Origin of the sequence: Pedobacter aquatilis (assembly GCF_032678405.1) — a bacterium.
Taxonomy (GTDB): Bacteria; Bacteroidota; Bacteroidia; order Sphingobacteriales; family Sphingobacteriaceae; genus Pedobacter; species Pedobacter aquatilis_A.
The window spans coordinates 1,211,103-1,268,773 of record NZ_JAVTSJ010000001.1; the positions used below are offsets into that span (position 1 = coordinate 1,211,103).

56 protein-coding genes (2 of these 56 cut by a window edge) are annotated in these 57,671 nt (G+C 36.6%); 34 read left to right on the top strand and 22 right to left on the bottom strand.

The genetic code is table 11. The features are described from left to right. A protein-coding gene (locus R2R71_RS05025) for a valine--tRNA ligase (RefSeq protein WP_316830156.1) crosses the window boundary here: on the bottom strand, window positions 1-2,315 show its 5' portion. Its footprint begins 406 nt before the window's first position; the window shows 2,315 of its 2,721 coding nt (coding positions 1-2,315); the start codon lies at window positions 2,313-2,315; its stop codon lies off the left edge, out of view. A 273-nt stretch (window positions 2,316-2,588) separates the two neighbouring features. Here R2R71_RS05025 and R2R71_RS05030 point away from each other — a divergent pair, with 273 nt between their 5' ends. Next, complete coding sequence (locus R2R71_RS05030; RefSeq protein ID WP_316830157.1) at window positions 2,589-2,798, top strand: DUF6434 domain-containing protein; 210 nt, start codon at window positions 2,589-2,591, stop codon at window positions 2,796-2,798. Window positions 2,799-2,808: 10 nt separating this feature from the next. Here R2R71_RS05030 and R2R71_RS05035 read toward each other — a convergent pair whose 3' ends face one another. Further along, on the bottom strand, window positions 2,809-3,441 hold the full coding sequence (locus tag R2R71_RS05035; protein WP_316830158.1) for a Uma2 family endonuclease: 633 nt from the start codon (window positions 3,439-3,441) through the stop codon (window positions 2,809-2,811). An 80-nt stretch (window positions 3,442-3,521) separates the two neighbouring features. After that, window positions 3,522-5,504 carry a heavy metal translocating P-type ATPase gene (locus R2R71_RS05040; protein WP_316830159.1) on the bottom strand — a complete coding sequence of 661 codons (1,983 nt, stop codon included), beginning with the start codon at window positions 5,502-5,504 and terminating at the stop codon, window positions 3,522-3,524. Between the two features lie 505 nt (window positions 5,505-6,009). Between R2R71_RS05040 and R2R71_RS05045 the strand changes: the two genes are divergently transcribed. Together R2R71_RS05045 and R2R71_RS05050 are read left to right on the top strand one after the other, a co-directional pair. After that, the gene (locus R2R71_RS05045; protein ID WP_316830160.1) at window positions 6,010-8,046 is read left to right on the top strand and encodes a M13 family metallopeptidase; all 2,037 of its coding nucleotides are present in this window, start codon (window positions 6,010-6,012) and stop codon (window positions 8,044-8,046) included. A gap of 161 nt (window positions 8,047-8,207) precedes the next feature. Next, on the top strand, window positions 8,208-8,984 hold the full coding sequence (locus tag R2R71_RS05050; protein WP_316830161.1) for a DUF2625 domain-containing protein: 777 nt from the start codon (window positions 8,208-8,210) through the stop codon (window positions 8,982-8,984). 5 nt (window positions 8,985-8,989) lie between these two features. Here R2R71_RS05050 and R2R71_RS05055 read toward each other — a convergent pair whose 3' ends face one another. Continuing rightward, complete coding sequence (locus tag R2R71_RS05055) at window positions 8,990-9,328, bottom strand: MmcQ/YjbR family DNA-binding protein (RefSeq protein WP_316830162.1); 339 nt, start codon at window positions 9,326-9,328, stop codon at window positions 8,990-8,992. A 145-nt stretch (window positions 9,329-9,473) separates the two neighbouring features. Here R2R71_RS05055 and mnmD point away from each other — a divergent pair, with 145 nt between their 5' ends. The 7 genes from mnmD to R2R71_RS05090 all read left to right on the top strand — a co-directional run bounded on the left by mnmD (window position 9,474) and on the right by R2R71_RS05090 (window position 14,358). After that, window positions 9,474-10,136 (top strand): tRNA (5-methylaminomethyl-2-thiouridine)(34)-methyltransferase MnmD, encoded by a 663-nt coding sequence (mnmD, locus tag R2R71_RS05060; protein WP_316830163.1) that lies wholly within the window; start codon window positions 9,474-9,476, stop codon window positions 10,134-10,136. Between the two features lie 98 nt (window positions 10,137-10,234). Continuing rightward, complete coding sequence (locus R2R71_RS05065) at window positions 10,235-11,182, top strand: aldo/keto reductase (protein WP_316830164.1); 948 nt, start codon at window positions 10,235-10,237, stop codon at window positions 11,180-11,182. 80 nt (window positions 11,183-11,262) lie between these two features. Further along, window positions 11,263-12,372, top strand: a complete 1,110-nt coding sequence (locus R2R71_RS05070; protein ID WP_316830165.1) for an AI-2E family transporter — start codon at window positions 11,263-11,265, stop codon at window positions 12,370-12,372. 1 nt (window position 12,373) lies between these two features. Continuing rightward, window positions 12,374-12,670 carry a hypothetical protein gene (locus R2R71_RS05075; RefSeq protein ID WP_316830166.1) on the top strand — a complete coding sequence of 99 codons (297 nt, stop codon included), beginning with the start codon at window positions 12,374-12,376 and terminating at the stop codon, window positions 12,668-12,670. A gap of 19 nt (window positions 12,671-12,689) precedes the next feature. Then, the gene (locus R2R71_RS05080; protein WP_316830167.1) at window positions 12,690-13,139 is read left to right on the top strand and encodes a hypothetical protein; all 450 of its coding nucleotides are present in this window, start codon (window positions 12,690-12,692) and stop codon (window positions 13,137-13,139) included. Between the two features lie 10 nt (window positions 13,140-13,149). Then, window positions 13,150-13,956, top strand: coding sequence for a nucleoside triphosphate pyrophosphohydrolase (gene mazG / locus R2R71_RS05085; RefSeq protein ID WP_316830168.1), 807 nt, complete (start codon window positions 13,150-13,152; stop codon window positions 13,954-13,956). Between the two features lie 3 nt (window positions 13,957-13,959). Then, on the top strand, window positions 13,960-14,358 hold the full coding sequence (locus R2R71_RS05090) for a hypothetical protein (protein ID WP_316830169.1): 399 nt from the start codon (window positions 13,960-13,962) through the stop codon (window positions 14,356-14,358). A gap of 25 nt (window positions 14,359-14,383) precedes the next feature. On the opposite strand, the gene R2R71_RS05095 is transcribed toward R2R71_RS05090, so the two are convergent. From R2R71_RS05095 to R2R71_RS05105, 3 genes are read right to left on the bottom strand one after another with little or no spacing between them, the layout of a single operon-like run. Beyond that, the gene (locus R2R71_RS05095) at window positions 14,384-14,620 is read right to left on the bottom strand and encodes a YchJ family metal-binding protein (RefSeq protein WP_316830230.1); all 237 of its coding nucleotides are present in this window, start codon (window positions 14,618-14,620) and stop codon (window positions 14,384-14,386) included. A 6-nt stretch (window positions 14,621-14,626) separates the two neighbouring features. Then, on the bottom strand, window positions 14,627-14,758 hold the full coding sequence (locus tag R2R71_RS05100) for a YchJ family metal-binding protein (protein WP_316830170.1): 132 nt from the start codon (window positions 14,756-14,758) through the stop codon (window positions 14,627-14,629). A gap of 1 nt (window position 14,759) precedes the next feature. Continuing rightward, the gene (locus R2R71_RS05105) at window positions 14,760-16,502 is read right to left on the bottom strand and encodes a DNA integrity scanning protein DisA nucleotide-binding domain protein (protein WP_316830171.1); all 1,743 of its coding nucleotides are present in this window, start codon (window positions 16,500-16,502) and stop codon (window positions 14,760-14,762) included. 168 nt (window positions 16,503-16,670) lie between these two features. Here R2R71_RS05105 and R2R71_RS05110 point away from each other — a divergent pair, with 168 nt between their 5' ends. Beyond that, entirely contained in the window at window positions 16,671-17,471 is an 801-nt protein-coding gene (locus R2R71_RS05110) for a tRNA pseudouridine synthase A (RefSeq protein ID WP_316830172.1), read from the top strand. A gap of 48 nt (window positions 17,472-17,519) precedes the next feature. After that, window positions 17,520-17,924 (top strand): hypothetical protein, encoded by a 405-nt coding sequence (locus R2R71_RS05115; protein ID WP_316830173.1) that lies wholly within the window; start codon window positions 17,520-17,522, stop codon window positions 17,922-17,924. Here R2R71_RS05115 and R2R71_RS05120 read toward each other — a convergent pair whose 3' ends face one another. Beyond that, entirely contained in the window at window positions 17,925-19,145 is a 1,221-nt protein-coding gene (locus tag R2R71_RS05120) for an ABC transporter permease (RefSeq protein ID WP_316830174.1), read from the bottom strand. It abuts the gene before it with no gap. A 159-nt stretch (window positions 19,146-19,304) separates the two neighbouring features. Between R2R71_RS05120 and R2R71_RS05125 the strand changes: the two genes are divergently transcribed. Together R2R71_RS05125 and R2R71_RS05130 are read left to right on the top strand one after the other, a co-directional pair. Continuing rightward, window positions 19,305-20,549, top strand: coding sequence for a DUF1343 domain-containing protein (locus R2R71_RS05125; RefSeq protein ID WP_316830175.1), 1,245 nt, complete (start codon window positions 19,305-19,307; stop codon window positions 20,547-20,549). A gap of 163 nt (window positions 20,550-20,712) precedes the next feature. After that, a complete protein-coding gene (locus R2R71_RS05130) occupies window positions 20,713-20,919 on the top strand; it encodes a hypothetical protein (protein ID WP_316830176.1) in 207 nt (68 codons plus the stop codon). Window positions 20,920-20,947: 28 nt separating this feature from the next. On the opposite strand, the gene R2R71_RS05135 is transcribed toward R2R71_RS05130, so the two are convergent. Together R2R71_RS05135 and R2R71_RS05140 are read right to left on the bottom strand one after the other, a co-directional pair. Further along, the gene (locus R2R71_RS05135; protein ID WP_316830177.1) at window positions 20,948-22,795 is read right to left on the bottom strand and encodes an ATP-binding protein; all 1,848 of its coding nucleotides are present in this window, start codon (window positions 22,793-22,795) and stop codon (window positions 20,948-20,950) included. Window positions 22,796-22,821: 26 nt separating this feature from the next. Next, window positions 22,822-23,862 carry a DNA topoisomerase IB gene (locus R2R71_RS05140; RefSeq protein ID WP_316830178.1) on the bottom strand — a complete coding sequence of 347 codons (1,041 nt, stop codon included), beginning with the start codon at window positions 23,860-23,862 and terminating at the stop codon, window positions 22,822-22,824. A gap of 88 nt (window positions 23,863-23,950) precedes the next feature. Between R2R71_RS05140 and fmt the strand changes: the two genes are divergently transcribed. After that, window positions 23,951-24,859: a methionyl-tRNA formyltransferase gene (gene fmt / locus R2R71_RS05145; protein WP_316830179.1), complete on the top strand. Its 909-nt coding sequence runs from the start codon at window positions 23,951-23,953 to the stop codon at window positions 24,857-24,859. Between the two features lie 30 nt (window positions 24,860-24,889). Here the strand turns inward: fmt and R2R71_RS05150 are convergent, their stop codons facing one another. Both R2R71_RS05150 and R2R71_RS05155 read right to left on the bottom strand, forming a co-directional pair. Continuing rightward, a complete protein-coding gene (locus tag R2R71_RS05150) occupies window positions 24,890-25,729 on the bottom strand; it encodes an aminotransferase class IV (RefSeq protein WP_316830180.1) in 840 nt (279 codons plus the stop codon). Between the two features lie 3 nt (window positions 25,730-25,732). Continuing rightward, entirely contained in the window at window positions 25,733-26,761 is a 1,029-nt protein-coding gene (locus R2R71_RS05155) for an RluA family pseudouridine synthase (protein ID WP_316830181.1), read from the bottom strand. A gap of 102 nt (window positions 26,762-26,863) precedes the next feature. Between R2R71_RS05155 and R2R71_RS05160 the strand changes: the two genes are divergently transcribed. From R2R71_RS05160 to R2R71_RS05180, 5 genes are all read left to right on the top strand, one after another. Further along, a complete protein-coding gene (locus R2R71_RS05160) occupies window positions 26,864-27,895 on the top strand; it encodes a DUF6588 family protein (RefSeq protein ID WP_316830182.1) in 1,032 nt (343 codons plus the stop codon). A 465-nt stretch (window positions 27,896-28,360) separates the two neighbouring features. Continuing rightward, a complete protein-coding gene (locus R2R71_RS05165) occupies window positions 28,361-29,230 on the top strand; it encodes a 1-aminocyclopropane-1-carboxylate deaminase/D-cysteine desulfhydrase (RefSeq protein WP_316830183.1) in 870 nt (289 codons plus the stop codon). Window positions 29,231-29,288: 58 nt separating this feature from the next. Next, window positions 29,289-29,540 carry a hypothetical protein gene (locus R2R71_RS05170; RefSeq protein ID WP_316830184.1) on the top strand — a complete coding sequence of 84 codons (252 nt, stop codon included), beginning with the start codon at window positions 29,289-29,291 and terminating at the stop codon, window positions 29,538-29,540. A gap of 201 nt (window positions 29,541-29,741) precedes the next feature. Beyond that, the gene (lat, locus tag R2R71_RS05175) at window positions 29,742-31,073 is read left to right on the top strand and encodes an L-lysine 6-transaminase (protein ID WP_316830185.1); all 1,332 of its coding nucleotides are present in this window, start codon (window positions 29,742-29,744) and stop codon (window positions 31,071-31,073) included. A 2-nt stretch (window positions 31,074-31,075) separates the two neighbouring features. After that, window positions 31,076-31,480: a hypothetical protein gene (locus R2R71_RS05180; protein ID WP_316830186.1), complete on the top strand. Its 405-nt coding sequence runs from the start codon at window positions 31,076-31,078 to the stop codon at window positions 31,478-31,480. Window positions 31,481-31,537: 57 nt separating this feature from the next. Here the strand turns inward: R2R71_RS05180 and R2R71_RS05185 are convergent, their stop codons facing one another. The 4 genes from R2R71_RS05185 to R2R71_RS05200 all read right to left on the bottom strand — a co-directional run bounded on the left by R2R71_RS05185 (window position 31,538) and on the right by R2R71_RS05200 (window position 34,907). Next, window positions 31,538-32,899, bottom strand: a complete 1,362-nt coding sequence (locus R2R71_RS05185; protein ID WP_316830187.1) for an acyl-CoA dehydrogenase family protein — start codon at window positions 32,897-32,899, stop codon at window positions 31,538-31,540. A gap of 149 nt (window positions 32,900-33,048) precedes the next feature. Continuing rightward, on the bottom strand, window positions 33,049-33,765 hold the full coding sequence (gene bshB1, locus R2R71_RS05190) for a bacillithiol biosynthesis deacetylase BshB1 (RefSeq protein ID WP_316830188.1): 717 nt from the start codon (window positions 33,763-33,765) through the stop codon (window positions 33,049-33,051). Window positions 33,766-33,770: 5 nt separating this feature from the next. After that, entirely contained in the window at window positions 33,771-34,283 is a 513-nt protein-coding gene (locus R2R71_RS05195) for a glutathione peroxidase (RefSeq protein ID WP_316830189.1), read from the bottom strand. A gap of 9 nt (window positions 34,284-34,292) precedes the next feature. Then, window positions 34,293-34,907 carry a DUF4294 domain-containing protein gene (locus R2R71_RS05200; protein WP_316830190.1) on the bottom strand — a complete coding sequence of 205 codons (615 nt, stop codon included), beginning with the start codon at window positions 34,905-34,907 and terminating at the stop codon, window positions 34,293-34,295. A 110-nt stretch (window positions 34,908-35,017) separates the two neighbouring features. Here R2R71_RS05200 and R2R71_RS05205 point away from each other — a divergent pair, with 110 nt between their 5' ends. The 4 genes from R2R71_RS05205 to R2R71_RS05220 all read left to right on the top strand — a co-directional run bounded on the left by R2R71_RS05205 (window position 35,018) and on the right by R2R71_RS05220 (window position 40,628). Beyond that, window positions 35,018-37,225, top strand: a complete 2,208-nt coding sequence (locus tag R2R71_RS05205; protein ID WP_316830191.1) for a bifunctional (p)ppGpp synthetase/guanosine-3',5'-bis(diphosphate) 3'-pyrophosphohydrolase — start codon at window positions 35,018-35,020, stop codon at window positions 37,223-37,225. A 209-nt stretch (window positions 37,226-37,434) separates the two neighbouring features. Next, window positions 37,435-37,932, top strand: coding sequence for a transcriptional repressor (locus tag R2R71_RS05210; protein ID WP_316830192.1), 498 nt, complete (start codon window positions 37,435-37,437; stop codon window positions 37,930-37,932). 39 nt (window positions 37,933-37,971) lie between these two features. Beyond that, the gene (locus R2R71_RS05215; protein WP_316830193.1) at window positions 37,972-39,249 is read left to right on the top strand and encodes an adenylosuccinate synthase; all 1,278 of its coding nucleotides are present in this window, start codon (window positions 37,972-37,974) and stop codon (window positions 39,247-39,249) included. Between the two features lie 122 nt (window positions 39,250-39,371). Beyond that, window positions 39,372-40,628, top strand: coding sequence for an anthranilate synthase component I family protein (locus tag R2R71_RS05220; RefSeq protein ID WP_316830194.1), 1,257 nt, complete (start codon window positions 39,372-39,374; stop codon window positions 40,626-40,628). 79 nt (window positions 40,629-40,707) lie between these two features. Here the strand turns inward: R2R71_RS05220 and R2R71_RS05225 are convergent, their stop codons facing one another. The 4 genes from R2R71_RS05225 to R2R71_RS05240 all read right to left on the bottom strand — a co-directional run bounded on the left by R2R71_RS05225 (window position 40,708) and on the right by R2R71_RS05240 (window position 43,644). Then, complete coding sequence (locus R2R71_RS05225; RefSeq protein ID WP_316830195.1) at window positions 40,708-41,514, bottom strand: M48 family metallopeptidase; 807 nt, start codon at window positions 41,512-41,514, stop codon at window positions 40,708-40,710. A gap of 94 nt (window positions 41,515-41,608) precedes the next feature. Continuing rightward, a complete protein-coding gene (gene plsY, locus R2R71_RS05230) occupies window positions 41,609-42,256 on the bottom strand; it encodes a glycerol-3-phosphate 1-O-acyltransferase PlsY (RefSeq protein WP_316830196.1) in 648 nt (215 codons plus the stop codon). Between the two features lie 51 nt (window positions 42,257-42,307). Next, the gene (nadC, locus tag R2R71_RS05235; protein ID WP_316830197.1) at window positions 42,308-43,150 is read right to left on the bottom strand and encodes a carboxylating nicotinate-nucleotide diphosphorylase; all 843 of its coding nucleotides are present in this window, start codon (window positions 43,148-43,150) and stop codon (window positions 42,308-42,310) included. 95 nt (window positions 43,151-43,245) lie between these two features. Next, the gene (locus R2R71_RS05240) at window positions 43,246-43,644 is read right to left on the bottom strand and encodes a DUF4783 domain-containing protein (protein WP_316830198.1); all 399 of its coding nucleotides are present in this window, start codon (window positions 43,642-43,644) and stop codon (window positions 43,246-43,248) included. A 219-nt stretch (window positions 43,645-43,863) separates the two neighbouring features. Between R2R71_RS05240 and gpmI the strand changes: the two genes are divergently transcribed. Continuing rightward, window positions 43,864-45,384 carry a 2,3-bisphosphoglycerate-independent phosphoglycerate mutase gene (gene gpmI, locus R2R71_RS05245; RefSeq protein WP_316830199.1) on the top strand — a complete coding sequence of 507 codons (1,521 nt, stop codon included), beginning with the start codon at window positions 43,864-43,866 and terminating at the stop codon, window positions 45,382-45,384. Further along, entirely contained in the window at window positions 45,384-45,911 is a 528-nt protein-coding gene (locus R2R71_RS05250) for a hypothetical protein (RefSeq protein ID WP_316830200.1), read from the top strand. The genes gpmI and R2R71_RS05250 overlap by 1 nt, the downstream gene beginning before the upstream one ends. Window positions 45,912-45,960: 49 nt before the next feature. On the opposite strand, the gene R2R71_RS05255 is transcribed toward R2R71_RS05250, so the two are convergent. Further along, window positions 45,961-46,584 carry a tetratricopeptide repeat protein gene (locus tag R2R71_RS05255; RefSeq protein ID WP_316830201.1) on the bottom strand — a complete coding sequence of 208 codons (624 nt, stop codon included), beginning with the start codon at window positions 46,582-46,584 and terminating at the stop codon, window positions 45,961-45,963. 334 nt (window positions 46,585-46,918) lie between these two features. On the opposite strand from R2R71_RS05255, the gene lon reads away from it, so the two are divergent. After that, complete coding sequence (gene lon, locus R2R71_RS05260) at window positions 46,919-49,390, top strand: endopeptidase La (protein WP_316830202.1); 2,472 nt, start codon at window positions 46,919-46,921, stop codon at window positions 49,388-49,390. Between the two features lie 94 nt (window positions 49,391-49,484). Further along, window positions 49,485-50,432 (top strand): lipid A deacylase LpxR family protein, encoded by a 948-nt coding sequence (locus R2R71_RS05265; protein ID WP_316830203.1) that lies wholly within the window; start codon window positions 49,485-49,487, stop codon window positions 50,430-50,432. A gap of 1 nt (window position 50,433) precedes the next feature. Here R2R71_RS05265 and arfB read toward each other — a convergent pair whose 3' ends face one another. Continuing rightward, window positions 50,434-50,898 carry an alternative ribosome rescue aminoacyl-tRNA hydrolase ArfB gene (gene arfB / locus R2R71_RS05270; protein ID WP_316830204.1) on the bottom strand — a complete coding sequence of 155 codons (465 nt, stop codon included), beginning with the start codon at window positions 50,896-50,898 and terminating at the stop codon, window positions 50,434-50,436. Window positions 50,899-51,214: 316 nt separating this feature from the next. On the opposite strand from arfB, the gene R2R71_RS05275 reads away from it, so the two are divergent. From R2R71_RS05275 to rpsA, 6 genes are all read left to right on the top strand, one after another. Then, window positions 51,215-51,781: a hypothetical protein gene (locus R2R71_RS05275; RefSeq protein WP_316830205.1), complete on the top strand. Its 567-nt coding sequence runs from the start codon at window positions 51,215-51,217 to the stop codon at window positions 51,779-51,781. Between the two features lie 59 nt (window positions 51,782-51,840). Next, window positions 51,841-52,521, top strand: coding sequence for a (d)CMP kinase (gene cmk, locus R2R71_RS05280; RefSeq protein WP_316830206.1), 681 nt, complete (start codon window positions 51,841-51,843; stop codon window positions 52,519-52,521). Between the two features lie 53 nt (window positions 52,522-52,574). Continuing rightward, window positions 52,575-53,405: a DUF1080 domain-containing protein gene (locus R2R71_RS05285; protein WP_316830207.1), complete on the top strand. Its 831-nt coding sequence runs from the start codon at window positions 52,575-52,577 to the stop codon at window positions 53,403-53,405. Between the two features lie 54 nt (window positions 53,406-53,459). Beyond that, entirely contained in the window at window positions 53,460-54,962 is a 1,503-nt protein-coding gene (locus R2R71_RS05290) for a TPM domain-containing protein (protein ID WP_316830208.1), read from the top strand. Window positions 54,963-55,090: 128 nt separating this feature from the next. Beyond that, entirely contained in the window at window positions 55,091-56,086 is a 996-nt protein-coding gene (locus R2R71_RS05295) for an SH3 domain-containing protein (RefSeq protein ID WP_316830209.1), read from the top strand. Between the two features lie 517 nt (window positions 56,087-56,603). Further along, on the top strand, window positions 56,604-57,671 hold the 5' portion of the coding sequence (gene rpsA, locus R2R71_RS05300) for a 30S ribosomal protein S1 (RefSeq protein ID WP_316830210.1). Its footprint extends 867 nt past the window's final position; the window shows 1,068 of its 1,935 coding nt (coding positions 1-1,068); the start codon lies at window positions 56,604-56,606; the stop codon falls past the right edge of the window.

Here is a 57,671-nt window from a genome sequence, read left to right on the forward strand (position 1 = left end):
ACATTCCTGATTTCGGCAACTACTGTTTTAATCACTTCAGCATCTTTTAACAGTTGTTCGTCAATTGTGGCTGCCTTAGGATATTCAGCAACAATACAGCAATCCATCTCATCCCGTGTACCAAACAAATCGTCGTGCCATAATTCTTCTGTTAAGAAAGGCATATTCGGGTGCAATAACTTAATAATCTGTTCGAAGAAACCAACCGTTGCCTTGTAGCTTTCTGCATCAATTGGTTGCTGATAAGCAGGTTTAACCATCTCCAGGTACCAGGCACAGAAGTCGTCCCAAACCAATTTATAAGTGGTCATTAAAGCTTCCGATAAACGGTATTGCTTAAAGTTATCTTCAATTTCTACCAATGCAGCACTGAAACGGTTTTCAAACCATGAAATTGCCTGAGTATTTGGATTTTCTAGGTTTTCATCAACTTCCCAACCTTTAACCAAACGGAAAGCATTCCAAATTTTCGACGCGAAATTACGGCCTTGTTCGCAGTAACTTTCATCAAACATTAAATCGTTTCCTGCTGGTGATGACATTAACATACCAACACGAACTGCATCGGCACCGTACTTTTCGATCAAGCCAATCGGATCAGGCGAATTACCTAACGATTTAGACATTTTACGTCCTAGTTTATCGCGAACGATACCTGTTAAGTAAACATTTGTAAATGGTTTTTTCCCCATAAACTCGTGTCCGGCCATGATCATACGCGCCACCCAGAAAAACATAATTTCTGGTGCAGTAACCAAATCGTTGGTTGGGTAATAATAATTTATATCTTTATTATCAGGATTTTTAAAGCCATCGAAAACCGAAATCGGCCATAACCATGATGAAAACCAGGTGTCCATTACATCTTCATCCTGTTTTAAAAATGGCACTAACTGGTGTTTAAAACCTGCTTTTTCTGTGTCTGAACAGCTTTCATCAAGGTGCTTTTTCTTCCAGAATTCTTCTAAAGCTTCGTCTTTAGTTTTGGCAACCACCCAATTTCCTTTATCATCGTACCAGGCAGGAATGCGTTGGCCCCACCACAGCTGACGGGAAATGTTCCAATCGCGAACATTCTCCATCCAGTGGCGATACGTGTTTTCAAATTTATTTGGAATCAGGTTTACTTCACCATTTAAAACATCGTCTAAAGCTGGTTGCGCCAATTCTTTCATTTTCACAAACCACTGCATCGAAAGTTTTGGTTCAATAGCTGCGTCGGTACGTTCTGAAAAACCTACCTGCGATTTATAATCTTCAACCTTTTCTAAATGACCAGCTTCATCCAATAGTTTAGCAATTTTTTTACGGGCAACAAATCGGTCCTCCCCTACCAAAATTACGGCTAGCTCATTTAAAGTTCCGTCATCATTTAAAATATCTGTAACGGGCAAATTATGTTTAACTCCCAGTTCATAATCGTTCAAATCGTGTGCGGGTGTAACTTTTAAGCAACCTGTACCAAACTCAATATCAACATATTCATCTTCAATTACCGGAATTTCGTGGTTAACCAAGGGCACGAAAACCTTTTTGCCTTTTAAATGTGCAAAACGTTCATCGTTAGGATTAATACAAATCGCCGCATCGGCCATAATCGTTTCCGGACGCGTAGTTGCAACAACTAAGTAGTCTGGAGTCTGAAGTCCGGAGTCAGAAGATTTGGCATCAATATCATCCGACTTTCCGACTTTCGGACTAACAATATTATATCTTATGTAATACAACTTCTGGTTTACTTCCTTACGGATTACTTCTTCATCAGAAACGGCCGTTTTACCTGCCGGGTCCCAGTTTACCATACGGATTCCGCGATAAATCCAGCCTTTTTTGTACAGGTGAATGAACGAATCGACAACAGCTTCAGAAAGGTCGTCCTCCATTGTAAAACGAGTACGGTCCCAATCGCAGCTGGCGCCCAATTTTTTTAGCTGCTCTAAAATAATACCACCATATTTTTCTTTCCATTCCCATGCATATTTCAAAAACTCATCGCGTGAAAGGTCTTTTTTATTAATGCCTTGTTCTTTTAACATGGCCACAACCTTTGCTTCTGTAGCAATCGAAGCATGATCAGTTCCGGGAACCCAGCAGGCATTTTTGCCTTGCATACGGGCTTTACGAATTAGAACATCCTGAATAGTGTTGTTTAGCATGTGCCCCATGTGCAGCACTCCGGTAACATTTGGCGGCGGAATTACGATAGTGTAAGGCTCACGCTCATCAGGTTCTGAGTGAAAAAACTTTTTCGATAGCCAGTAGCTATACCATTTATCTTCTGTTTCTGCAGGGTTGTACTTGGTGGAAATGCTCATGAATTATATTAAAAGCCCAAAAATAGCTAATTAAGCTCAAAGCTGAAATACTAAAGCGGCAAGCAGGGGTTTTATTTTTCCGAAAAGCTAATTCAGCATTTCATTTTAAGGTTAGTCCCGCTTTTCGTTTCAATCTTTTTAATGGGACTGTCATGCTGAATATTCGAGTATTGCGATTTAAAAAGTATTTCCACTACAATCGGGTTTAGAAAATTCTGTTTATGCACAAAATAAAAAACTACCAAATTCAAAATTAATTTCTCAAATTGGTTTATGAGTAAATTCGATTGGCATTCGGCACCACTAACAGATGAAACATTGATTACCAATAATTATAAAAACACACAGAATGTGCGCCGATATTTTTACACTCATTTTGGCAGCGGCTGGAAAAACAACCGCTTTTTTATGGCTTGGTTCAAAGAAAATGAAGGTAAAACTTTAAAAGATGCTGTTGAGGAGTTTAGAATACATCATTTATAAAAAAAGTCCTTTAGTCCAAATCTTCAAATACATCATCTAGCTTTAATTCAAAGCCTGGCAAGACAGTTGAAGTAATTTTTTCACTCAGTGTAAATATTTTCGATGGTTGGAACTTTCCAAGTTCATTTAATGTGTAAATCAAAATACTTTGATCGCTTTGGCTTACCACCCAATACTCCTTAACACCAAACTCTTCGTAAACCTTATATTTATGCAGCAACTCCATTTTTGTATTGCCGGGCGAAAGGATTTCAACAACCAGATCAGGTGCGCCAATACAACCGCGGGCATCTAGTTTACTCCTATCGCAAACTACACAGATATCTGGCTGGAGAACAGTATATACGTCTTTATCTGCCTTACTTTCCTTTGGGAAACGTACATCGAAAGGTGCTGAATAAACTTTACATGATTTTTTATCAAGAAAATTAATAAAAGCTTTTAGCAAGTTTCTGGAAACTTCTTGATGAACTCTCGAAGGTGCAGGACTCATTTCAAAAACTTTCCCGTTAATTAACTCCACGCGTTCAGGAAACAGCCAGTTTAAATAGTTAGAATAGCTGTAAGTTAAGGATGCATCAATTTCATTGAATTGCCTTATCGGCTCATCATTTAAAACAGGATATGGTTTGTGCTCGCTCACAATCAAATATACTAAAAATTATAGTAAAAAAAATAAACGTTAAAAAACCAGATTATGTCGAAACCTTTATCTTTCAGCTCCTAATAAAATTTCATTTTCTGAATTCTAACCGCGTTTAAAATAGCTAATAAAGCAACGCCCACGTCAGCAAAAACAGCTTCCCACATGGTGGCCAGTCCACCAGCTCCTAAAACCAAAACTAAAGCCTTAACCGCAAAGGCAAGGACAATATTTTGTATGACCACACTTTTTGTTGCTTTCGCAATCTTAATGGCTGTAACTATTTTCGAAGGTTGGTCGGTTTGAATCACCACATCGGCTGTTTCTATGGCTGCATCACTACCCATTGCCCCCATAGCGATACCAATATCGCTTATTGCCAAAACTGGTGTATCGTTAATGCCATCACCAACAAAAGCAACCACATTCGCTTTATCTTTCTTAAATTCTTCGAGCCGGGCAACTTTATCTTCCGGCAATAAATCTCCATAACTAGCATCAATACCTAAGGTATTAGCGACCTTTTTTACAATGGCCGTTTTATCGCCACTAAGCATTATTACCTGTTTTATACCATTAGCGTGTAATTGTTTAACAGCTTCCACTGCATCTTCTTTAACCTCATCGGCAATTAGAACGTAGCCGGCATATTTGCCGTCTATGGCAAGGACTACAATACTTTCGTCAATAGCTTTAATTTCTGAATCAAAACTAATATTGAATTTTTCTAAAAGCTTAACATTACCGGCCAGCACTTCTTTGCCATTAACCATCCCCTTCAATCCCATACCTGCTATTTCTTCAATATTTTCTGCAGGATGAATTTCTATTTCACCAACATAGGATACAATTGCCTTTGCTATTGGATGCGTAGATTTGGACTCTATGCAGGCAAGAAAACTTAAAAACTCTTTTTGATCAATATTACTTTCTACTTTTTGGACCTCGAAAACACCTTTGGTAAGCGTCCCGGTCTTATCCACAACTACAGTATTAAGCTTTGTAATCAAGTCAAGAAAATTAGAACCTTTAAACAAAATACCATTTGCAGATGCGGCGCCGATTCCACCGAAATAGCCTAAAGGAATGGAAATTACCAAGGCACAAGGACATGAGATAACCAGAAATACCAGCGAACGGTACAACCAGGTTTGAAAATGATATTCATTTCCTAATACTAAAACCGGCAACGTAACTAAAGCTAAGGCCAGAAAGAATACAATTGGCGTATACACCTTGGCAAACTTGCGAATAAACAGTTCAGTTTTAGCTTTTCGCGTGGTAGCATTCTGTACCATCTCGAGGATACGCGACAATGCACTATCGGCAAAAGCTTTTGTTACTTTCAGTTCGATTACCTTATCCAAATTCAGCATTCCTGCTAAAACATTTTCACCTTTATTAATGGTTCGGGGTTTGCTTTCGCCGGTAAGGGCAGCCGTATTAAAACTACCTTTCTCCGTGAGCATTTCGCCATCTAAAGGAATTTTTTCACCAACCTTAACCTGAATAATTTCTCCGGGTTCAACTTTTTCAGGATCAACTTGCTCATATTTTCCATTTCTGAAAACATGAGCTATAGCTGCACGGACATCAAGCAAGGCAGAGATATTTCTTTTGGCTTTGTTTACAGCCGCCATTTGAAAAAGCTCGCCAATGGTGTAGAAAAGCATTACCGTTACCCCCTCAGGATATTCGCCAATGGCAAAAGCGCCAATGGTAGCAATCGACATTAAAGAAAATTCAGTAAAAAAATCTTTTGCCTTAAAGGTTTCCCAAACTTCTTTTAGTACCGGAATTCCAACAGGTAGGTAAGCAAGTATATACCAATAAGGCCTGATAAGTTTAAAAGCATTTACGTGAAAAAGATTATCGAAAGTGATACCAATGAGTAGCATCACCAGCGTTACTATTGCGGGTAAATAAGTTTTAAATGCTGATGGGTCGCCACCATGGTCGTGGTCGTGCTCATCGCCTTCATGCGTATCGTGTTCGTGCTTATGATCGTGCTGGTGCACTTTACTACTGCAACAACTATCTTCGGAATGGTGATTATGACTCATTTTATTTCAATATAACATTGGCCGTGGTGCTTTGGGCATTTAGGTTTGGTACCGAAAAGCACTACATTTTATTAACTAAACCCGACAGTAGCGAAAATACTTTTTTATTGCAGCAAACAGCAATTTACCTATACAATAACTGCAATAAAAAAGATTGAAGCGGATGGCGGGACTACAAAACCAATGAAACACCGAACATTCCTTTTCAAATACTGTAAAGCTAATCAGGCAATTTATTCAAATTTAGCGCTTTATTACGAATCATTCTTAATAACGATTTTTTTCACACTCATACAATAAAATATGTTAAAAAATGTTAATAGTGTATAAAAGATTTAAAAACCATGAAATCCTTAAAATTCCACTTCTCGCCATCCGAATTCCTCAGACGGTTGGGCCTTACAAAAATCTACTACTGGTTTAACAAGTAATATTTCTAATATATTGTTTCAGTATTAATTAGTATTTCATAAATTTCGCTGTTATAACTAACTTATTTAAGCGAATGAAATACCAAAATTTGAAAAGATATTTTGCAGCACTGGGAATAGTTGCTGCAGGCTTTTCTGCAAATGCACAAACCGTTAAAAAATTTATCGATCCTGCAAACATGGATTTATCTGTGAAGCCAGGAGACGATTTCTATACCTACGCAAGCGGTACCTGGATAAAAAACAACCCCGTGCCGGCCAAAGAAACCCGCTGGGGATCGTTTAACGAACTACGCGACTTTAATATCAATGCCGTAAAATCACTTGTTGAAGAGGCCGCAGCTGATAAATCTGCACCTGCCGGTTCTGTAAAACGCAGGGTTGGCGATTTTTACACCGCAGCAATGGATAGTGCAACCATTGAGAAATTAGGCTATACTCCTATTAAAGCTGACTTAGCTAAAATACAGCAAATTAAAGATATCCAAGGCGTTTTAGACCAGGTTGCCTATATGCGCACCAATGGTTTAGGTGGTGGAGTGTTTGGTGTTGGCGTTGGGCAGGACCGAAAAAATGTTAACAAATACATGGTTAACATTGGTCAGGGTGGAACAACTTTACCTGACCGTGATTATTACCTTAAAGATGATGCACGTAGCGTAAAAATCCGTGAGGCATACAACACTTACATGACCACGCTTTTTACCCTTACGGGAAGTACACCGGAAGTGGCAAAACAAAAAGCTGAAACAGTTTTCAAAATTGAAAAGCAATTTGCTGAGGCGCAAATGAGTCGCCTTGAAATGCGTGATCCTTATGCCACTTACAATAAGCTAACGGTTGCCGAATTGAATAAAAAAACACCAGACATTAACTGGAGCACTTATTTACCGAAATTCAAAATTAAAGGCCAGGATACCGTTTTAGTTTCTTCGCCTAAGTTTATGGCAAGCCTTGATGGCATGTTAAAATCTGTTTCGGTTGCCGATTGGAAAACTTACTTAGAATGGAATTTGATTAAAAGTTCTGCTTCGAGCTTAAGTTCTCCTTTTGTAAAGGCCAGCTTCGCATTCACACAGGCGCAAACTGGTCAGAAAGTGCAAACCCCACGCTGGCAACGCATGTCATCGTTAACAGATGGCACTATCGGTGAGTTATTAGGTCAGCTTTATGTGGCTAAATATTTCAAGCCAGAAGCTAAGGCCCGCATGAACCAGATGATTGTAAACCTGCGCAAAGCTTTCGAAATCAGAATTAATGGTTTAGAATGGATGAGCGCTGAAACCAAGCAAAAAGCCCTTGCAAAATTACATGCATTTACGCCTAAAGTTGGTTATCCTGATAAATGGAAAAACTATGATGGTTTGGTAATCAATAAAGATACCTATTTCCAAAATCTTCGTAATGCCAGTATCTGGGGCTATAACGAATCAATCGGCCAGTTAGGCAAACCAGTTGATCGTACGCGTTTTGGAATGACACCTCCAACGGTTAATGCATACTATTCGCCAACATTGAATGAAATTGTTTTCCCTGCCGGAATTTTACAATTTCCATTCTTCGATCCAAATGCCGATGATGCTGTAAACTATGGTGGTATTGGTGCTGTTATCGGACATGAGATGAGCCACGGTTTTGATGATAGCGGTAGTCAGTATGACGCTGCCGGTAACTTAAAAAACTGGTGGACAGCTGAGGATAAAGCTAAGTTTGATGCTAAAACAAAAGCATTGGGAGAACAATTTGACAGTTATACTGTTTTAGATACCATCCACGTAATTGGTAAATTAACCATGGGCGAAAACATTGGCGATTTAGGTGGTTTAAATGCAGCTTATACAGCTTTCAAAATGACAAAGCAAGGCCAAAGCAACGAGAAAATAGATGGCTTTACGCCGGATCAACGTTTCTTCTTAGCATGGGCACAGGTTTGGAGAGGTAATATTTTACCTGAAAGTGCAGCACAGCTGATTAAAACAGATCCACACTCACCTGGTCCGTACCGTACAATTGGTGCACCAGTAAATATGGATGCATGGTATAATGCTTTTGATGTTAAACCTGGTGATAAATTATATAAAAAACCAGAAGACAGAATCAGAATGTGGTAATTTTCCATCTGCTGAATTCTTAAAATATCATCCTTTAGAGGAAATATCAAACCTAAAACGTCCCGATTGATTCGGGACGTTTTTTTTAAGTCCAAAATAACCCCTTGCATTTAAAAAAATCGTAATTATCATTCTATATTTGAAAACGATAAAACTCCTTCATGAAAAGCATTTCAAAAATAACCCTAATAGTAACTCTATTTTTCCTTTCGTTAACAGCATCAGCACAGAACAAATTAATAAGCCTGGATAAACTCATTAATAAAACCGATCCGGCATGGCCGCTTGTTCAAAAATGGATTGCCTCGGCAAAAAATAAAGTAGAGGTTTTGCCTGTTGATAGTACTAAGGCTAAAGAGGTTTTATATAATTCGCAAATGACAACATATGCAACGCTTGGCTCAGTTATTTACAATACTGGTGGCATTATGGTTGATAATGGCTGGATCAGGATTTTGGGCTCGGGCAGCGAGCGCCTAGACCGCAATATTGCCGATTGGAACAAAGGAAAAACCATAAAAGAATATGGTGATAACGTTCCATATCTTTTAGTTGCAGACGATGCCATTGGTGGTTTTTTTGCAATAAATTATGGGGGATTAGGGAAAGATATTAAAAACATGTACTATTTGGAGCCAAACAGCTTAACCTGGCAACCACTGGGAGCAGGCTATGGAGAGTTTTTGGTTTTCTGTTTCGATAGTAATCTTGATAAATTTTACAAAGGATTGCGATGGACAAGCTGGAATCAGTTTATCGGAAATTTAGAAGGAACAAAGACTTACAGTTTTCGCCCATATTTGTGGCAGGAAGGAACTGATATAGAAAAGTGTACCAGAAAACTTGTTGGAATTGAAGAAATGTATCGTTTTAACATCATGAAATCGAAAGAAATAAATGCTGATAAAGGGATTAAGAAAGATGACACTAAACAATAAAGGATTTAAATATATTTCGCCTGTGTTTTCTTTGGTAGTTTAGCTAAAACCATAGCTCTTGAATCAGCAACCCTGCTTTTCAGCTCATTATCGTTTAACACATCGAGGTTTTCAACCTGAATCCACTGGCGTTTTGCCAAATGATAAGCCTGAGCAATGCCATCCCTTGCTGTTAAAGCATCAAAATCATCGGGGTTACATTTTATCGAAAAACGACTGCCTTCATCAATGGCAATAATAACATAGATTTTTTCTTCAATCATAAAGCATAGGTGTTCCCATTTCATGCCTTCAGTAGTTCCGGGCAGGCTTAAACAATATTCTCTGAAAGATTCGATATCCATATTTGGGTTTAGGTTTAGGGTAAACAGTTAATAGGTTTCCAACTAATCCTATAACTATTTTGCTAAATTAATAATTTCGCTTATTAAAATATTTAATCCTGTTTTATCTTTGTGCCTTTACCCTCAAATCCTATACGCCTGCTATATGAACATAATTACGCCTACCGCCGATGGTTCTAACACACTTTACAACGAAACCATAGGTGAGCATTATCACAGTAAGCATGGGGCCTTGCAGGAAAGCAAACACGTTTTTATTGAGGCAGGATTAAAATTTGCATCAGAGGGAAAATCTGAAATTAATGTTCTTGAAGTTGGTTTCGGAACCGGATTGAATTTTATTTTAAGTTTTGAATGGTGCACTGAACGTCAGATTAACTTAGATTACACCAGCATTGAAGCTTTTCCCCTAACAACTGATGTAATCAATGAAACAGGCTATTCGGCTTATGTTTCGCCACAAACCTGGAGTTGCTTTATCTCCGGTTACAATGAAAGCCTCAGAAGTAAGCAAGCACTAAGCCCTCTTTGCAACCTTGAAATTCCGCACACAACATTAGCCGAATTTAATACCGATAAAAAGTTCGATGTAATTTACTACGACGCCTTCTCGGTTCAGCACCAACCAGAAATGTGGAGCGATGAAATTATTGCCCATGCCTGTAGCTTCTTAAAATCCGGTGGGACTTTCGTAACCTATGCCATTACAGGCAAATTAAAACGTGCTGTTAAAGCCTGCGGATTTAGCATTCAAAAACTCCCGGGTGCGCCAGGTAAAAGAGAAATGTTAAGAGCGGTTAAAGCTTAGAACAAAGCGCTATCCTGCCGAAAAGCCTGACAATTATACGACTTTAAGTAAAAACCTGTGTCGTTTAAGTTTGTTATTCCATTATTAAATTTAGTATCATGGAAAAAAGAATTTTAGGAAAAACAGATTTAAATATTGCGCCCATTGTTTTTGGAGGAAACGTTTTCGGTTGGACAGTTGACGAGCAGAAATCGTTTAACATACTTGATCATTTTGTAGAAAACGGTTTTAATTTTATTGATACTGCCGATGTTTATTCGCGATGGGTGCCCGGAAATAAAGGAGGAGAATCGGAAACGATTATCGGTAACTGGCTGAAAAAACACAACAAGCGCCACGATGTAATTATTGCTACCAAGGTAGGTTCGGATATTGGCCAGGGCAAATCGTTAAAGAAAGATTACATCATAAACGAAGTTGAACATTCGCTTTCGCGTTTGCAAACCGATTATATAGATTTATATTTTTCTCATTTTGATGATGAAACCACGCCAGTTGAAGAAACACTAAGCGCTTATGAATCATTAATTAAAGATGGAAAAGTGCGCTGGATTGGCGCTTCAAACTTCTCGGCTGCAAGACTGAAAGAATCTTTATTATTTTCTACCGAACATGATTTACCACGCTATGAAGTCTACCAGCCTGGATATAATCTATTTGACAGAGAAGAGTTTGAGCAAGAACACGAAAAAATTTGTTTGGACAACAACCTTGGCGTGGTAACTTATTACTCGCTAGCCAGTGGTTTTTTAACGGGTAAATACCAAAGTGAAGATGATTTAAACAAAAGCCAGCGAGGTGGCGGCGTTAAAAAATACCTAAACGAAAGAGGTTTCAACATTTTAAAAGCATTAGATGAGGTAGCCGAAAAACACAATGTTGAGCAGGCATCAGTTGCGCTAGCCTGGTTAATTTATCATCCATCGGTAACTGCTCCTATTGCCAGTGTAACCGATTTAAATCAACTAAAATCGTTTACAGAAGCTGCAAATCTTAAATTATCTCCAGATGATTTATCACTTTTAGATAAGGCAAGCAGCTATTAACAAATAATCTATTATATTTAAATGCCCGATTAATAAAACAATTAACCGGGCATTTTGTATTTAACAGGATTTAAATTAATATGAAAGACAAACTATCTTTTTTACCCAAACTCGCCCTGGTTTTATTCTGTTTAATTAGCTTAACCTATATTGCAATTTTAGGGCAATCGCTACTGGCACCGCTCCTCTTTTCATTTCTGATGGCAATTTTATTGCTTCCTGTTGGAAATTTCCTAGAGCAGCGTTTAAAGTTTAAAAGAAGTTTATCAACATTGGTTGCTGTAATTTTAATGATCGCCGTTATCGGCGGAATCGTTTATTTCTTTGGTAATCAACTGAGCGATTTGTGGGCCGACTGGCCGTTATTAAAAGAAAAGGCAAATGTTTCCTATCATGAATTGCAGCATTGGATTTCGAAAACATTCCATGTAAACTCCGAAAAACAACTTGCTTATTTAAATGATAGCACAGAAAAGGCACTCGCCACAAGTGCAGCAATAGTGGCTACTACTTTAGCTACGCTTTCATCAACACTTTTATTTTTGGGCTTTACATTACTATTTACTTTTTTCATTTTAAACTACCGCAGGGTATTATTTACGTTTTTAACAGCTGTTTTTAAAGAAGAACACAAAGAAAAGGTATCAGAAATTGTAAATCAGATTCAATATATTATTAAGAAATACATTATAGGCTTATTTCTCCAAATGCTTATCGTTACCATTTTAATGATAGCTGTTTTAAGCTTATTGGGTGTTAAATATGCTGTTCTTTTAGGTTTAGTTGCGGGCATTTTTAATGTAGTGCCTTATCTTGGTATATTTTTCGCTCTTGTGGTAAGTGCTCTTATTACTTTCGCCACCGCCGGGGCAGGTAAAGTTCTATTGGTTTTAATATCATTTGTTGGTGTACACGCTGTTGATGGAAATGTGTTAATGCCTCTCGTTGTTGGTTCAAAAGTAAAAATAAATGCACTGTTTGCTTTTATTGGAATTGTTGTGGGCGAAATGATCTGGGGCATTTCCGGTATGTTTTTATGCATTCCTTACCTGGCCATATTAAAAATAATTTTCGATCGTGTAGACCCGCTTAAGCCCTGGGGTATCTTAATGGGCGAAGAGCACAAGCCAGAAAAAAAGAAACGGGTTTATCGCATCACCAAAAAAATTAAATTAGAGGAAAAGGATTAATATGCCCGAAAACAGATCCCCTCACATTTTAAGTACATCTGCTAACCTGCTGGGCATTTGTTTCATTGTGCTTACCTCGCTTAAAAAATTAAATCTTACCGATGGATCTTTAATCGATGAGTTCGCGGTAGCGGCTGTAATGTTTTTTATGACGAGCTGCATCTTATCATTTATTTCGATGCGAAGGAACAGAAACGAAAGCCAGAAGCTTGAAAAGTTTGCAGATTTTGTATTCCTATCTGGCCTGGTAATTCTGTTTGTTGCAACGATTTTGATTGCGTTTAATTTAATCAAATAAAGAAATACTTTCATCAATTATGAAACCCTTATTTGTTCTAATAATCGTTTATGTTGCTTTATTAGCATTTGGCAGCCATACTACATTTGATAAAGGAAATATTTTTGCAGGTAATATTGCTATGGCTGTAATGCTGCTTTTTACAGCCATTGGTCATTTTAAATTTAAAACAGCCATGGCAGCGATGATCCCGCTTTTTATTCCAAAAAAAGTAGAACTCATAATCTTTACCGGAATTTTAGAAATCATATTTGCCATCGGTTTATGCATTGAAAGCACGCGTTGCTATACCGGAATTGCTTTAATTATTTTCTTTATCCTGATTCTGCCTGCAAATATTTACGCAGCGAAACATCAAATCAATTATGAAAATCTATATAAACCTGGTCCGGGAATTAAATATTTATGGTTCAGAATTCCTTTTCAGTTTTTCTTAATCGGATGGGTTTGGTACTTTAGCATCCGATAAATAAAACAACATGCCCAACAATCCAATTCCAGCTATCGCTCACAATCCTGCTGATGCTTTTAACCGCTTACTAACGGTTCTAGATACCTTACGCACACAATGTCCGTGGGATAAAAAGCAAACAATGGAAACTTTACGCCACCTAACCATTGAAGAGACTTACGAATTAAGTGATGCAATTTTAGAAGGTGATTTAGATGAAATTAAAAAAGAGTTGGGCGATGTAATGATGCACCTTGTTTTTTATTCGAGAATTGCTTCAGAAACCAATGATTTTAATATTGTGGATGTTTTAAACGGAGTTTGCGACAAGCTTGTGAATAGACATCCGCATATTTACGGCGACGTTGAAGTTCAGAATGAGGAAGATGTAAAAAGAAACTGGGAACAAATTAAGCTCAAGGAAGGAAATAAATCAGTTCTAGCAGGCGTTCCCGCATCTTTGCCTGCACTGGTAAAAGCATCACGCATTCAGGAAAAAGCCCGTGGTGTAGGTTTCGACTGGGAAGATAAAAATCAGGTGTGGGAAAAAGTTGAGGAAGAATTACAGGAGTTTAAAGCCGAGTTTAACATAGCTGATCATACGGCTATCGATATTGAAAAGGCAGAATCGGAATTTGGCGATGTACTTTTCTCCTTAATTAATTATGCCCGGTTCATTAATATCAATCCGGAAAATGCACTCGAAAAAACAAACAAGAAGTTTATCAAGCGTTTCCAATACCTGGAAAACAAGGCAAAAGAAAACGGCAAACAACTGGCTGATATGACATTGGCCGAAATGGATATTTACTGGAATGAAGCCAAGAAATTATAAAAAATGATCGAAAACGATTTTCAACAAAGCCCTAAAAACCTTGTTAACATCATTACTTTTAATGTAAATGCAACAGGTACAATAGATAGCGGCGTTATCCCCTGGATTAATATTGGCAAGGCAAACGAAGAAATTTTAAACCTGATTGATGCAGAAGAAATTGTTATCCCTGAAAACGATATAACTATTGCTATCGATTATCCTTTGTCAATACCTGAATCGTTCGACTTGTTTTCATCAGTTGGTTTCTCCAGAAAATTATTGTTAATCGAAATTCGGGAAAGGCTATTAACTTATTCCAAGGCTGAATCTTTCGATATTTCTACTTTAGATTTGGTAGCACTTGATGTTTATAGAACTAATGCCGGTAAAATAGAGATTACTTTGGATATTGATTTATAAGCAACCCGTACACTGATACACTAAACTATCCGTAAAACAAACCATCTACATAATACCATTTCCCACTTTCCAGTTTGAAGTTCGATTTCTCATGGAGTATCTCGGTCTGAAATTTAGTATTCATATAAAATGCTTTAAACTCTACAGTATCGAAGCCAGATGAAATAATTTCCAGCTTTAACCACCTGGTATTCCTGGCGCTTTTTAAGTAAGCTTCCTTCGAATTTCCTTTACGCTTACTAACATGTGTGGTTTCCGCCAGGTAATCTCAATTGGCCACAACAAATGCCGAGTACCTCGAACGCATCAGTGCTTCGGCGGTTGGTGCATCTTTAAGTTTTAAGAGGTAGGGTTCGCAGCAATTTCCATAAAGCAAACCTGATCCGCAAGGACAATTCATACTAATTTTGATTAACTTCTTTCAGGTAATAAGAACTATTCATTTTTTTATTCGGTTCAAAATTATCGTAAATCATTTTAACCCCATCAATAAATCTGTATTTATGTTCGAGTGTTGCTTTTAATCCGTTAATGGTGGAACATTCTTCTTCATTAAAATAAAAGCTGTGTTGGTTAAAAAACTCCATTATGATATTAAATCGTCTCCTATCGCCATGATTGGTGTTTACCAAGGCCTTTAATTCTTCAATTTTCTTTAAAATATTCGAATGCATCACCTGGGGTTTAAGCTCGGGAATAAGGTTAATCATGCCATCCTCAGAAATTACAACGATAACAATACCAGTTTTCTGCTGCATAAATTCATAATAACGCACTGCCGAGTTAAACCTTGCCCCTCTTGATGAATCGCCATAATTACTAGCAATACCATCCAATATAACACCTATACCATAGCAAAAACATTGTGTATCAAGCAGTATAGCGCCATCAATTGATGTAACTTGTTGCACAGCATTTTTTGTTAAACCAACAGGTTTTATTTTAAAAGATTGTTCGATTAACCTTTCTGCCTCATCTTTAGCCGAATCAGAAATAACTAAAATTGTTCCATGTTTCTGCTTGGTAGCGGCGATGGTAATATCCCACAATTTATGGATTTTTTCTTTCTGGATAACCTTAAAAACCCTGTTTAAAGTTGAATAGAATTTTTCTTTATTAATTTGTTCACTGTAAAATCCTGGCATTCGGAAAGCGACTGAGAGCATAATTTTATCGTGATGCAAAACTTCCCAATGAAAATGCTTGGTAAAATGAATAATGAACAGCGATTCGTCATGATAATTGTACTTACCAGTAATTTTACCCAAACCATAAATGAAAACCGAATCGGAAACGAGCAGGTTTTTATGATCAGCAAGTTCTAAAAACTTTCGCACCTTTCTAAAATCCTTAATATGAATTGGCTCTTCAAGTGCAATGGTTAGTTCTACATTCTTATGGTTTTTACAAGCAATAATCATTTTCCCTAAGCCTTCTTCACCCTCATATTTTAATGATGAAATTGTATTACAGGCATCATAAAGGATGTGGAGTGGTCTAGGGCAATGCCCCGCAGCTGAAACCGTAACCATAAAATCGTGTGCAGCCGAACTTACCAGTTCATCTCTGCTTTTTGACAGAATTTTAAATTCTGATTGTGATTTTGCCTTTAAAGCATTTGTGCTTGCTTTTAGATACGCTTTAATAATACTTTCTATAAAAGAACGACTTATTTTAAAATCAAGATCTGCTGATGAAAAATCTTTAGTTAATGTATAATAAGTGTTCATTGCAGCTTTATTTAATTCAGTAACTACAAAAACAAGGTAACCGTTAATGTAAGCCGGATTCGAAATAAAGCTCTCCACAGTTGCACTCTTTGGATGTTTTCTTAAAATGCGTTGAATCTCTGACAAATAAGCATTTGTAAGGTATGCTGAAACAATTTCGGTATCCTTTGGTACCGGAACAATAATATCCGGTATAGCCTGTAAGTTTAAAAAATCAGCTATGCAATAATCACAATCTTTACACTCGAGATTTATAAATGGCCTATAGGTATTATGATTAATCCTTATGCCGATCATAAATACCTTTGGATAAAGGTGCTCATCCAGCGAGTCGAAAAGTTCTTCTGCAGCCAGTTGAAGTGAAATTTGACAATGCAACTGCTCATCCCAAATTAAATTATTGCAACTATTCATGTTGTTTTCGAATTTATTCAGGTATAAGTGTCTACATCTTCAGGTGCTATTTTGGGGTAAATTCAAAGATAATTTTCTTCCTGATAGCTTATTGTTAAAGAAAGTTAAGGTGTTGTAACATTAATACGGCTGCTACTCCAATATTTTCCGTAAAATTGCAGCCGAATAATGAGGTACTTTTTTCACATCGCTTATCAGGGGCAATATTTTAGTGGATGGCAGAAACAACCTGGTGTTAAAAGCGTGCAGGATGTTATTGAGCAAACGCTTTTCAAAATATTAAAAACACCTGTACCAATTATTGGTTGCGGCCGTACCGATGCACATGTTCATGCAAGTCAGTTTTTTTTTCACGCTGATATTGAGCAAACTATTGATTTCGATTTGCTTTATATTTTAAATAAAGCCTTGCCATACAACATTTCTATTTTTGATATTATAGCGGTAGAGCCGAAAAAACATGCCCGCTTTGATGCCGTACAACGTAAGTACGACTATTTTATCCATACTTACAAAGACCCTTTTTTGAGTAATCAAAGCTCTTTCTATCAGATAAAAGCGCTCGATTTTGATAAAATGAATGCCGTTGTAAAGTTGCTGCCAAAGTACAAAGATTACAGGGCTTTTTGCACGCATCCTGATAAATACGAGCATACCATCTGCAATGTTATGGAAGCTGGTTTATTTGTTAATCCGAAGGGAAACAGATTTAGGTTCAATATTGCAAGTAATCGTTTTCTAGGTAAGATGATTCGTATAACCATGGGAAAAATATTAATGGTAGGCAAAGGCGAGCTCAGCTTCGATGAATTTGAAAGCGAGCTGATTAGCCTAAAGGCCTCTAAACTTTCCTTACCGGCACATCCCACGGGATTATATTTATCAAAAGTTACTTACCCTTATCTAAATATCGATCCAGCAACTGATATTATCTCATCCATTCAGGGTGAAGAATGGAAACCAGTTTAATTGTAGCATTTTTAATAAGTTTATCGTATTCGTAAAAACAAATAATCAATGAAATCACTCTACCTTGCTCTTATTGTTACATTATTTTTCAACTCGGGTTGCGAAAAAAAGGTTAATCCCATCAACCAGACTGTTGATTTTATCGGAGAACGATCGAAAATTGTTGGCGAGTCTACATTTACGATTACTAATATTGTTGATAATCGTTGTGCGCCACATGAACTTTGCGAGGTAGCCGGAAAAGCCAATGTTTCGGTAAAAGTACAAACGGGCTTTGATATCAGAATCTTTAGCCTTTGCGCAGGTAATTGTGATGATATTGGTGCTACAGATAATGTAACTTTCACTATTGACAACGCCAAATACTGGATTAAACTGAAAAGCGTATCGCCTTCAAACAGCACAGAACTAACCTTACCACAAACCGTTACCCTCGAAATTACTAAAGGTTAATTATTTAAACCTGATTGCCTTTAATGGAGAAACCTTGCTAATGAGCAATGATGGAATGATTAATACAGTTAAACAAACTACGATGGTCATTACGTTTAATGCCAGCACATCTATAAAATGAATTTCTATCGGTGCGTATGCAAGGAAATAAGATGATTGATCGAGCTTAAAAATATGTGTTGACTGTTGAATCAACCCTAAACCAACACCCAGTATATTTCCTAATATTAAACCTATACCAATTAAGTAAGCCGCATTGTAGAGGAAAATTTTCATGATACTCAAGTTACTTGCACCAAAAGACTTCAGCATTCCTATCATATTTGTACGTTCCAATATCATAATTAAAAGCGCTGTAATCATGTTTATCACGGCAACAATAAGCATTAAAATTAGCAGAACATTTGTATTCACATCAAGCAATCCAAGCCAGGTAAATATATTTGGAAAGTTTTCCTTAATAGAATAAGAACGAAGGCTTTGTGGTAGCTCTTCAAAAATACTGTCGGCCACAGGTTTTAACTTGTTAAAATCTTTAATCCTGATTTCAACACCGCCAATTTCTTCGGGTTTCCAGTTATTTAATCGCTTGATGATGTTGAGATTTCCCAATACAAAACCTTTATCAATATCTTCAACACCAATATCATAAATACCAACAATTTTAAACTTTCGTGGGCGCAGTTGGTTTTGAACGAAATACATGATAAAATCATCACCGGTTTTAAGTTTTAACCTCTTCGCAGTATAATTAGAAATTAAGAGTTCCTGCATTGCGGCCGTACTATCGGCAAAATCGATAATTGTTCCGCTAATAATATGTTGTTTAATGTAATTCCAGTTGTAGGTTTTATCAACTCCTTTAAAGTTAATCCCTTCAATTTCTTCATTGGCAGAAATAATTGCAGGTTTAGTAGCAAAAGGGTAAAAATATTCTATTTCAGCGTTATTCTTAAGTTTATCACGCGTATCAGTATCAAGGGTAAAAGGCGAATGTTCAAAGGAATTATTTAGATCATATCTGGTGATCTGGACATCGCCTAAATATCCCCTTACTTTATCCTGAATTTCAGTTTTAAATCCCTTTATCGTGGCAATAGAAAGAATCATCACAGCCAGACTCAGCATTACACCAGTAATAGCAATGCGCACAATGAGCTTTGAAAAAGTTCGTTCTGATTTTATGGCGATCCGCCCGGCTATGAAATACTCGAAATTCAACTTGATAAATTTGTTAAGGCAAAAATGCTTAAATCCTTTTTAAAAATGGCACTTTTGAAAATAAATAACCAATGGTAAAATAATCAATACGCAAATAACAATAATTAAAAAAGTACTAAATTGTTTTGTTTTATATAACTGATTTAAAACTATCCGAACATGAAAACATACATCAGCTTTGCTTTAATAAGTTTAATAGCAGTATTAGCATGTGGGCAAAACCCTCATGCCACAACTTCTGGAACGAAAGTAGAATTGCATCCAATTAAGGCTAAACAAACAATTTTAACCGGTGCCGAACAAACAGAAAAATATCTGCCTTTATTAAAAGGCAAACGTGTTGGCATGGTTGTTAACCCAACTTCGATCATAGGTAATGAAACTTCGGTTGATAGTTTATTAAAGCTTGGTGTCAAAATACAGAAAATATTTGGTCCGGAACATGGTTTTAGAGGCAATGCGAGTGCGGGTGTACATGTTAGCGATGATGTAGATACAAAGACTGGTATTAAGGCTGTTTCATTATATGGAAGCCACAGCACCCCAACGGCTCAGGATTTAGCAGATGTTGATATTATGGTATTTGACATACAGGATGTTGGTGTACGTTTTTACACTTACATTAACACCTTGCAACATGTTATGGAAGCCTGTGCTGTAAATAATAAAGAACTTTTAATTTTAGATCGTCCAAATCCGAATGGTTATTTAATTGACGGGCCAATTTTAGAACCACAGTTTAAATCAGGCATTGGTATTCAGCCAATTCCAATGGCACATGGTTTAACTATTGGTGAGTATGCACAAATGCTTAACGGCGAAGGGTGGCTTAAAGATAAAGTGAAATGTAAAATCACGATTATTAAGAATGCCAACTACAACCATGATATGGAATATACCCTACCGGTAAAGCCCTCTCCGAATTTAAATACCCAGCAATCGATATTACTTTACCCAAGTACCTGTCTGTTCGAAGGGATTTATTTAAACCATGGCCGTGGCACTCAATTTCCATTTACGGTAATAGGTGCTCCATATCTAAAAGGGATTTACAAATTTTCGTACACGCCTACCGGAATTAAGGGAATGGCTGAAACACCGATTTTTAAAGACCAGGTTTGCTATGGTATTGATTTAAGGAACTATGATACCAATATCTTAAGAAAAGAAAAAAAAATCAACATCAGCTGGGTAATCGATTTGTATAAAGCATCACCTAAAAAAGAAGATTTCTTTAACTCCACATTGAGCAATCAAACCATGCCGATTGAGCGCCTGGTTGGCGTTGCCGATTTCAGAAAACAAGTTATTGCGGGCAAAAGCGAAAAAGAAATCAGAGCAAGCTGGGAACCGGGTTTATCGGCCTATAAAGCCATGCGTAAAAAATACCTGCTCTATAATTAATTATTGAATTTTGTAGGATTCAACACGTTGATCAGAGTCTTAGTTTATGATTACATTTTAAATTGAATGATTGGATTGAAGTTTTAACAAACAATACTTCTCCTGAAACTGTTTTTAAACTGAGGTAAACATTTCAATCATTCAAAATTCAATCATTAGCACCATGGGCGGACCCAAAATTAAAAGTGATCAACCTGGCAGTAATTATCAGGAGGAAGTACCAAAAGGCAGAGAACCTTTAGACCATAAAACAGTTAGAAAAGCAAATGACAGCAGTCCAAACAAGCCGGTAAAAACGGCTAATCCGGCAAAGCAGCGAGAAAACGAAGAGCAACCAGTTCACCCGATAAAAAAGGCACCAAAAGAGTAACAAACACTTAATTACCTGATAGATATAGCTAAATTTGCAATGCAAAATAGAAAGTAGAACCTTCTCCTTCTATACTGTCTACCCAAATTCTGCCACCTTCGTTCTTAATAATTTCGGCCGAAATGTAAAGGCCTAAGCCTAAACCTGGATAAGTATGCTGGAGGTTTCCGCTAACGCGATAAAACTGGTCAAATACCAGGTGCAATAAATCTTTTGAAATTCCAATCCCAAAATCCTGAACGCCTAAAACAACTTCTCCATTTTCGATAAAAGATTTAACCTTTATCTGTTCATTATCGGTTGAATATTTAATTGCATTTGATAAAAAATTAATCATCACCTGCCCTATTCTTTCCTTATCGGCGATAACTGTTATATCACTACTCAAATCGGATATAATTTTGTATTTGGCTGTGGTGTGTTGTACTTCATCAATAATTTCCTGTACCAGTAAATCAAAATTAAAGCGAACTGGATTGAAAGTCATCTTTCCCGACTGAATTTTAGTAACATCAAGCAAGTCACCAATCAATCCGGTTAAGCGGTTTAATTGTAAATCCATCTTCTTCACCATATCCGCTTTTTTGGTATCGCCTTCGTTTCGAATCATCCTTTCCAAAACCTGCGCATAGGCCTTTATACTTGTTACCGGAGTTTTTAACTCGTGGCTGGCAATGCCTAAAAATTCATCTTTTTGTTTTTGCAGCTGAACCTGTTTTGTTATATCTATCGCTGCATGCAAAATCGCATACACGTTACCGTCCCGGTCTTTTAAAGGTTTATAGGTAAAATTAAACCACATCTTCTGCAGCTTTCCATCAACCATTAATGAAGCCTCCTGCTGGTCGGAATGATAAGCAATGCCGGTTCGATATACTTCCTGTAGCAAAGGAATAAAGGGCTGCCCAACAAGCTCCGGAATACCCTCTGCCATAGTTTTACCAATAATACGCTGGTCCTTATCCCACAACTTCAGCATTTCATTGTTGGCTATTTTGATAACAATATTTTCAGTTTCATAAAGTGCCGTTGGCATCGGATTCTCCAAAACCAGATTCCTAAACCTCGATTCACTGTCTTTAAAAGCGTTTCTCGACCTAACCTGGCCTGTAATTTCATTGGCAACAACCATAATGCGGTTAACCACACCGTTTTTATCACGTACTGGGTCGTAAACAAAATTGAAATAATAATCGCCCAGCACCCCATTTCTAACCAGTTTAGCCAAGGTTTCGTAACCATAGTGCGCTATTCCGCTATCATAAACATCAATCAGTAACTGTGGAAATGGCTGGTCTATAATTTCAGGTAAACCTTCTATCAGCTTTAAGCCAATAATACTTTTATCTTTTCCCCATATTTTAAGCAAATCATCGTTGGCGTCTTCTATAATTAAATCCCTTCCGCGTAAGATACCAATTGCAACAGGTGCGTCGTAAATCATCTGGCGAAAAAGCATTTCATTTTCTCTGCCTTTTAGTTTTGCATTTACCAATTCGGTAACATCTGTAGCATTATTTAAAATTGCCCAAACTTTACCATCCTTATTTTTTAATGGTTTATAAATAAAATCGAAATAAAAGGTTTGCAATACACCATCGTTCATTAACTGAACCTTATCTTCCTTTGCCTCGTAAGCAATGCCGGTTTCGAAAACATTTTTCAATAGCTCAATAAATGGCTGTCCGCGAAGCTCGGGTAAAGCTTTCTCGAGTTCCATTCCAATCACTGACTCATCTCTATCCCAAGCCTTTAATATTGCTTTATTGGCCACTTCGATAACCAGATCCTTGCCAACATAAAGGCCTATTGGCATTTTCGACTCTTCAATTAGAATATTAAAAAGCTCTGACTTATGTTGTAGATTTATTTCCATGTGTGGATAACAAATATATTTCTTTTTTACTTGCTTCCTGTAGATTTAAGAAAGGAAAGTAACACCTTTTCATCATGGGCTAAGTTTAAGTTATCTCTTGTCTTACCACAGTTCATTTTCTTTGTATACTTCCCCAATTCATCATTTTCGTAAGCCGTAATTAACAAAGGGTATACATAAGAACTTTTACACACCGCTCTGGTATTGCCAAGCTTTTTTGCTACGCAATCTAAAACGTTAACAATTGTTTTTTTAATGTTAAGATTCTCATCGCCGCTACAGTTCGAAAATTGCCTCAAGGCTTCTAACGTTCCGCCCCAGGTGCGGAAATCCTTCGCCGTAAAATCGCTACCGGTTATTTCCTTTATATAATTATTTATTTTGCCCGAATCGATACCTTTATGTTCTTTCCCAGCTGTGTAAAACTGAAACAATTCCTGCCCCGGAATGTCACGACACTTCTTAACCAGTTTTGCTAAATTACGGTCGTTTAATTCAACATTTTGTTTAACACCTTTTTTTCCGATAAAATCGATATTTATCCTATCGCCATTTATTTTAACATGCTTATCCCTTAAAGTTGTTAAACCGAAAGAGCCATAAAGTTGCTTGTAGCTTTCGTTCCCTACACGGATGAGTGTTTTCTGCAATAAATCTACAGATATGGCCAAGACTTTCCGCTCGTCGAGTTCTTTCCGCCTTAAATCTTTTGCTATTTTCTTCCTGGCTTCAGGTAATGCCTTACCAAATTCATAAAGTCTGAAATATTTATCATCAGAACGGCGGCTAGTCCACTTCGCATGGTATTTATATTGTTTCCTTCCCGCGGCATCAATTCCGGTAACCTGCAGATAGGCATTAGGTTTATCTGCAATCCAGACATTTTGCCAGGCCGGCGGAATTACGAGTGCTTTTATTCTATTGAGATGCTTTTCATCCGTAATTTTGTGGCCACCTTTATCTTCGTAAAAAAAACTACCGGGCTTACCCTTTCGATAAAAACCAGGCATTGAGTCGGTTAAATAAACCAATCCATTTGCCTTTACAACATCTTTGCCTTGTACCATTTTAACCTGCGGGGATGATTTTATTTTTAGTTATTTTGCAAAACTTAATGTAACGATTCACGTTATTTTAGAAACACAACACTTTCTTATGAAAATAGTTTTTATGGGTACGCCCGATTTCGCAGTGGCTTCTTTAGATGCTTTGGTAAAAGCAGATTTTGATATTGTAGCGGTGATTACAGCACCTGATAAACCTGCAGGGCGTGGACAAAAACTTAATGAAAGTGCTGTAAAAAAATATGCTGTAGAAAAAGGAATCCCTGTGTTACAGCCCGAAAAGCTAAAAAACACTGAATTTCTGGAAGAACTGAAATCTTACCAGGCAGATCTACAGGTTGTGGTTGCCTTCAGAATGCTCCCTGAAGTTGTATGGAATATGCCACCTAAAGGAACCATAAACTTACATGGCTCACTATTGCCACAATATCGTGGGGCGGCGCCTATAAATCACGCGATTATAAACGGAGAAAAAGAAAGCGGCGTAACCACATTCTTTTTAACCCACGAAATTGATACCGGCGATATTATTTTAAGCGATAGCACACCAATTGCTGATGATGAAACGGCCGGAGAACTACATGATAAACTTATGTTTATAGGAGCTGAATTACTGGTTAAAACCGTTACTGCAATTGCAGATGATAATTTCACAGAACAACCTCAGCCACAGCGTGATGTTTTAAAACACGCCCCAAAAATATTCAAGGAAGATTGTAAAATAAACTGGAATAACCCTACTGCACAGGTATTTAACTTAATAAGGGGCTTAAGCCCATACCCTACGGCTTTTACTTTATTAAATGATAAAACCCTTAAAGTTTTTAAAGCAGAAATAGAAGATAAAGAGCCTGGTATTACTGCCGGAGGTTTTTTAACTGATGGAAAAACCTACCTTAAATTTGCGACCAGAGATGGCTTTATAAAACTTTTGGATATTCAATATGAGGGCAAGAAAAGAATGTTGATTGAAGATTTTTTAAGGGGTATGAGACTTTAAGGTTCGAGCCCCTTAAATGTGTTTGGTAAGCTAAAGGTTATTCAGTTTTTCAATTAAAAATTTAGATACTTCATTAAAGTAGCGTTTGCGGCCATAGCCCATTACCCACTGTATGCCCTGAGTTGCATTCGTAATAAAAACTTCTTCAGCCTCTTTTAAAATTTCAGGGTTGATCTGTGCCTCTATGAGTTCCATATCATTCATTTTTGCCAGCTGCATTACCGCCGTTCTCATTACACCACCAACACAGCCCTCAGTTAATGCTGGAGTATAAATTGTATTATCGTAAACCACAAAAACATTGGCACTGATACTCTCGCACAAAAAACCATGTTGATTTAAAATCATCGCTTCATCCAAACGGTTTTGGCTTTTAAAAATCCCTGCCATAACATACAGCAAAGCATTGGCTGTTTTATAGTTTGATAACTTATTTATCGGTTTCGTTAACTCATCAAAAACATCGATTATTAAACCCTTACTATTAAGCTCATATTCACTGGCTTTTAAAGGAATGCCTTCTAAAACATACCCGGCTTTGTTAATTTCGGGTGTATAAACGCCAGCACCCTGGCGATACACGGAGAGTCGGAAACGAACATTTCCGTTCCACCTGTTTTTCTTAACCAAATCGGCCGTTTTCTGCCTGATAAAATAATCATCCATTAAAGCATGTCCATCCATCTTTAAGGCTTTCATTCCGGCAACCAGTCTATCCGCATGCAATTCAGCAAACTGAAGTTTACCATTTAGCATACGCATGCTTTCAAAAAGGCCATCGCCAAATTTGAAGCTTCGGTTGCTCGCTGCTAAAACCGGGGTATCAGCTAAATGAAATTCATCATTAATTAAAAGGTATTGTTGAGACATAAATTAAGAAGCAGCGATATAATTTTCCCATTTATTTAATCCGGCTTTGAAATCTTCAGGCAAAGCCGATTCAAAATACATATATTCTTTAGTGGTTGGATGAATAAAACCTAAACTTTGTGCATGTAAAGCCTGTCGTGGCAATAGTTCAAAGCAATTATCAACAAATTGTTTGTACTTGTTAAACGTAGTTCCCTTTAAAATCTTATCGCCACCATACATGGCATCATTAAATAACGGATGGCCAATGTGTTGCATATGCGCTCTGATTTGATGCGTCCGCCCCGTTTCAAGTTCACAGCTAATCAAGGTTACATAACCAAGTCGTTTTAGTACTTTATAATGCGTTACCGACCATTTACCTTTTTCTTCAGTATCATAAATATCCATTACCCTACGGTCTTTCAAACTTCTTCCAATATAGCCTGTTACCGTACCATCATTTTCAATATCACCCCAAACCAATGCAATATATTTTCTGGTTATACTGTGATCGAAAAACTGTTTTGCCAGATGTGTTATCGATTTTTCATTCTTACTGATGAGTAATAAACCTGATGTATCTTTATCAATCCGGTGAACAAGGCCCGGTCTTCCGTCGTTGCCCGGCAATTGGGGCAACTGTTCGAAATGGTAAGCGAGCGCATTAACCAAGGTTCCTGTATAATTGTTAAAACCCGGGTGTACAACCATTCCTGCAGCTTTGTTTACAACTAATAAATCATTGTCCTCGTAAATAATATCCAAAGGCAAATCTTCAGGGTAAACTTCTGTGTCGCGGGGCGGATGAGGTAAAACAATAGAAATTTCATCAAAAGGTTTTACCTTATAACTCGATTTTACCTGCTTCTGATTTACCAGCACATTTCCGGCATCAATTGCATTCTGAATCCTGTTTCGCGAAGCATTTTCTACACGAACCATTAAAAACTTATCAATACGAAGCAACGATTGCCCCTTATCAACAATTATTTTTAAATGCTCATATAATTCCTGCTCTTCTGACTCCTGCAATTCGGCCACATTTTCCATCCTGCAAAAATAAACTTTTAAATGCAAGAATTTTGGAATGATTTTAGATTAGGTAAATTGTCTGTCCTCCAGGCAAATAACAATATCCCTAAAACATTAACTATGAAAAAGACTCATCTCTTCAAACTCGTATTGGGTTTATTATCAGTTACAGCTATTCAAAAAGCCAATGCGCAACAGAACGTCGGTGATTTGTTCAAATCGGGTCCTGCAGATGCAACAAAACTTGTAAATGCCTATTTCGACCCGCTATACAAAGGTTTAGGTGTAGGATTATCTGACGGATGGACAAATACAGCAAAATCAAAAGGGTTCCTGAAATTTGAAGTTAGAGTTTCGGCATCTGCAGCCTTGGTACCGCAATCGGCACGTACTTATGATGTGAACACATTAGGATTAAGCAATATTAAGCCTGCTGTTGGTGCCTCCTCGATTGGTCCAACAGCTTTTGGTAACGACCAACCTGGCGGAAGGATGCAGATATATACCAGCAATGGTTTGCCAACAACAACTTTTTTTAATCTTCCGCAAGGTGTTGGTTTTCATGTTGTACCTTCAGCACAAATCCAGGCCACCTTAGGTTTACCAAAAAACATAGATATTTCGTTAAGAGCAATGCCTAAAATTAAATTAAGCAATGATTTAGGAAGCTTATCGATGATTGGTGTTGGTGCTAAAATAGAGTTATTCCCCCTCTTCATGGGAAAATCAGATAACCTTATGCCTCTTGATATTGCATTAGCAGGTGGTTTTACACAATACAAATACACGTTGCCGCTAAATATCAATAATAATAACGGCAATTCCGACCAGCACATTGATGCAAGATTTAACGGCGTAAATATCGATGCGATCATATCAAAAAAACTATTGTTTTTTACACCATTTGCCAGTGTAGGTTATCAAACATCAACAACAAACTTAAAAGCTTTGGGAACATATTTCTTTGATACTGGAAACGGGACTTCGGCATCATATACAGATCCGATTTCTGTAAAACAAAGGGATATTGATGGTTTAAGAGCAAGCTTAGGGTTTCAGCTAAAATTTGGATTTTTCAAACTTTATGGCTCTTATACAGCAGCGAAATACAATTTATTTAATGCCGGTATTGGTTTGGGTATCGGGCAATAATGTCTTTTCTTTGCAGAAATATGCCATATATCTGCAAAGAAAGAACTCCTAGTTCCCCTATAAATTTTAATTTAAAACAAACAATAGTATATTTGTCGTATAATTTATACTAAATAACCTCTCAAATGAAAACATCTTTCTCTAAAATAAAAATACAGATCATCCCCCTGTACTAAGGCTGCAAATTCGCAATCATCCCGAATTATTTAAACGACATAAAGTTTATTGCTTACTGCTTGCTTTATCAATATTAATTTTATGTTAAAATTTATAAAACACTTATCATCAGTAAACATTGGCTTGCTATTTGCTCATCAAAACTATCTAATCTTTAATCTATGAAAAATTTTACTCAAAATGTAAAAATTGTACTTAACTTCTTCCCATATTTGGTTAGGAAGATATATTTTAAGTAACCTTCTAAAAAAAACACTTGCTAATGGCAGGTGTTTTTTATTTTTACATGTGTTCAAAAAAATATACAGCCCAGTAGAAAAAATAGAATTATTGCCTTTTAACAATTTATTTGTTAAACGTGACGATTTAATAGATCCATACATTTCCGGAAATAAATGGCGGAAGCTTAAGTATATTTTAATAAAAGCCAAAGCTGAAAATAAAAACCATCTTATAACTTTTGGAGGTGCATTTTCAAATCATTTGGTAGCAACTGCTGCAGCCACAGCCAGATGCGGGTTAAAATCAACTGCTTTCGTTCGCGGAGAAGAAGTAGAAAATGAAATGCTTTTGCTCTGTAGGCTTTTCGGAATGAAATTAATTTTCGTAAGCAGAGCGCTTTATAAAAACAAAGCTGCATTATTTCAAGAATATTTTAAGAATGATGACAACGCTTTTTTTATTGATGAAGGCGGCGCTTCGGAAGAAGCAGTTATTGGCTGTGCTGAAGTAATTGATGAATTAACAGAAAACTATGACCATCTTTTTTGCGCAGCCGGTACCGGAACAACTGCAGCGGGCTTACTACAGGGCATAAAAAAAAGTAAGTTGGCAACAAAGCTTCATGTTATACCTGTCTTAAAAAATGGTTTATTCATTAAGGATGAAATTTTAAAATACACTGACGATTGCAATAATCTGGTGCTACACACTAATTACCATTTTGGAGGCTATGCTAAAACAAACCAGGAATTAATTCATTTCATTAAAACTTTTACTGCTAACACTGGGTTACTTATAGATCCGGTTTATACGGCAAAAATGTTTTATGCTATATCCGATTTGCAGCAGCAAGGTGTCATTGGCCATAATGAAAGTATTTTAGCATTACACACAGGTGGATTACTTGGCATTTTTGGCATGAAAGATAAGTTTTGATTACATGATGTAACGTACATTTTTTATTAATAAAATGTATATTTAAAAATAAAAGCGCATGAAAGTTAAGGGCACACTTATAATTACGCTTAAATCAGGCGAAAAGGCATTAATCTTATTAGCCGAGAACCAAACAGAACAGCAAAAACTATATCATCATTTATCGGTTGATGCTTATAGATTTAAAAGCGAAATTTCTGAAGAAATCCCCAAAATAGATTACATTTCAGCAGGTTATCGAGATCACAACAGTCAGATTGTTTGGGAAGACAACTATATTCCGGTACCAAAATGGTATGACAAAAATTAAATATTCTTTCATTTTCTAGCTCTACATTTAAAGTTTAGGGCAAAAAAGTTTTCCACATTAGTAAAGTCCAATAGAGGTTTTTGTCTATAAACCAACTTTAAACTGTTTAAACCTATTTTTTAGACTGCGAGTCTAAAAACCGCCTAAAATTGCTATTCAGGCACATTTTCGTAAATTTGAGATACACCAATACTTCAATATATGTATCAGTTAACAGTTGCAGCTAACCAGGTAAACGAATCTTTAAACAAACATATTTTAGCTGATGGTTTTGACCTCACTTATGATATGGAGAAAAGCCATGGCGCTTATATCTATGACTCCAAATACAACAGAACATTATTAGATTTCTTCACATGCTTTGCTTCCGTTCCATTGGGTTACAATCACCCAAAAATGACTAACGATGAAGCTTTCAAGAAAAATCTGTTATTGGCTGCAATGGCCAACCCCTCAAATTCTGATGTTTACACACAGCAATATGCCCAGTTTGTAGAAACATTTTCTCGTGTTGGTATTCCCGGTTATTTACCACATGCTTTTTTTATCGCTGGTGGTGCACTCGCTGTAGAAAATGCAATAAAAGTTGCAATGGATTGGAAAGTACAAAAAAATTTTGCTAAAGGATATAAAGAAGAAAAAGGATTCAAGGTTTTGCACTTTGAAAAAGCTTTTCATGGCCGTTCGGGTTATACGCTAAGCTTAACGAATACATTGCCTGACAAAACTAAATGGTATGCAAAATTTGATTGGCCAAGAGTAAGTATTCCAGAAGTTAAATTCCCGCTACAAGGAGAAACTTTAGATAACGCCATCCGAACAGAAGAAATGTCTTTAGCACAGATTAAACAGGCTTTTATTGATAATAAGGATGAAATTTGCGCAATTATTATAGAACCAATACAATCTGAAGGTGGCGACAATCATTTAAGGGAAGAATTTCTTATCCGTTTAAAAGAAATAGCAGATGAAAATGATGCCTTTTTAATTTATGATGAAGTACAAACTGGTGTAGGTTTAACAGGAAAATTCTGGTGCCATCAGCATTTTAGTGAAAAAGCAAGGCCAGATATTATCGCTTTTGGAAAAAAAATGCAGGTATGTGGTATTTTGGCTGGAAAAAAGGTAGATGAAATAGAAACTAACGTATTTAAAGTTCCAAGCAGGATAAATTCTACCTGGGGTGGAAATCTGGTAGATATGGTTCGTTCTACGCAGATATTACAAATTGTAGAAGAAGATAACCTTTGTGAAAATGCAACAAACATCGGGAACTACCTGAAAGATAACTTAGGGCATCTTGCGCAAAAATTTGATAAAATGAGTAATGTTAGAGGTCGTGGGCTATTATGCTCTTTCGATTTCCCGAACAAGGAAATGCGCAATACTTTTATTGCTAAGGGACTGGAAAACAACGTAATGTTTCTGGGATGTGGCGATAAAACTATTCGTTTCCGCCCGGCACTATGTATTGAACAGAAACATATTGACCAAGGCTTGACTGTTATGGAAAAAATATTGCCTTTATTGTAGGCATGAACAAAAAAATCTTCTCTTACACACTTACTATTGGCATTTTAGTTTTGGTAGGTTTTATCGTTAAAGGAACTTTTAACCAGCCAGGAATTGATGAGATGAAGGCTGGTTTTAAAGAAATTGCAAAATTCCGGAATGCGAATAATACTGGCCCAGTACAACGAATTTATATTGTTACCGTTAAAGATTCTGTTTGGAAAGAAATGGAAGATTATGGCAATTTGATGCCGCACACAAAATATGGCAATACAAAAGTTTATTACTTTATGGCAAATTCAAATGTACCGACTGCGATACAGCCCGGTGAGGTAAATTTTGATCCATCTTTTAATAAATTTTGTATTGCACTGTACGAAAAGAGCGCAATGAGCCAGGTAGCTTTTAATAAAAATCCATTATATTAAACATCAACCAAAGAATAATCGAAAATCAAATATTTAAAAACCAACAAATACTTAAGATTAAACAAATGCAGAAAATCCGGTAATGGCTCTTCCTACTATCAATGTGTTAATTTCTTTTGTACCCTCGTAAGAATAAATGGCTTCTGCATCAGCCACAAATCGAGCAACATTATATTCCAGCAAAATACCATTTCCTCCCATAACTTCTCGGGCTTTACTAACAACATCCCTGGTACGTAATGAGCAAAAAACTTTTGCTAATGAAGCATGTTCATCTTTTAATAGCCCCTGATCCTGTAGCTGCGACAACCTGAAACACAAAGTTTGCATAGCTGTGAGGTTCGAAAGCATTTCTACCAGATGATTCTGGATTAATTGAAATGAAGCAATAGGTTTCCCAAACTGCTTTCTGGTTCTGGTATATTCAAGTGCATTTTCATATGCCCCGCGGGCGCAACCAACTGCCTGCCAGGCTACCCCTGCCCTTGTCATTTGCAAAACCTTTGCTGTATCTTTAAATGAATTGGCATTTTGTAACCTGTCTGTCTCTTCAACTACGCAGTTTGTTAAAGTTATGAGGCCATTCTGCACAATACGGAGTGCCATTTTATCTTTCATTTTCTCTACGGCAAAGCCCGGATTATCTTTTTTAACGATAAATCCCTTCACTTCACTATCATCTTCATCCCTTGCCCAGATCACCAATATATCTGCAAAAGTTGCGTTACCTATCCATTTTTTTTGTCCGTTTAACACCCATTTGTCGCCAAGCTTTTTACAGGTCGTTGTTAAGCCACCAGCTGCAGCCGAACCAACTTCAGGTTCTGTTAAACCAAAAGCACCTATAATTTTAAATTGCTGCATTAACGGTAACCATTGCTGTTTCTGCTCTTCCGAACCACAAAGATAAATCGACCCCATAGCCAGCCCACTTTGTACGCCAAAAAAAGTAGAAATAGAAGTATCAATTCTTGCCATCTCCATAGCTAAAATACCTTCCATTAAATTAGATTTTCCAGGGCAACCATAACCTTTGTAGGTTAATCCGCAGATATTTAGTTCAGCAAGTTTTGGTATAATTTCGAAAGGAAACTCGGCCCGATTCCAATATTCGTTAACGATTGGTTTTACTTCTTTTTCGAGAAAAGCCCTTACTTTTAACTGCAATTCCCGGTCTTCGTCTTTTAGTGCTTCGTCGCCTAAATGGTAAAAATCACCTTCAATTGCCGGAAGCTCTTTTTTCTTACCCGAACCACCCATCATTTTCATCATACCCGATAGTTGCTTCTCATCGAGATTAGAAATGGTTTCAACCATTTTAGGAAGATCAACTTTCTTTGATAAAGCTTCTAGCCTATTAAAATCTATGTGCTTAAAAAGATTGTATGCGTTTTTTAAAGAAGAGAATATATTCGCCATTATTATTCGTTTTCAGAATAACAAACGAATGTGGATTTTGTTGGATGTAAGATTTTAACCGCAAAGAACCAAAGCCTTTTTGTCAAAAAGGACACATATCCCTAATGCTCTTGTTAAGCGCTTATTTTCTTTGCGGTTGAGAACGGGATTTATTTCAGATCAAATAAATTATCTACACCAAGCAGCTTTCTGGAAGTAAAACCCTCTCCAAAAGTAGCACCAATACTTTTGCCGAATTCTCTGGAACGACCATATATACTTTCAAAGAATTCTGGCGAAGAAATGTAAGTTTGTAGCCCCTCTACATCTGGGTTATAAAACTGTGTTTTGAAAGCCTTAACCGACTCAATTTTTTTATCCATGTACTCAGAAATATCCACAATAATATCGGGTTTTAGGTATCGGTCCTGAATATATTGCAGCAACAATCTGGGGCGGTGTGCCTGTTGTTTTTGGCCATCAATTTCGGTTTCTATTTTGGGTAATCCCGAAAGGAAAACAGCATCATAAACCAAATCTCCCGCCCTCCCATGATCTGGATGACGATCCTCCAAGGCATTACTTAAAATAAGCTCAGGCTGATACTTTCTAATGACTTTAATTACTTCTAATCGATGCTGTTCATCATTTTGAAAAAAACCATCCCTGAAACGAAGGTTCTCCCGCACATGCAGACCTAAAATTTTTGCCGAATCAGCAGCTTCTTCATCACGGGTTTCGGCCGTACCACGTGTACCTAATTCACCACGGGTTAAATCTACAATACCAACTTTTTTTCCAAGGGCAATATGCTTCAAAATGGTTCCTGAGCAGCAAAGTTCTGCATCATCAGGATGAACGGCAATAACTAAAATATCTAATTTCATTGATTTTACTTCGTATTGTTTTCCAGCAAACGCTGGATTTTTTTCTTTATTTTAGAACTTAAAGGCTTTGTAAATGGAAAAAAATAATCTTCAACTTCACCTTTTTTATTAATGAGGTATTTATGAAAATTCCAGCGGGGAACAGAGCTTAACTTTGTATTTTGCTTTTTATCGCTTAAAAATTGATATAAGGGATGAGCATGCGCTCCGCGAACCATAATTTTATCAAAAACGGGGAATTTTACACCATGGTTTATTTCGCAAAAAGCACTGATATCTTTTCCATTTAATGGCTCCTGCTTACCAAAATCATTTGTAGGAAAACCCAGTATTTCAAAGTCAGGATTATTAATTTCATCCTTCAATTGCTGCAACTCGCCCAATTGCGGTGTAAAACCACATTCTGAAGCTGTATTTACAATTAAAATAACTTTATTTCTATAGGCAGATAAAAGCTGATCTTCGCCTGTTATCTTTTTCACCTTAAATGAATAGATATTCGGAATAGTTTCCTTCATTTTAAATGGTTATTGATAGAATCCGGAAGAACGGATAATCGATTCAATATCCCTATCCTCATTCCTGTCGTAAGTACTTTTTAAATTATGACCAACCACGCGGGCAATAATCTGATATGAAAACGCTGCAAAGCCACCTTTTGTTTCCTTTACAATATCATAAGTAGTACGTCCAACTTCCCTATCAATTAGTTTTGTCAAAATCTGACCTTGAGTGATGGTTAAATCTTTAATCTCCCGGTTAAACATATCTTTAATTTCCTTATCGCATTGTTTAACCAATATTCTTTGATCTTTCTTTTCGTGAGCAGTTAGTAAATCGCGTTCTAACTGTTCATATCTCCTTTTTGCAAACAGCGCATATGGCATAACCTTTAAAACATTGTAGCGCAACCTGTTAAAAGCGGCCTGCTCCTGTGGCGACTTCCATATTCTGGGTGCATAAATTGAAACATCGTTGAGTTGCATCCAGGGAATCATAATACCATTGTCGTTTGTCGAGGCTACACGAATAGTATCAGTTTTACCCATTTTAGGAAAAACGGGCGCACTATTTTCCTGAGCTTTTAGCGAAACACTAAAAATCATGACAATAAACAGAATGATTAGCCCTTTAAATTTCATAAATTTATACCTCAACAAAGTTAGGTGTTATTTCATATATTAGGAGTTTAACAAAACTAATATAAGTTTTATTCAATAATAAGACGCAATTTTTTACGCAAAAAATACAAATGAAAACAGAGTTAGTGATTGATTTAGAGGCTGAGAAACAGGAGATATTAAAACGATATAGGGCACTGCTTCGTGCCAGCAAATCTACTTTGCAAAAAGGAGACAAAAAAGAAATAAGAAAAGCTTTCGATATGGCACTCGAAAGCCATAAAGATATGCGCCGTAAATCTGGCGAGCCCTACATTTACCACCCTATAGCAGTGGCCCAAATTGCCGCAGAAGAGATTGGATTAGGTACAACCTCAATTGTTTGTGCCCTTTTACATGATGTTGTAGAAGACACAGATATTACCCTTGAAGACATTGAACGTGAATTTGGCAAAAAAACGGCCAAGATTATCGATGGCTTAACCAAAATTTCGGGTGTTTTCGACACAAACAGTTCATTGCAGGCCGAAAATTTCAGAAAAATGCTCCTTACACTGGCGGATGACGTTAGGGTGATTTTGATAAAGCTAGCCGACAGGCTTCACAATATGCGCACAATGGATTTTATGCCAAGGCATAAGCAACTCAAAATCGCATCAGAAACCATTTACCTTTATGCACCGTTAGCCCATAGGTTAGGCTTATATGCCATTAAATCGGAACTTGAGGATTTATCGATGAAATACCTTGAGCCCGAAACCTATAAGTTTATCGCTAAGAAACTTAATGAGAAAAAGGCTGAAAGAAACCTGTTTATAAAAAAATTCGTAGAACCGATTGACGAGATTATCCATGAGCAGGATTTAGTGGCAGATGTTTATGGCAGACCAAAATCTATTCATTCCATCTGGAATAAGATGAAAAAGAAAAACATCCCTTTTGAGGAAGTTTACGACCTTTTTGCCATCAGAATTATTTTAGATAGCCCTTATGAAAATGAAAAAGCCGATTGCTGGAAAGCTTATTCGATTGTGACCGATTTATACCGGCCAAATCCCGACCGTTTAAGAGACTGGGTTTCATCTCCGAAAGGAAACGGCTATGAATCGCTTCACACCACGGTAATGGGCCCGAGGGGGCAATGGGTTGAAGTGCAGATAAGAACCCAAAGAATGAATGAAATTGCTGAAAAGGGTTTTGCTGCACATTGGAAATATAAAGAATCGAGCAATGATAACGGTTTGGATCAATGGATTCAGAAAGTACGCGAAATGTTAAGCAATCCTGAAGCAAATGCCTTGGATTTCCTCGATGATTTCAAAATGAACCTGTTTTCTGATGAGATTTTCATTTTCACTCCAAAAGGTTCTTTGATTCAACTTCCCCTGGGTGCAACAGCGCTTGATTTTGCTTTTGAAATCCATACTGATGTAGGCGCAACCTGTATTGGTGCTAAAGTAAACCACAAGCTGGTACCGATTTCTTACAAGCTGCAAAATGGCGATCAGGTAGAAATCATCACCTCAAGCAAACAAACACCTAAAGAAGATTGGCTGAATATCGTGGTAACGGCGAAAGCTAAATCAAAAATAAAATCTTCACTTAAAGAGGAAAAAAGAAAAATTGCTGAAACCGGTAAGGAAATTCTTGAGCGTAAGCTAAAATCGCTTAAAATAACCTACAATACCGATAATTTACAAAAAATCAGTTATTTCTTCAAGCTACCATCAACACAGGAATTATTTGTTAATGTTGCGCTGGGTAAAATCGAGCTTAAAGATATTAAGGAATACCTGTCAAGCGAAAAAGAAGTAGAAAACCGTGGCCCTGAACGCCCTGAAAACCTAACGGTTGACATGGTAAAAACCAAAATGAAGGGTACGGAGAACGATATTTTATTAATCGGCGAAGACTTACAGAAAATAGACTACACCCTCGCGGCTTGCTGCAATCCTATTCCTGGCGATGATGTTTTTGGTTTTGTTACGGTGAGTGAGGGCATTAAAATACATCGTACTAACTGCCCTAATGCGGCGCAGTTAATGTCGAACTATGGTTACCGTATTGTTAAAGCCAAATGGAATAAACAAAAAGAGTTAACTTTCCTGACAGGCTTACGTATTGTAGGTATTGATGATGTTGGTTTAATTAATAACATTACAAAAGTTATTTCGAACGACTTTAAGGTTAACATGCGTTCGATTACGGTTGACACGAATGAAGGAATTTTTGACGGTTCGATAATGATTTTTGTTAATGATACAGAACACCTTGAAAACCTGATCAAAAATTTATTGGAAGTTAAGGGCGTGACGGGCGTAACCAGGTTTGATGCATAGAAAAGCAGTAACCCAGAAAACCAAAGCAAAAAGTTTGATAGCAAAAACATGGTTTGAGGCCGTTTTAAATAAATTAATTGTTATTTAAAATTTGGCCTTATAATTCTGGTTACTTAGGTTTTTGCTTTCAAACCTTATTACAACATTTCAACAAACTAAGAGTTGAACAATCAAACAATTTATATACCTTTGAACGGAGTTAAAAAACTATGTCTGAACAAAAAACAAATGAGCTGGTTCGCAAAATTTTTGAAGCTTATTTAGAGAACAAAAATTTGCGTAAAACACCGGAGCGCTTCGCGATTTTAGAAGAAATCTATTCGCGAAACGACCATTTTGATGTCGAAACCCTTTACATCCACATGAAAAATCAAAAGTATCGTGTAAGCCGTGCTACGGTTTATAACACTTTAGAGCTTTTGGTTTCATGCGATTTGGTTACTAAACATCAGTTTGGTAAAAACATGGCTCAATTCGAAAAATCTTACGGTTACCGCCAGCACGACCACGTAATTTGCATTGAATGCGGTAAGGTTGTAGAGTTCTGCGATCCTCGTATTCACCAAATCCAGACAATGGTTGGTGATCTTTTAAAATTCGATGTAAAACACCATTCACTAAATCTTTACGGCTTCTGTTCTGATTGCAGCATGGCCAGAAAAGTAAATGAAAGTGCTGCTTCAGCAGTAGAAACTAAAGAAAATTAAATCAATAGTAAAAAATAAAACCAGCTTAATTTTTAAATAATGACGCAAGTAGATGTACTTCTCGGCCTGCAATGGGGCGATGAAGGAAAGGGAAAAATCGTTGATGTTCTTAGTCCTAAATATGACCTTATAGCCCGTTTTCAGGGTGGTCCTAATGCCGGACATACTTTGGAGTTCGATGGCAAAAAATTCGTTTTAAACACTATTCCATCTGGAATTTTTAACGAAAAAACCATGAACCTTATTGGTAATGGTGTTGTTATCGACCCGATTATTTTAAAAAGAGAGTTAGATAATTTAAAAAAAGCTGGCCATGATCCAGTAGCTGAAGGTAAGTTAGTGATAGCCCGCAAAGCACACTTAATTTTGCCAACGCATCAGTTATTGGATGCCGCTAACGAAGCCCGCATGGGTAAGAATAAAATCGGTTCAACCTTAAAAGGTATTGGCCCGACTTATATGGATAAAACAGGTCGTAATGGTTTACGCGTTGGCGATACCACACTACCTGATTTCAAAGAACGTTACGCAAAACTTGTAGAAAAGCATACAGAAATTCTATCTCACTATGAATTTGAATATGATTTAACAGAAAAAGAAGCTGCATTTTTCGAGGCGATTGAATTCTTGAAATCTATTCCGCATGTAGATAGCGAACATTTTGTTAATGGTTATTTAAAAGAAGGTAAAGCTGTTTTAGCAGAAGGTGCACAAGGAACTTTATTAGATGTTGATTTCGGTTCTTACCCGTTTGTAACCTCGAGTAATACTACAACTGCTGGCGCATGTACCGGTTTAGGTATAGCACCTAATAAAGTTGGTGCTGTATATGGTATTTTTAAAGCTTACTGTACACGTGTTGGTGGAGGCCCATTCCCAACGGAATTAGACAATGAAGTTGGTGAAAACCTTCGTGCTTTAGGACATGAATTTGGTGCAACAACTGGTCGTGCACGCCGTTGCGGATGGATTGACTTACCCGCATTAAAATATGCAATCATGCTAAACGGTGTTACCGAATTAATCATGATGAAAGCAGATGTTTTAGATACTTTCGATACCATTTACGCTTGTACACACTACGAATACAATAGTGAAACAATTGATTATATGCCTTATGACATTATTTCAATCGAGCCAAAACCGGTTTTGAAAGCAATTGATGGCTGGGCAACTGATGTAACCAAAATTACTTCTGTTGATGAAATTCCAGCTAAGCTTACGGACTATATCGCATTCTTAGAAAAAGAGCTAGAAGTGCCGATTAAATTTCTTTCAGTAGGGCCAGATAGAGCACAAACTTTAGAATTACATTAATTAATACCATCATACTAACAGATTTTTCCACTTCAGTTAAAATGATGAAAATAAAGAAAAGCAATCCTTTAAGGATTGCTTTTCTTGGTTGAGGTTAATATTAAATTTACCTTTGTTTCCTCTTGAAAAACCTGTCAGACTCAACCGATTTTAAGCAAAAAGCACTACATTGGGCAAACCAATTTGAGGTGTGCTGCTTTCTGGACTCAAATAATTATAAAGATTCTTTTTCTGAATATGATTTTGTCCTGGCTGCGGGTTGTAAAGCAGAATTAAAATCATCAACCGGTGAAGCATTCGGCAAGTTAAAATCCTTTTTCGAACAGCATAAGCAATGGCTTTTCGGCTTTTTCAGCTATGATTTAAAAAACGAAACTGAAGAGTTAAAATCTGAAAACCTGGATTACCTTAATTTTCCAGAACTATATTTTTTCGTTCCCGAATACCTTATTTTAGGTAAAAATGGAGAAACTGAGGTTATTCTGGGCGAAAAATCAGTTTTGAATTTAATTAACGGCTATAAAGTCTCAACTGAAAATGAAAAGCTGAAAGTAAATATTGGCTCAAGAATCTCAAAAAGTGAGTATATCCATAAAGTAAATGCATTAAAGAAACATATCTCAAGAGGAGATATTTATGAGGTAAATTTTTGCCAGGAGTTCTTTGCAGAAAATGCAGTAATAAATCCTGTTCAAACTTTTGAATTGCTAAATCAGGTTTCTCCCACTCCTTTTGCAGGCTATTTTAAACTCTATAATAATTATATCTTATCGGCCACACCCGAACGTTTTTTATGTAAGCGAGGTGCTAAACTAATTTCGCAGCCCATAAAAGGCACAGCGAGAAGAAGTATAAACCCCGCAGAAGACGAACAAATCAAAATTCAGTTAAAGAATGATTTAAAGGAACAAACCGAAAATGTTATGATTGTCGATTTGGTACGTCACGACCTTACAAAATCGGCCATTAAAGGCTCGGTTAAAGTAGACGAATTGTTTGGCATTTATAGTTTTCCGCAAGTACACCAGATGATTTCTACCATTAGCTGCGAATTGAATCCTGAAATTCACTTTGTAGATGCAATAAAAAATGCTTTCCCTATGGGTTCAATGACAGGTGCTCCAAAGGTTAAAGCCATGAGGTTGATAGAAGAATATGAAGAAACAAAAAGAGGGGTTTATTCAGGTTCATTTGGATGTATTTCTCCTAATGGGGATTTCGATTTCAACGTTGTCATCCGCAGCATTCTTTACAATGCCAAAGAAAAATATTTATCCTTTCAGGTTGGAGGAGCAATAACATATCAATCGGAAACCGAAAAGGAATATGATGAGTGTATGCTTAAGGCAAGTGCCATTTTAAAGGTTTTGGCAAGGTAAAACAATATACATGCAAAAAAAGGTGGAAAGTTTATGCTCAATGCTAAACCTTCCACCTTTTATCTTCTACGTTACGGCCTTATTTCTTATAATATTGCTGTGCTTCAGGTAAATACTTTTGAATTTGAGCAATACGGGTTGCATCACTAGGGTGCGTACTTAAAAACTCAGGTGGTTTCTGTCCGCTTTGCGAAGCTGAAGCCATTCTATTCCAGAAACTTGTTGCACTTTGAGGATTATATCCGGCCATTGCCATAAAGATTAAACCTAACCGATCTGCTTCCAGCTCCTGATTACGGCTAAATTTAAGCATTGCAACCTGACCGCCAATACCATATCCTGCATTGAAAATTGATTGTGCTTTAGGATTCTTAGATAAGGCCAAACCCGCAGCAGTTCCTAAGCCTTGTGCTGCAAGCTCCTGCGACATTCTTTCTGCAGAATGACCCGCAATTGCATGGGCAATTTCATGCCCCATAACGGTTGCCAATCCGGCATCGTCTTGCGTAACCGGTAAAATCCCTGTATAAACAACAATTTTCCCCCCAGGCATACACCAGGCATTTTTTTCATTGTTTTGCACAACATTAACTTCCCATTTGTAATCCTTTATCAAATTACCGTAGTTATTATTGTTCATGTAGGTTTGAACGGCTGTTATTAACCGGCTTCCGATAGTTTTAACTTTAAGTGCTTCGGCATTTGAAGCAGGTAAAACTGTAGCCTTATTTTCAGTTAAGAATTCTCCATAAGCCTGAAAAGCCATTGGCAAAACCTGATCGTTACTCACCAAATCTAATCGGCTCCTGCCAGTTAAAGGCACAGTTGAGCAAGAATTAAATAGAAGTGTAGCGGCAACAATAGCCGTTAAGAATATTTTTTTCATAAGTTAATGATAAGTCGTAGCGATAAAAAAATTTAAGTTTCATCCTTATAACAGGCAAGCTTAAAATAAGTTTCGCAATTGTGTTTTGTAAATTCTAATTAGCCTTTTTCTTAAACAAATACACTTTTGATTCTTTGCCTTTCAGCAACCTTTCGAGGTTTTTTTGATGGGTTACCAGGATTAAAACGCAAACAACCATACCATATAATACTTCAGATTTTATAGATACCTGAAACAAAAACACGATACTTAACGGAAACGTAAATCCTGCACATATCGAACTTAAAGAAACATATTTGGTTAAGAGTAACACCACCACGAAAACCAGAACGCAAAGCATAGATGCTTCGAAATGAACTGCTAAAATCATTCCAAAAAGTGTTGCTACGCCTTTCCCTCCCCTAAATCCTGCGAAAATAGGGAATAAATGCCCTAAAACGGCTGTTACACCCAAAGCAAGTTGATAGTTAACAAATTGTGCTGAATTTTGAGGACCGGTAACCGACATACCTATAAGGTAAGCAAGATTGGTGGCAGTATAACCTTTTGCAATATCGATTACCATAACTGCAATACCTGCCTTTTTGCCCAAAACACGAAAAGTGTTTGTAGCGCCGGCATTACCACTTCCATATTCTCTTACATCGACACCATAAAAAGCTTGTCCCAGCCATACTGCTGTTGGAATAGATCCAAAGAGGTAGGCAACTAACAGGGCCGTGAGCGAATAAACCGTAACCATAGCCTACAATGATACAAAAAATAAGCTTTTCTTTATATATGAATTCACAGATTAATATGCTTTTAAACTCATATCAAGGCTCTTAACAGAATGTGTTAGTGCGCCCATTGAAATAAAATCTACACCACAAGCCGCATATTCTGCTACATTTTCTTCGGTAATACCACCTGATGCTTCAGTAATAAAACGACCATCTATAAGTTGAACTGCTTTTCTCAAATCTGAAAAACTAAAATTATCAAGCATAATGCGGTCTGCCCCACCAGCTTCAATTACCTGGTTTAACTCTTCAATATTTCGCACTTCAATCTCAACCTGTAATGATTTGTTTTTAGCTGTTAAATATTTTTTTGCAGCACTAATAGCATTAGCGATTCCACCTGCATAATCTACATGATTATCCTTAATCAAAATCATATCGTATAAACCAATTCGATGGTTTACGCCTCCACCTATTCTGACTGCCCATTTTTCCAGATAACGTAAACCTGGCGTTGTTTTGCGGGTATCGAGTAATTTCGTATTGGTATGGCTTAATAAGGCAACAATTCTATTGGTTTTAGTCGCAATGCCACTCATGCGCTGCATGCAGTTTAACACCAATCGCTCAGCAATTAAAATGGAATGTGTACTGCCTGAAACAGTTAGAGCAATATCACCAACTTTAACTTCAGCACCATCTTTAATCAAAACATCGACCTTTAAAGAGGCATCAACCTCGGTAAATATTTCGAGTGCAAGCTCAATACCTGCTAGTATACCATTTTCTTTAATGATAAGTTTTGCTTTGCCTTGTGTGCCTGCAGGAATAGTTGAAAGTGAAGTATGATCGCCATCGCCAACATCTTCAGCAAGTGCGTTTTTTATGAATCGAGATATAAGTTGCTTATCCAAAATTTGATAATTAAGTCTCAAAAGTAAGAATTATTTATCAGATGGTAATTCAGGAAAGAAGTTTAGGATGGTGTAAAATAACAAAAGGATATTCGCTAATCTTTCGATGGCTCAATTCGCAACTCCGTAATCAAGAACGAAGCATTAAATTTTTTCATCGTGATCGACACTCTGTAAGTTTCTTTAGCAGTGCCCATCAGAATTACACCAAAGCGGTAATTCTGACTATTATTTATTCTATGAAAAATACTTGTTCTAACAGGTACATGTTTATTAAAAAAATCTTTTAAAATCTGTTCACCCTGTGCTTTAGAGTATACATCTTCTTCATCAATAATAATCAGTTCGATGGTTGGAGCAAAGTTTTTAGCTATTTCTTTTGAATTTCCGGTCTTAAAATAAGACGATAAATCATCAATAATATCTGCCTGTGGCGCAATAGAACGATATATTGGCGTAATTGCTATGAAAAATAAAAATAAGCTCCGGATCATTTCTGTATTTTATAATGAACCCTGTAGCTAAAATTATGCCATTAGCTTATCAAAAAAAGGATTTCTTAATTTGTATAAGCTTCAATAAACCTATATTTGCCATGTAAAGAATTCTTAAAACATAGCCTTAAGCAAAATGTTTTAAAATTGTTTGATATTTTTTAAAACTGATAATAAAAATATACTTATAAAATCCCTTTAGATTAAACTATAATTCTAATGAAAAATAAAAAACTTGCACTTATTATTCTTGATGGCTGGGGCTATGGAAAGCATGATAATTCTGACGCTGCCTTTGCTGCAAATACACCTTTTTTCGACTCACTCCTGGCGAAATATCCTAATTCAAAATTAGAAGCCTCTGGTGAAGCTGTTGGCCTGCCCGCCGGACAAATGGGTAACTCGGAAGTTGGTCATATGAATTTGGGTGCAGGGCGTGTAGTTTATCAGGAATTAGGCAGAATTAATAAATCTATCCAGGATAGGGAATTACATAAAAACCCTGTTTTACTAAATGCTTTTGATTACGCAAAGAAAAATAATAAAGCAGTTCATTTTATCGGGCTGGTATCAAACGGTGGTGTTCATGCACACATTGAACACCTTAAAGCATTATGTGATGCCGCAACTGAGGCAAATTTAACACGCACTTATGTACATGCATTTTTAGATGGACGCGATACCGATCCAAATTCTGGCTTAGGTTTCATAACCGATTTGCAGAACCATATCCAGAAATCTGAAGTAAAACTTGCCTCAATGGTAGGCCGTTACTATGCAATGGACAGAGACAATCGCTGGGAGCGTGTTAAACAGGCTTACGATGTTATGGTAAATGGTGTTGGTGAGAAAACCCGGGACGCTTTGGGAGCAATTAAAAAATCTTATGACGAAGGTGTAACTGATGAGTTTATCAAACCAATCGTTTTAACGCAAAATAATGGCGAACCAGTTGCAACCATCCAGCATGATGATGTTGTAATCTGTTTCAATTTCCGTACGGACAGGGGCCGCGAAATTACAACTGCTTTAACGCAAAAAGATTTTCCTGATCAGGGAATGTATAAACTACCATTGTATTATGTTACAATGACGACTTACGACGAAAGCTTTGAAAAAGTAAATGTTGTTTTCACTAAAGATGATTTGACCAAAACTATTGGTGAAGTTTTAGCAGACAACAATAAAAATCAAATCAGAATTGCCGAAACAGAAAAATACCCGCACGTTACATTCTTCTTTTCGGGCGGTAGAGAAGCTGAGTTCGCAAATGAAAAGCGTATTCTGATCCCTTCGCCTAAGGTTGCAACATACGATTTACAGCCAGAAATGAGTGCTGCTGGTATTACCGAGGCAATAGCAAAAGAACTAGAAACTGGTTGGGCCGATTTTATTTGCTTAAACTTCGCAAATCCGGATATGGTTGGACACACTGGTGTTTTCCCTGCTGTAGTTAAAGCCGTAGAAACAGCTGATAAATGTGCTGAAGAAGTTGTTAAAAAAGGGCTTGAAAACGGTTATTCATTTATCCTTCTGGCCGACCATGGCAATTCAGAATTCATGGTAAACAGCGATGGTTCTCCGAACACGGCGCATACCACCAACCTTGTTCCTTGCATTTTAATTGACGATGAATACAAACATATAGCAGATGGAAAACTTGGAGATATTGCTCCAACAGTATTAAAAATTCTTGGCGTACAAATTCCTGAAGAAATGACAGGAAATGTTTTGGTATAATGAATAAGAAATTAATTTCACTGGTATTTGTTTTAGGTTTCATGGCATGTAAACGGCAGGAAGAAAAAACAAATACCGGTTTATTATATTTTGATGTTAATGGCTACTTTAAAGAGGAAGCCAACAGGTTAAGCAAAACTAAGCCAATCATCACCAAAGAAGTTGCAATTAACGGCGTACCAGAGCAAAAAAGACTTCAGATAAATGATTGGACAAAGGAGCTGGCAATCTTTTCGAATGCAGATATTAATAAAGCTTCGTGGAAAGGAAGCTTCAAAGTTGAAAAAGATGGCAATTTAGAAAGCTATATTTCTGACAATAAAAAGATTCCGGTTAAAAAAGTTTTAATCTCAAAAGAAAACCAGAAGGTGAAAAGCATTGAGATAATTATCACCAGTAAAAATATTTTATATACTTCCGGCGATACTTTAAGTTATTATCCTGACAGTTTATACCGGATCAGCAAGCATCAGAAAATTAGGTTATTGAAATTAAAAAACTACCAGGTTACCGGTAAATTTAAATAAAAAAGGGTCGAAATTAATTTCGACCCTTTTTCTTAACCACTGGTTTTATTCACTTCAAACTCGTAATCTGAGCTTTATCATAGGTAATCCAGTCTAAAATATCTTTTCTTGATGGCTGTAAGGTTAATACCTTTTGAAAATCGGCAATAGAATTATTAAACAAGGCAACACATACAGTTTTCTCTGCTGCCTTTTTTGCTTTATAAGATTTGAAGATAGCATAATCTTTATACGCCAACCCTCTGTTCTGCAACATTTGGGTATCCTCTTCTCCGCTTAGTTCACTAGCTTTTGTAAAATCTTTAATTGCAGCCAAATAAAAGCTTTCCCTCATTGTATTTAACGATTCTTTCGGGTCGTTTGCAATATTCAATCGGGCTTTACCTCTGTAGTAATATGCTGAAACCTCAGTAGGTTTTAACAACACGAGACGGCTATAGGTGTTAATTGAATTATCATAATCTCCGTTTTGAAAATATGAATAACCAAGCATTTTTAAAGTGTTAACATTATTTGGGTCTTTGGCATCGGCTTTCTCTAACTGTGTAACGGCTGTTTTGTAATCCCCTTTTAGCATTGCATCCATAACTTTTTTATCGCTACCGTTTTGAGCAAAACTACTGGTTGAGGAAAAAATGATTAAACCTAAAATGGTTTGTTTAATATAGTTCATGTATTGGTAATAAGTTAACAAATCTAAAATTTCATAGCAAATAATTGCATAAAATATTCATGCAATATAATTCAATTCTTAGAAAATAAAGCGGTTTAATTTTTTTACATTCACTAAATCAATTAAACAATAGCTTTAACGTTCAAAGTGTCAATATATGATAAACGGTGAATAATTTATATTTCTCTGCCTTTTTATCATAACATTATATCAATTTTAAGGTAACATTAGCTTAAAATAACTTTGGCACAAGAGTTGAATTTAATACCTGTAATATAAAAACACACACATTACCTGCGATAAAACTGCCAGTTTGTCGTTACATTATATAAGAATGAGTAAGCAAGATATATTTGATTTTAATAACGCAATGCCAATTATAAACGAGGATACCGAATTTTTTCCGTTAATGTCTCAGCAGGATGAAGAAGACATGAATAACGAAGAAACGCCTGAGGTTTTAGCAATTCTGCCTTTGCGTAATACTGTTTTGTTCCCGGGTGTAGTTATTCCGATTACCGTAGGAAGAGATAAATCAATAAAACTGATTAAAGAAGCCTATAAAGGAAATAAGATTATAGGTGTAGTTTCACAAAAAGATGTTTCTATAGAAGACCCAACCTTCGAACAGTTAAATACTGTTGGTACAGTGGCTAATATCATCAAATTGTTGCAAATGCCCGATGGTAATACAACTGTTATCATTCAGGGTAAACAGCGTTTCAGTCTTTTAGCCGAAATCCAGAATGAGCCTTATATCAAGGCATCAGTTAAGAAATTCGAGGAGCAGAAAACCAAAACCGATAAAGAGTTTAAAGCGCTTATCGCTTCAATCAGGGAAATGTCGGCCCAGATTATTCAGCTTTCACCAAATATTCCGAGCGAAGCCAGCATTGCCTTAAAAAACATAGAAAGCAATTCATTTTTGATAAATTTCATCTCCTCAAATATGAATGCCGAAATGGCTGATAAGCAAAAAATCCTGGAAATGGATAGCTTGTTAGACAGGGCACAGAAAGTAATGGAGCTGTTAATGGTGGAGCTACAAATGCTGGAATTAAGAAACCAGATTCAGTCGAAAGTTCGTACCGATTTAGATAAACAACAACGCGATTATTTTCTGAACCAACAGTTAAAAACCATTCAGGAGGAACTTGGAGGAAATTCGGCAGATTTAGAATTCGACGCATTACAGGAAAGGGCGAAAAAGAAAAAATGGTCTAAAGAGGTTTATGCACATTTCGATAAAGAACTCGATAAATTAGGTCGTATGAATCCTGCTGCTCCTGATTATTCGGTTCAGCTTAATTACCTGGAATTGCTCTTAGATTTACCTTGGAGTGAGTTTACTAAAGATAATTTCGACCTCAAAAGAGCTCAACGTATTTTAGATAAGGACCATTTCGGACTAGAAAAAGTTAAGCAGCGCATTATTGAATATTTAGCTGTACTTAAACTGAAGCGAGATATGAAGGCACCTATTTTATGTTTAGTTGGCCCTCCGGGAGTTGGAAAAACATCTTTAGGTAAGTCGATTGCAAAAGCCTTAGGCCGTAAATATGTACGTATGGCATTAGGCGGTATCCGCGATGAGGCAGAAATCCGTGGTCACCGTAAAACTTATATTGGTGCAATGCCAGGCCGTATTATCTCATCGATTAAAAAAGCTGGAGCTGATAATCCTGTTTTCGTTCTGGATGAAATTGATAAGGTTGGTACCGATCACCGTGGCGATCCTTCATCTGCTTTGCTTGAAGTATTAGACCCGGAGCAAAACAACGCCTTCTACGATCATTATGTGGAAATGGATTACGACTTATCGAATATTTTATTCATCGCAACGGCAAATTCTTTAAGCACCATACAACCGGCTTTGTTAGATCGTATGGAGATTATTGAAGTTAACGGCTACACCATTGAAGAAAAGATAGAAATCGCGAAAAAATTCCTATTACCAAAGCAAAAAGAAAATCATGGTTTAAAGCTAAAAGATATTAACCTCAAGCCATCGCTCATTGAAAAGGTTATTGAAGATTATACACGCGAAAGTGGCGTACGTGGTTTAGAGAAAAAAGTTGGTTCTTTGGTTCGTGGCGTTGCTACTAAAATCGCCATGGAAGAAGAATACAACACCACTTTAACCGAAGAGGATGTAGAACGTATACTCGGGGCACCAATTTATGATAAGGATTTGTATGAAGGTAATGAGGTAGCTGGTGTAGTTACTGGCTTAGCCTGGACAAGTGTTGGTGGCGATATTTTATTTATTGAATCGAGCCTTAGCCCCGGCAAGGGAAAGTTAACCTTAACAGGTAACCTTGGCGATGTAATGAAAGAATCGGCAGTAATTGCCCTTGCTTATTTACGTGCGCATGCCAATGAATTTGGTATCGATTACACTTTATTTGATAACTGGGATGTTCATGTGCATGTACCAGCTGGCGCTACCCCTAAAGACGGACCTTCAGCAGGTATAACTATGCTAACTGCATTAACATCTGCATTTACGCAACGTAGGGTAAAACAACACCTGGCAATGACTGGTGAGATTACTTTACGCGGTAAAGTACTGCCAGTTGGTGGAATTAAAGAAAAAATTCTGGCTGCAAAACGAGCCAACATCAAAGAAATTATTCTTTGCAAAAGCAACAGAAAAGATATTTTAGAAATCAAGGAAAGCTACATCAAAGATCTTAAATTCCATTACGTATCTGAGATGAGCGAAGTAATTGAACTGGCCTTACTTAAAAACAAGGTTAAAAAACCGCTTGATTTAAGCATCAAAATAGCACCCATTGTTAACTAATTTGTAATTTTCTGATTTTAATTTAAGCAGCAGATTAAGAATCTCATTAACATTAAATACTTTTATAGTCCCGATGAATTATCGGGACTTTTTTATGAAATCGATTATAGCATCCCTCTTATTAATATCTATTGCTTACATTGCTAAAGCCCAGAATTTTAAAAATGAGTTTGGCTTTAAAACGGAAAACGATGCCTATCTGGCTACTTTAAACGACAGATACTACACAAATGGCTTGTTTATTTATTATCGCAGGGCGATAAGCCCTGACCATCTTGGAGAAAACATAGAGAAAAAAACATACGAAATTTCTGCCGGCCAAAAAATGTACACGCCTTATTGGGGTCAGGTTGCTAAAAAAGAAGACCAAGACAGGCCATTTGCAGGTTATCTATATGCTGGAGCCGCGTATTCTGTGTTTTATAAGAAAGAAAGTGTGTTAAAAACAAGTGTAGAAATTGGTACAGTCGGGCCGAATTCACTGGCCGAGGATGCTCAGAAATTCTTGCATAAAACGGTTGGTTTTTATACACCAGCAGGATGGGAATATCAGATCAAAAATGAAATTGCCGTTAATCTTTCCGGAAATTACAGCAAGCTGATTCATCGTTCAACCGATAATGCCGTAGATTTTAGCGGACAAGGATATGTAAATTTAGGAACAACATTCAGCGGATTAGGAACATCTTTACTATTCAGGGCTGGTAAATTAAATCAACTTTTTAATAGTGCATATCATAATGCGGTTATTGGTGATGCCAAAACAAAAAGCCTTAACAATTCAGAATTTTTCTTTTACGTAAAGCCACAACTTAATGTAGTTGCTTACGATGCAACTATTCAGGGAAGCCTCTTTAACAATGATAGTCCTGTAACTTTTGGTGTGAAGCCAATAGTATTTGAGCAGCAATTTGGATTAAATTATAGTTCAAAAAGATTCACGGCTGATTTTAATGTAATTTTTAAAACGAAAGAAGTAAAGAGTGTGGCAAAACCGCAAAATTATGGTGGTTTAAGCTTGTACTACAGATTTGGAAAATAAGCTAATCCAGTTTAGGCTTCTTCCTGCTTTCCTTTTTCATAGAATTAACTGTTTTATTTTTCAACCGGTTCTCAGTAACAGATTTAGGGGTTTTTGTTGCTTTTCTTTTTTTAGCAACATGTAGCGATTTTTTAATCAGTTCTACTAGCTTTACAATTGTTTTTTCTTTATTTAAAAGCTGGCTTCTGTCTTCCTGAGAAACAATATGAATAAGCCCCTCAGCATCTATCCTGTTTTCAAGCTTGGATTTTAATAATATTTTTTCATCCTCGGTTAGAAAGTCCGCAATACTCAAGTCAAAAATTAATTCAACTTTACTTGATACCTTATTAACGTTTTGACCTCCCTTGCCCCCACTTCTCGAAGTTTTAAAAACAGCAACTTTCAAAACCTCGTCTCTATTTGGTATCATCTTTAAAATAATTTTAATTTCATTCAAATATATACCAAAACAGAATAGTGCCAAGTGTTAAAAAGATGTTTTATCAATAATGCCATTTTGTTTATTCATTCAGAAATTTTAACTTCAAAGATTCATTCCATATTAGCGCTTAGTTAAACACATGACATTAAAATCTTTTGGCCAAAAGTTCGGTTATTTTTTAAGAACCATGGCATTCGTAATCATCTGCTTTATTTTTACTTTTCTTCTGCTATGGACATTTTGTTATTCGCTCCATGCTTTTTATTTGTTTGTAGCTATACTCATTTTTGCTGTTGTGGCATTTTTCCGAAAAAAAAACCGGAGATTTATAACAATAACTTTGCTAGCAGGTTTAGCTTTGTTCGTACTATCAACACCCTATAACTTAAGACAATACAATCGCAATGCCGCTGCTTTTCAAGCACAAATTAATAGCGGATACCATTTAAACTTCAAAGAAAAATGTGCTATATATGGAACTTTACTCATTATTACTGCGGGAGATATCATTCCATTTCCTGAAGCCAGCATCCAAAACTTCTACCTATTGTTTCCAAAGAAAAGTAAAACCAGGGTATTTTATGATGATGCCTACCTTCGTGCACCTGATATTCAGGCCCTGTTAAATAAAAAAGGCAAAAATGCTGTTGCCTGGAACAAGTGGGGAGAACGTTTTAATGGCAATTTCAGGTTTGCTGCAGCATTCGACCCATGTACTCTAGAAGTAACCAATGAAGGCAGTAAAAAGAAAGCTACTTTAGTTACTTACTTTAATTATCGTAAAAACTACACTACCTATAACGCCAATCATTATCTTTATGGTCTTTTTGCTTTTAGAATTGATGAAGGTTTATTTTGGTATTTACAACATGAAGGTTGGCTCCATCCTTACAATGCCGTATGGATAGCTAAATTTGATAAATAGTATAATAGTTGCTTTAAATAATTGAGCATTCTACTTCTATTTTTTACCTTTGCTGCACGATGAAAAAAAACCTGGTAATAGCAATTGACGGCTATTCATCTTGCGGAAAAAGTACACTTGCAAAAGCATTGGCTAAAAGATTGGGATTTATTTATGTAGATAGCGGAGCGATGTACAGAGCCGTAACCCTATACTTTTTAAGGAACAATATAAATATTACTAACGATAACCAGGTGAGTGATGCACTTCAGCACATCGAATTAAATTTTCATTCCCGCGATTATGAATCGCATATTACTTTAAACGGTGAAGAAGTTTCAGATGAAATTCGTTTAATGCCAGTTTCTGAGAACGTTAGTGAAGTTTCTGCCCATAAGCTCGTTCGCCATGAGATGGTTAAACAGCAGCAACGAATGGGAAAATCAAAAAACATTGTAATGGATGGACGTGATATAGGCACCACAGTTTTCCCTAATGCGCCTTTGAAACTTTTCATGACAGCCGATCCTAAAATAAGGGCAGAAAGAAGATTTAAAGAACTTGAAAGCAAAGGCAATAATCAAACCTCATTGGAAGAAGTTTTTGAAAATCTTGCTCACCGCGACTACGCGGATACAACACGTAAAGAAAGTCCTCTTGTGAGAGCCGAAGATGCTATTATTCTCGATAACACTGATTTAACTCAGGATGAACAACTGGCTTTTGCAATGGAAAAAGTTGAGGGCTTATTAAGCAATTAATTTACAGGGTTTAATTTTATTTCATAATTTTAGCACTTAACCCATTTGCTATTATGAAATTAAAACAAACTGCTATCCTGTTTTTTCTTTTTGCTTTCACTTCTATTAATGTTAATGCCCAAAAGGGTTGGATAAATCTTTTTAATGGAAAAGATTTAAAAGACTGGACGGTAAAAATTTCCAAACACGAACTTAACGACAATTATGCAAATACCTTTCGTGTAGAAGATGGGGTGATGAAAGTTAGTTATGATGGCTATACCACTTTTGATCAGCAATATGGGCACATCTTTTACAAAAAAACATTCTCTTCCTATTTACTAAAAGTTACTTATCGTTTTGTCGGCGAACAGGCTAAAGGAGGCGAAGGCTGGGCGTTAAGAAACAGTGGTGCAATGTTGCACTGCCAGGCGCCTGAAACAATGCTAAAAGATCAGGATTTCCCAATATCGATTGAAGGACAAATTTTAGGCGGAGATGGAACGCATGACAGACATACCAGCAATGTTTGTACACCAGGAACCAATATTTTCTTCAATGGCGAATTATTTACACAACATTGTTTAGATTCTAAATCAAAAACATATTCTGGCGACCAATGGGTAACTGCCGAGTTTTTGGTTTTAGGCGATTCGGTTGTTAAACACATTATTGAAGGTGAAGTTGTTCTGGAATATACTAAACCACAAATCGGTGGCGGAAACGTTTCTAACTATGACCCAAAAGTAAAAATTGATGGAACGCCTTTGAAGTCGGGTTATATTTCTTTACAAAGTGAAAGCCACCCGATTGAATTTAAAACGGTTCAATTATTTGATCTTGAGTCTTATGCTAAAGACAAAAACAAATTAGACAAAGTTTTAACCCGGATTTTAAAAGAATAAATTAATTCTGATTGTTATTGGTGTGATGTATATGCAATTCTAAATTTAATTACAATGCTCAAAAGCCATTCACTAAAAACCCTTGCATTTTTCCTTTTTATTCTATGCTCAAATCTTGCCCTTGCGCAAAAAGCTTATCAGGTAACTGAGATTCCAGACCCTAAACAGAACGGCGGCGGTTGGGTAAGCAATCCGGATGGAATATTAAGTGATCATGATGTATCAGAAATTAATGCTAACATCTCTTCGTTTGAAAGCAAAACCAATGTTCAGGTTGCAGTTGTAATTGTAAACGATTTCGACCACAATCAGGAAGATTTCGATTTCGCTTATACCCTTTTCAGTAATTGGGGAATAGGGCAAAAAACCAGCAACAATGGTGTTTTGCTATTCATCGCCAAAGAGCGCCGGAAGTACCGTTTTATAACAGGTACGGGTGCCGAAGGTGTTTTACCCGATGTGAAATTAAAACATATTGCAGAACAAAATTTAATACCCGCATTTAGGGAAAATGATTATGGAACAGGAATCATAAACACTGTAAATGCAATGGGTGAAATTATTTTAAACCCTGAAAACAAATCAGAATTAAACCAGTTTTTTACACAACAAAAAAGCAGCGATGACCTTGAGAATTTCTGGCTGCCAACATTCGGAATTTGCCTGGCTTTCTTTGGTATTTTTAAATTATTAAAAAATCATGCTGCTAAAAACATATCCCTAAGTAAATCAAACAAAAACCAGCCAGGTGCTGTAACCACTACCGGCTGCGTAGTGGCATTCTTTGGTTTTCTTTTTATTGTTATTGCGTTTTTTATAACCGGTAGTCTTGGTTTTTTAAAAGATTTTAAACTTAGTTATATCCCTTTTATATTATTTGGAATACTAAGCCTGGCATTATTTTTTAAATACCTTTTTCAAATTGATGAATTAAGAAGAAAGCATAATGATGATAAGAATTTTTCGGATGCAGTAAGTTCTTTTCATAAAAAATATTGGTGGCTCATTGCTTTTTCTCCACTGATAATATTTGCGATTATTAGACAGTTTTTTCGTCGAACCGAACAAAATAAACGCTTCAATCCTATTCTTGACAGTAAAAAACAACCAATGGTTCGCATAGACAGGGATGTTAACATTGAAGGAAAACCTTTCCTAACTGCAGGGCAACGTAAAGAAGAAGTGGTTAAAGCTTATGATTATGACATCTGGGAAAGTGCTGATCATAAAGAGCATATTATTAAAAGTTGGCCCGCAGAAAAATTCGACAGCTACGCTGAATGCCCTTCATGTAAGTTCAGAACTTATCAGCTTAATAAAAAAATAACGGTTAAGGCCGCAACTTACAGCCACGATGGACAAGCAAAACTTGTTAATGAATGTAGTTTTTGCAAAAATGTAGAATTCATACGCTGGATTACACTGGCCATGCTGGTTAGAGAAAGCTCGGGAAGTTCTTCGAGTCCGTCTTCTTCCGGCAGCTCATCTTCATCGTCATCGTCCAGTAGTTGGGGTGGCGGGAGCAGCAGTGGTGGTGGCACTGGCGGTAGCTGGTAATTTTACGATTCTGTGTATTTTATCATATGATTTAAAACTATTTTCTAATTTTGACACGCTTAGCACGATGTTTGCGCTGTACGACATTGCTATATTTTTTTAAACAGCTTTGCTGAAACACTAAACCTATGATCCGACTTTACTCCTTTCTAATCACGCTTTTAATTTTTTCATCCCAGGTTAACGCACAGGATATATATCGGGTTAATGCCGATGATGTAAATGTTAGGGCAAGCAACAATTCAAATAGCAAGGTGGTTGCTAAAGTAAATCGGAATGAAAACCTAACCATTTTAGATGCTGCCGATGCCAAGTTTTACAAAGTAAAATTAAAAAGTGGCGAAGGCTGGATAAGTAAGGATTTTCTGGAAAAAACAGCAGCTCCTACTAATCAGACAACATCTGCAGCTCCGGGAACAAATACGCCAACACCAACTGCTGTTCCTCAGTCAACTGCTTCAGGCAACGAAGATATTTACCGTGTTACAGCTGATGATTTAAGGGTTAGGGAGCAGGCCGACCCGAAAAGTAAAATTGTAGGCTACTTACCTAAAAATGAAAACGTTGCTGTAATAGATTCTTCGGATGTTAGCTTCTTTAAAATTAAGGTTACCAACGGTGAAGGATGGGTTAGTAAAGAATTTCTGGTTAGAGTTTCTCCTGTAAAGCAGTCTACACAAAAAAAAGCCGTTTCTGTTGAAATACCTAAAATAGATAAAGGCTATTCAAATCTGATTTTCTTTGCTATTGTAGCCCTCATTATGGGTACAATTCTCTACTTCGTTTTTAAATATTCTAATCAAAACAAAATACTGATTGGTTTTTCGGCAATTGTTGTTTTGGTTGTTATTTACTTTTGCTTTATAACATTTATCCAGGAGAAAAAAGTTTCAGGAACATATATTAGTGATAGTGAAACGCAATACCAGACTTTTGATTTTGGACCGAATGATTCGGTTACAGTTAAAGATATCTATACCGGCACAACCTTTACATCGAAATATGTAATTGATGGCGATATGATTAAATTGTACGACCAGCAAAACATGATTCTATTGTTGATTAGAGATGAAAATACCTTAATTGGTGAGGGTTTTACAAGAGGAACTTTTACAAGGAAATAGTTTATGATATTATGGGCAAATGTTAACGTCCGCACGATGCAAAACTATTACATTGAATATGTTTGGGTTATTTTTTGCTGATTTTTGGAATTATTTACATCATTAAATCATTTCCAGAAAGGATTTAAATTTGTGCAATAAACTTTGTTCCTAAACCCGGTAGAAGTGAAAATACTTTTTTTTTGCAGCAACCGAAATATACTGTCATGCTGAGGAACGAAGCATCTGCAACCGATGAAAAAGATTCTTCGTTCCTCAGCATGACAGTGCCTGAAAAAAGATTGTAACGAATAACGGGACTGCTATAACCCAGGAACTACTAACCGTTCATTTTCAAATAATTAGAAGAAAGCGATTGAATTTTAAGATTTAGATACTTAAATAAATTGAGTACCATGAATGTAAAAATCTTAATAAGCTTAAAATCAGCAACATTTATTAAAAAAATCTTTTCTATTAATTAAAAAAGTTTTACCTTTGCAGTCCCTAAATAGGGAAAAAAGGAGATAATTAATTAATGGCTAAAAAACAAGTAGCAGAAAAAGAATTAGCAGCAAAAACAGCTGAACTTCAGGGAGAAGGCGGACGCCTGACTGAAAAAGAAACTATTGAATCAGAAGCTGATTCAGTATCGATCGAATCGATCAAATCATCATTAGCAACACCAAGCGAAGATTTCGACTGGGATGCTGATGAAAAAGTTTTCGGTAATTACAATGACGCAGACCGTAAAAAGTTTGAAGATATGTACGCTGGAACATTCAATCAAATCACTAAAGGTGAAATTATTAGCGGTACTGTTGTTTCAATTAACAACAAAGATGTAGTATTAAACGTAGGTTTCAAATCAGACGGTTTAGTTTCTACTTCAGAATTCCGTGATACACCAGATTTAAAAGTTGGCGATTCAGTTGACGTTTTCGTTGAAGCACCAGAAGATGCTAACGGTCAGTTGATTCTTTCTCGCAAAAGAGCTAAAACCCAAAGATCATGGGAAGCAATTAACGAGGCACTTGAAAATGATAGAATCATCAATGGTTTCGTTAAGAGCCGTACTAAAGGTGGTTTAATCGTTGATATCATGGGCGTTGAGGCTTTCTTACCAGGATCTCAAATTGATATTAAACCTATCCGCGATTACGATGTATACGTGGGTAAAACAATGGAATTCAAAGTTGTTAAAATTAACCACGAGTTTAAAAACGTAGTAGTTTCTCACAAAGTGTTAATTGAAGACGATTTAGAATCACAAAAAGTAGAAATCGTTTCTAAATTAGAAAAAGGTCAGGTACTTGAAGGTACTGTTAAAAACATTACTGATTTCGGTGTGTTCATCGATTTAGGTGGTGTTGATGGTTTACTTCACATTACTGACATTTCTTGGGGCCGCATAGAGCATCCGAAAGAAGTATTATCATTAGATGAAAAAATCAACGTTGTTGTTTTAGATTTCGATGATGAGAAAAAACGTATCGCTTTAGGCTTAAAACAATTAACTCCACACCCTTGGGAGAATTTAGATGCTGACATTCAAGTTGGTTCTAAAGTAAAAGGAAAAATCGTAACTGTTGCAGATTACGGAGCT

Bases quoted from the DNA above. Each gene is read 5' to 3' on its own strand.
- R2R71_RS05185 (WP_316830187.1), bottom strand. From the start codon at position 32,899: ATGGCGAATATATTCTCTTCTTTAAAAAACGCATACAATCTTTTTAAG.
- R2R71_RS05205 (WP_316830191.1), top strand. From the start codon at position 35,018: ATGAAAACAGAGTTAGTGATTGATTTAGAGGCTGAGAAACAGGAGATA.
- R2R71_RS05155 (WP_316830181.1), bottom strand. From the start codon at position 26,761: ATGGAAAATGTGGCCGAATTGCAGGAGTCAGAAGAGCAGGAATTATAT.
- gpmI (WP_316830199.1), top strand. From the start codon at position 43,864: ATGAAAAATAAAAAACTTGCACTTATTATTCTTGATGGCTGGGGCTAT.
- R2R71_RS05045 (WP_316830160.1), top strand. From the start codon at position 6,010: ATGAAATACCAAAATTTGAAAAGATATTTTGCAGCACTGGGAATAGTT.
- R2R71_RS05130 (WP_316830176.1), top strand. From the start codon at position 20,713: ATGGGCGGACCCAAAATTAAAAGTGATCAACCTGGCAGTAATTATCAG.
- R2R71_RS05250 (WP_316830200.1), top strand. From the start codon at position 45,384: ATGAATAAGAAATTAATTTCACTGGTATTTGTTTTAGGTTTCATGGCA.
- plsY (WP_316830196.1), bottom strand. From the start codon at position 42,256: ATGGTTACGGTTTATTCGCTCACGGCCCTGTTAGTTGCCTACCTCTTT.
- R2R71_RS05255 (WP_316830201.1), bottom strand. From the start codon at position 46,584: ATGAACTATATTAAACAAACCATTTTAGGTTTAATCATTTTTTCCTCA.
- R2R71_RS05040 (WP_316830159.1), bottom strand. From the start codon at position 5,504: ATGAGTCATAATCACCATTCCGAAGATAGTTGTTGCAGTAGTAAAGTG.
- R2R71_RS05135 (WP_316830177.1), bottom strand. From the start codon at position 22,795: ATGGAAATAAATCTACAACATAAGTCAGAGCTTTTTAATATTCTAATT.
- R2R71_RS05110 (WP_316830172.1), top strand. From the start codon at position 16,671: ATGAGGTACTTTTTTCACATCGCTTATCAGGGGCAATATTTTAGTGGA.
- R2R71_RS05125 (WP_316830175.1), top strand. From the start codon at position 19,305: ATGAAAACATACATCAGCTTTGCTTTAATAAGTTTAATAGCAGTATTA.
- R2R71_RS05030 (WP_316830157.1), top strand. From the start codon at position 2,589: ATGAGTAAATTCGATTGGCATTCGGCACCACTAACAGATGAAACATTG.
- R2R71_RS05100 (WP_316830170.1), bottom strand. From the start codon at position 14,758: ATGAATTGTCCTTGCGGATCAGGTTTGCTTTATGGAAATTGCTGCGAA.
- R2R71_RS05170 (WP_316830184.1), top strand. From the start codon at position 29,289: ATGAAAGTTAAGGGCACACTTATAATTACGCTTAAATCAGGCGAAAAG.
- R2R71_RS05090 (WP_316830169.1), top strand. From the start codon at position 13,960: ATGATCGAAAACGATTTTCAACAAAGCCCTAAAAACCTTGTTAACATC.
- fmt (WP_316830179.1), top strand. From the start codon at position 23,951: ATGAAAATAGTTTTTATGGGTACGCCCGATTTCGCAGTGGCTTCTTTA.
- R2R71_RS05070 (WP_316830165.1), top strand. From the start codon at position 11,263: ATGAAAGACAAACTATCTTTTTTACCCAAACTCGCCCTGGTTTTATTC.
- R2R71_RS05200 (WP_316830190.1), bottom strand. From the start codon at position 34,907: ATGAAATTTAAAGGGCTAATCATTCTGTTTATTGTCATGATTTTTAGT.
- cmk (WP_316830206.1), top strand. From the start codon at position 51,841: ATGAAAAAAAACCTGGTAATAGCAATTGACGGCTATTCATCTTGCGGA.
- R2R71_RS05240 (WP_316830198.1), bottom strand. From the start codon at position 43,644: ATGATCCGGAGCTTATTTTTATTTTTCATAGCAATTACGCCAATATAT.
- R2R71_RS05210 (WP_316830192.1), top strand. From the start codon at position 37,435: ATGTCTGAACAAAAAACAAATGAGCTGGTTCGCAAAATTTTTGAAGCT.
- R2R71_RS05115 (WP_316830173.1), top strand. From the start codon at position 17,520: ATGAAATCACTCTACCTTGCTCTTATTGTTACATTATTTTTCAACTCG.
- mnmD (WP_316830163.1), top strand. From the start codon at position 9,474: ATGAACATAATTACGCCTACCGCCGATGGTTCTAACACACTTTACAAC.
- mazG (WP_316830168.1), top strand. From the start codon at position 13,150: ATGCCCAACAATCCAATTCCAGCTATCGCTCACAATCCTGCTGATGCT.
- R2R71_RS05215 (WP_316830193.1), top strand. From the start codon at position 37,972: ATGACGCAAGTAGATGTACTTCTCGGCCTGCAATGGGGCGATGAAGGA.
- R2R71_RS05075 (WP_316830166.1), top strand. From the start codon at position 12,374: ATGCCCGAAAACAGATCCCCTCACATTTTAAGTACATCTGCTAACCTG.
- R2R71_RS05180 (WP_316830186.1), top strand. From the start codon at position 31,076: ATGAACAAAAAAATCTTCTCTTACACACTTACTATTGGCATTTTAGTT.
- R2R71_RS05065 (WP_316830164.1), top strand. From the start codon at position 10,235: ATGGAAAAAAGAATTTTAGGAAAAACAGATTTAAATATTGCGCCCATT.
- lon (WP_316830202.1), top strand. From the start codon at position 46,919: ATGAGTAAGCAAGATATATTTGATTTTAATAACGCAATGCCAATTATA.
- R2R71_RS05105 (WP_316830171.1), bottom strand. From the start codon at position 16,502: ATGAATAGTTGCAATAATTTAATTTGGGATGAGCAGTTGCATTGTCAA.
- R2R71_RS05265 (WP_316830203.1), top strand. From the start codon at position 49,485: ATGAAATCGATTATAGCATCCCTCTTATTAATATCTATTGCTTACATT.
- R2R71_RS05285 (WP_316830207.1), top strand. From the start codon at position 52,575: ATGAAATTAAAACAAACTGCTATCCTGTTTTTTCTTTTTGCTTTCACT.
- R2R71_RS05050 (WP_316830161.1), top strand. From the start codon at position 8,208: ATGAAAAGCATTTCAAAAATAACCCTAATAGTAACTCTATTTTTCCTT.
- R2R71_RS05295 (WP_316830209.1), top strand. From the start codon at position 55,091: ATGATCCGACTTTACTCCTTTCTAATCACGCTTTTAATTTTTTCATCC.
- R2R71_RS05195 (WP_316830189.1), bottom strand. From the start codon at position 34,283: ATGAAGGAAACTATTCCGAATATCTATTCATTTAAGGTGAAAAAGATA.
- R2R71_RS05290 (WP_316830208.1), top strand. From the start codon at position 53,460: ATGCTCAAAAGCCATTCACTAAAAACCCTTGCATTTTTCCTTTTTATT.
- R2R71_RS05160 (WP_316830182.1), top strand. From the start codon at position 26,864: ATGAAAAAGACTCATCTCTTCAAACTCGTATTGGGTTTATTATCAGTT.
- R2R71_RS05055 (WP_316830162.1), bottom strand. From the start codon at position 9,328: ATGGATATCGAATCTTTCAGAGAATATTGTTTAAGCCTGCCCGGAACT.
- bshB1 (WP_316830188.1), bottom strand. From the start codon at position 33,765: ATGAAATTAGATATTTTAGTTATTGCCGTTCATCCTGATGATGCAGAA.
- R2R71_RS05080 (WP_316830167.1), top strand. From the start codon at position 12,690: ATGAAACCCTTATTTGTTCTAATAATCGTTTATGTTGCTTTATTAGCA.
- lat (WP_316830185.1), top strand. From the start codon at position 29,742: ATGTATCAGTTAACAGTTGCAGCTAACCAGGTAAACGAATCTTTAAAC.
- R2R71_RS05150 (WP_316830180.1), bottom strand. From the start codon at position 25,729: ATGTCTCAACAATACCTTTTAATTAATGATGAATTTCATTTAGCTGAT.
- R2R71_RS05140 (WP_316830178.1), bottom strand. From the start codon at position 23,862: ATGGTACAAGGCAAAGATGTTGTAAAGGCAAATGGATTGGTTTATTTA.
- R2R71_RS05225 (WP_316830195.1), bottom strand. From the start codon at position 41,514: ATGAAAAAAATATTCTTAACGGCTATTGTTGCCGCTACACTTCTATTT.